52 protein-coding genes (2 of these 52 only partly in view) are annotated in these 56,437 nt (G+C 72.8%); 40 read left to right on the top strand and 12 right to left on the bottom strand.

The window, feature by feature from the left end; translation table 11 throughout:
• The 10 genes from AWQ68_RS17210 to AWQ68_RS17165 form a co-directional block, all read left to right on the top strand.
• Positions 1–866 carry the 3' portion of a TIGR04028 family ABC transporter substrate-binding protein gene (locus AWQ68_RS17210; protein WP_066941518.1) on the top strand. Its footprint begins 754 nt before the window's first position, so 866 of the gene's 1,620 nt are visible here — the last part of the coding sequence; the start codon falls outside the window, past its left edge; the stop codon is at positions 864–866.
• The gene (locus tag AWQ68_RS17205; protein ID WP_066941516.1) at positions 863–1,768 is read left to right on the top strand and encodes an ABC transporter permease; all 906 of its coding nucleotides are present in this window, start codon (positions 863–865) and stop codon (positions 1,766–1,768) included. The genes AWQ68_RS17210 and AWQ68_RS17205 overlap by 4 nt, the downstream gene beginning before the upstream one ends.
• Positions 1,765–2,532, top strand: a complete 768-nt coding sequence (locus tag AWQ68_RS17200) for an ABC transporter permease (RefSeq protein ID WP_084464099.1) — start codon at positions 1,765–1,767, stop codon at positions 2,530–2,532. Before AWQ68_RS17205 ends, AWQ68_RS17200 begins: the two co-directional genes overlap by 4 nt.
• The gene (locus tag AWQ68_RS17195) at positions 2,529–4,058 is read left to right on the top strand and encodes a dipeptide ABC transporter ATP-binding protein (RefSeq protein WP_066941514.1); all 1,530 of its coding nucleotides are present in this window, start codon (positions 2,529–2,531) and stop codon (positions 4,056–4,058) included. Before AWQ68_RS17200 ends, AWQ68_RS17195 begins: the two co-directional genes overlap by 4 nt.
• Positions 4,055–5,041 (top strand): putative FMN-dependent luciferase-like monooxygenase, encoded by a 987-nt coding sequence (locus tag AWQ68_RS17190; protein ID WP_066941511.1) that lies wholly within the window; start codon positions 4,055–4,057, stop codon positions 5,039–5,041. Before AWQ68_RS17195 ends, AWQ68_RS17190 begins: the two co-directional genes overlap by 4 nt.
• Positions 5,038–5,619 carry a CMD domain protein gene (locus AWQ68_RS45020; protein ID WP_066941509.1) on the top strand — a complete coding sequence of 194 codons (582 nt, stop codon included), beginning with the start codon at positions 5,038–5,040 and terminating at the stop codon, positions 5,617–5,619. The genes AWQ68_RS17190 and AWQ68_RS45020 overlap by 4 nt, the downstream gene beginning before the upstream one ends.
• Positions 5,616–6,167, top strand: a complete 552-nt coding sequence (locus AWQ68_RS45015; RefSeq protein WP_066941507.1) for an alkylhydroperoxidase domain protein — start codon at positions 5,616–5,618, stop codon at positions 6,165–6,167. The genes AWQ68_RS45020 and AWQ68_RS45015 overlap by 4 nt, the downstream gene beginning before the upstream one ends.
• Positions 6,164–6,784 carry a VOC family protein gene (locus AWQ68_RS17175; RefSeq protein WP_066941505.1) on the top strand — a complete coding sequence of 207 codons (621 nt, stop codon included), beginning with the start codon at positions 6,164–6,166 and terminating at the stop codon, positions 6,782–6,784. The genes AWQ68_RS45015 and AWQ68_RS17175 overlap by 4 nt, the downstream gene beginning before the upstream one ends.
• Positions 6,781–7,308, top strand: a complete 528-nt coding sequence (locus AWQ68_RS17170) for an OsmC family protein (protein ID WP_066941503.1) — start codon at positions 6,781–6,783, stop codon at positions 7,306–7,308. Before AWQ68_RS17175 ends, AWQ68_RS17170 begins: the two co-directional genes overlap by 4 nt.
• Positions 7,309–7,493: 185 nt before the next feature.
• Positions 7,494–9,689, top strand: a complete 2,196-nt coding sequence (locus AWQ68_RS17165; protein WP_084464098.1) for a sensor histidine kinase — start codon at positions 7,494–7,496, stop codon at positions 9,687–9,689.
• On the opposite strand, the gene AWQ68_RS17160 is transcribed toward AWQ68_RS17165, so the two are convergent.
• From AWQ68_RS17160 to AWQ68_RS17140, 5 genes are all read right to left on the bottom strand, one after another.
• Entirely contained in the window at positions 9,674–11,527 is a 1,854-nt protein-coding gene (locus AWQ68_RS17160) for a serine hydrolase domain-containing protein (RefSeq protein ID WP_066941502.1), read from the bottom strand. The genes AWQ68_RS17165 and AWQ68_RS17160 overlap by 16 nt on opposite strands.
• Positions 11,528–12,064: 537 nt before the next feature.
• Positions 12,065–12,898, bottom strand: a complete 834-nt coding sequence (locus tag AWQ68_RS17155; RefSeq protein ID WP_066941500.1) for an AfsR/SARP family transcriptional regulator — start codon at positions 12,896–12,898, stop codon at positions 12,065–12,067.
• A 174-nt stretch (positions 12,899–13,072) separates the two neighbouring features.
• Positions 13,073–14,329: a ketosynthase chain-length factor gene (locus AWQ68_RS17150; RefSeq protein ID WP_066941498.1), complete on the bottom strand. Its 1,257-nt coding sequence runs from the start codon at positions 14,327–14,329 to the stop codon at positions 13,073–13,075.
• A complete protein-coding gene (locus AWQ68_RS17145; RefSeq protein ID WP_084464097.1) occupies positions 14,326–15,594 on the bottom strand; it encodes a beta-ketoacyl-[acyl-carrier-protein] synthase family protein in 1,269 nt (422 codons plus the stop codon). The genes AWQ68_RS17150 and AWQ68_RS17145 overlap by 4 nt, the downstream gene beginning before the upstream one ends.
• The gene (locus AWQ68_RS17140; RefSeq protein WP_066941496.1) at positions 15,591–16,028 is read right to left on the bottom strand and encodes a cupin domain-containing protein; all 438 of its coding nucleotides are present in this window, start codon (positions 16,026–16,028) and stop codon (positions 15,591–15,593) included. The genes AWQ68_RS17145 and AWQ68_RS17140 overlap by 4 nt, the downstream gene beginning before the upstream one ends.
• Before the next feature lie 135 nt (positions 16,029–16,163).
• Here AWQ68_RS17140 and AWQ68_RS17135 point away from each other — a divergent pair, with 135 nt between their 5' ends.
• Positions 16,164–17,327, top strand: coding sequence for a sensor histidine kinase (locus AWQ68_RS17135; protein WP_066941494.1), 1,164 nt, complete (start codon positions 16,164–16,166; stop codon positions 17,325–17,327).
• Complete coding sequence (locus AWQ68_RS17130) at positions 17,324–17,989, top strand: response regulator (protein WP_066941492.1); 666 nt, start codon at positions 17,324–17,326, stop codon at positions 17,987–17,989. Before AWQ68_RS17135 ends, AWQ68_RS17130 begins: the two co-directional genes overlap by 4 nt.
• Position 17,990: 1 nt before the next feature.
• On the opposite strand, the gene AWQ68_RS17125 is transcribed toward AWQ68_RS17130, so the two are convergent.
• The gene (locus AWQ68_RS17125; RefSeq protein WP_066941491.1) at positions 17,991–19,217 is read right to left on the bottom strand and encodes a cytochrome P450; all 1,227 of its coding nucleotides are present in this window, start codon (positions 19,215–19,217) and stop codon (positions 17,991–17,993) included.
• Positions 19,218–19,446: 229 nt separating this feature from the next.
• Between AWQ68_RS17125 and AWQ68_RS17120 the strand changes: the two genes are divergently transcribed.
• From AWQ68_RS17120 to AWQ68_RS17090, 7 genes are all read left to right on the top strand, one after another.
• Positions 19,447–20,940 (top strand): peptide MFS transporter, encoded by a 1,494-nt coding sequence (locus tag AWQ68_RS17120; RefSeq protein WP_084464096.1) that lies wholly within the window; start codon positions 19,447–19,449, stop codon positions 20,938–20,940.
• A complete protein-coding gene (locus AWQ68_RS17115) occupies positions 20,937–21,965 on the top strand; it encodes a methyltransferase (RefSeq protein WP_066941489.1) in 1,029 nt (342 codons plus the stop codon). The genes AWQ68_RS17120 and AWQ68_RS17115 overlap by 4 nt, the downstream gene beginning before the upstream one ends.
• Positions 21,962–23,545: an FAD-dependent monooxygenase gene (locus tag AWQ68_RS17110; protein WP_066941488.1), complete on the top strand. Its 1,584-nt coding sequence runs from the start codon at positions 21,962–21,964 to the stop codon at positions 23,543–23,545. Before AWQ68_RS17115 ends, AWQ68_RS17110 begins: the two co-directional genes overlap by 4 nt.
• Positions 23,546–23,654: 109 nt before the next feature.
• Positions 23,655–25,100: an MFS transporter gene (locus tag AWQ68_RS17105; protein ID WP_066941486.1), complete on the top strand. Its 1,446-nt coding sequence runs from the start codon at positions 23,655–23,657 to the stop codon at positions 25,098–25,100.
• Positions 25,101–25,115: 15 nt separating this feature from the next.
• Entirely contained in the window at positions 25,116–25,370 is a 255-nt protein-coding gene (locus AWQ68_RS17100; protein ID WP_066941485.1) for an acyl carrier protein, read from the top strand.
• Between the two features lie 149 nt (positions 25,371–25,519).
• The gene (locus AWQ68_RS17095; protein ID WP_066941483.1) at positions 25,520–26,776 is read left to right on the top strand and encodes a cytochrome ubiquinol oxidase subunit I; all 1,257 of its coding nucleotides are present in this window, start codon (positions 25,520–25,522) and stop codon (positions 26,774–26,776) included.
• Positions 26,777–26,791: 15 nt separating this feature from the next.
• Complete coding sequence (locus tag AWQ68_RS17090; RefSeq protein WP_066941481.1) at positions 26,792–27,754, top strand: cytochrome d ubiquinol oxidase subunit II; 963 nt, start codon at positions 26,792–26,794, stop codon at positions 27,752–27,754.
• Here AWQ68_RS17090 and mppR read toward each other — a convergent pair.
• On the bottom strand, positions 27,751–28,569 hold the full coding sequence (gene mppR / locus AWQ68_RS17085) for an enduracididine biosynthesis enzyme MppR (RefSeq protein WP_066941479.1): 819 nt from the start codon (positions 28,567–28,569) through the stop codon (positions 27,751–27,753). The two genes, AWQ68_RS17090 and mppR, sit on opposite strands and share 4 nt — an antisense overlap.
• A 106-nt stretch (positions 28,570–28,675) precedes the next feature.
• On the opposite strand from mppR, the gene AWQ68_RS17080 reads away from it, so the two are divergent.
• Complete coding sequence (locus AWQ68_RS17080) at positions 28,676–29,971, top strand: sensor histidine kinase (RefSeq protein WP_066941478.1); 1,296 nt, start codon at positions 28,676–28,678, stop codon at positions 29,969–29,971.
• On the top strand, positions 29,959–30,615 hold the full coding sequence (locus AWQ68_RS17075; protein WP_281217662.1) for a response regulator transcription factor: 657 nt from the start codon (positions 29,959–29,961) through the stop codon (positions 30,613–30,615). Before AWQ68_RS17080 ends, AWQ68_RS17075 begins: the two co-directional genes overlap by 13 nt.
• On the opposite strand, the gene AWQ68_RS17070 is transcribed toward AWQ68_RS17075, so the two are convergent.
• Together AWQ68_RS17070 and AWQ68_RS17065 are read right to left on the bottom strand one after the other, a co-directional pair.
• Positions 30,591–32,489 carry an FtsX-like permease family protein gene (locus AWQ68_RS17070; RefSeq protein ID WP_066941476.1) on the bottom strand — a complete coding sequence of 633 codons (1,899 nt, stop codon included), beginning with the start codon at positions 32,487–32,489 and terminating at the stop codon, positions 30,591–30,593. The genes AWQ68_RS17075 and AWQ68_RS17070 overlap by 25 nt on opposite strands.
• Positions 32,486–33,247 carry an ABC transporter ATP-binding protein gene (locus AWQ68_RS17065; RefSeq protein ID WP_066941475.1) on the bottom strand — a complete coding sequence of 254 codons (762 nt, stop codon included), beginning with the start codon at positions 33,245–33,247 and terminating at the stop codon, positions 32,486–32,488. Before AWQ68_RS17065 ends, AWQ68_RS17070 begins: the two co-directional genes overlap by 4 nt.
• A gap of 212 nt (positions 33,248–33,459) precedes the next feature.
• On the opposite strand from AWQ68_RS17065, the gene asnB reads away from it, so the two are divergent.
• The 12 genes from asnB to AWQ68_RS17005 all read left to right on the top strand — a co-directional run bounded on the left by asnB (position 33,460) and on the right by AWQ68_RS17005 (position 43,934).
• Positions 33,460–35,301 (top strand): asparagine synthase (glutamine-hydrolyzing), encoded by a 1,842-nt coding sequence (asnB, locus tag AWQ68_RS17060; protein ID WP_066941473.1) that lies wholly within the window; start codon positions 33,460–33,462, stop codon positions 35,299–35,301.
• A 25-nt stretch (positions 35,302–35,326) separates the two neighbouring features.
• Positions 35,327–36,448, top strand: a complete 1,122-nt coding sequence (gene mppP, locus AWQ68_RS17055) for an enduracididine biosynthesis enzyme MppP (RefSeq protein ID WP_066941472.1) — start codon at positions 35,327–35,329, stop codon at positions 36,446–36,448.
• Positions 36,449–36,457: 9 nt separating this feature from the next.
• The gene (locus AWQ68_RS17050) at positions 36,458–37,603 is read left to right on the top strand and encodes an aminotransferase class I/II-fold pyridoxal phosphate-dependent enzyme (RefSeq protein ID WP_066941470.1); all 1,146 of its coding nucleotides are present in this window, start codon (positions 36,458–36,460) and stop codon (positions 37,601–37,603) included.
• Positions 37,604–37,616: 13 nt separating this feature from the next.
• Positions 37,617–37,937, top strand: a complete 321-nt coding sequence (locus AWQ68_RS17045) for a TcmI family type II polyketide cyclase (protein WP_066941468.1) — start codon at positions 37,617–37,619, stop codon at positions 37,935–37,937.
• Position 37,938: 1 nt separating this feature from the next.
• The gene (locus AWQ68_RS17040) at positions 37,939–38,397 is read left to right on the top strand and encodes an SRPBCC family protein (RefSeq protein ID WP_066941467.1); all 459 of its coding nucleotides are present in this window, start codon (positions 37,939–37,941) and stop codon (positions 38,395–38,397) included.
• A gap of 3 nt (positions 38,398–38,400) precedes the next feature.
• Positions 38,401–38,865 (top strand): anthrone oxygenase family protein, encoded by a 465-nt coding sequence (locus AWQ68_RS17035; RefSeq protein ID WP_066941465.1) that lies wholly within the window; start codon positions 38,401–38,403, stop codon positions 38,863–38,865.
• A complete protein-coding gene (locus AWQ68_RS17030; protein ID WP_084464095.1) occupies positions 38,862–39,239 on the top strand; it encodes an antibiotic biosynthesis monooxygenase family protein in 378 nt (125 codons plus the stop codon). The genes AWQ68_RS17035 and AWQ68_RS17030 overlap by 4 nt, the downstream gene beginning before the upstream one ends.
• Positions 39,236–39,541, top strand: coding sequence for an antibiotic biosynthesis monooxygenase family protein (locus tag AWQ68_RS17025; RefSeq protein WP_066941464.1), 306 nt, complete (start codon positions 39,236–39,238; stop codon positions 39,539–39,541). The genes AWQ68_RS17030 and AWQ68_RS17025 overlap by 4 nt, the downstream gene beginning before the upstream one ends.
• On the top strand, positions 39,538–41,268 hold the full coding sequence (gene accA / locus AWQ68_RS17020) for an acetyl-CoA carboxylase carboxyl transferase subunit alpha (RefSeq protein ID WP_373281527.1): 1,731 nt from the start codon (positions 39,538–39,540) through the stop codon (positions 41,266–41,268). Before AWQ68_RS17025 ends, accA begins: the two co-directional genes overlap by 4 nt.
• A gap of 3 nt (positions 41,269–41,271) precedes the next feature.
• Positions 41,272–41,808, top strand: a complete 537-nt coding sequence (locus AWQ68_RS17015) for an acetyl-CoA carboxylase biotin carboxyl carrier protein (protein ID WP_066941460.1) — start codon at positions 41,272–41,274, stop codon at positions 41,806–41,808.
• Positions 41,808–43,166 (top strand): acetyl-CoA carboxylase biotin carboxylase subunit, encoded by a 1,359-nt coding sequence (locus tag AWQ68_RS17010; protein WP_066941459.1) that lies wholly within the window; start codon positions 41,808–41,810, stop codon positions 43,164–43,166. The genes AWQ68_RS17015 and AWQ68_RS17010 overlap by 1 nt, the downstream gene beginning before the upstream one ends.
• Positions 43,167–43,283: 117 nt before the next feature.
• A complete protein-coding gene (locus AWQ68_RS17005; RefSeq protein ID WP_245655958.1) occupies positions 43,284–43,934 on the top strand; it encodes a methyltransferase domain-containing protein in 651 nt (216 codons plus the stop codon).
• A 31-nt stretch (positions 43,935–43,965) separates the two neighbouring features.
• On the opposite strand, the gene AWQ68_RS17000 is transcribed toward AWQ68_RS17005, so the two are convergent.
• Positions 43,966–44,847 (bottom strand): methyltransferase domain-containing protein, encoded by an 882-nt coding sequence (locus AWQ68_RS17000; RefSeq protein WP_066941455.1) that lies wholly within the window; start codon positions 44,845–44,847, stop codon positions 43,966–43,968.
• A 160-nt stretch (positions 44,848–45,007) separates the two neighbouring features.
• On the opposite strand from AWQ68_RS17000, the gene AWQ68_RS16995 reads away from it, so the two are divergent.
• Genes AWQ68_RS16995 through AWQ68_RS16965 form a run of 7 tightly spaced genes read left to right on the top strand, consistent with a single transcriptional unit; the run spans position 45,008 to position 53,909 of the window.
• Positions 45,008–46,423, top strand: coding sequence for an acyl-CoA dehydrogenase family protein (locus tag AWQ68_RS16995; RefSeq protein ID WP_084464094.1), 1,416 nt, complete (start codon positions 45,008–45,010; stop codon positions 46,421–46,423).
• The gene (locus AWQ68_RS16990) at positions 46,420–46,878 is read left to right on the top strand and encodes a hypothetical protein (protein WP_157545383.1); all 459 of its coding nucleotides are present in this window, start codon (positions 46,420–46,422) and stop codon (positions 46,876–46,878) included. The genes AWQ68_RS16995 and AWQ68_RS16990 overlap by 4 nt, the downstream gene beginning before the upstream one ends.
• Positions 46,875–47,663 (top strand): bifunctional 2-polyprenyl-6-hydroxyphenol methylase/3-demethylubiquinol 3-O-methyltransferase UbiG, encoded by a 789-nt coding sequence (ubiG, locus tag AWQ68_RS16985; RefSeq protein ID WP_169808935.1) that lies wholly within the window; start codon positions 46,875–46,877, stop codon positions 47,661–47,663. The genes AWQ68_RS16990 and ubiG overlap by 4 nt, the downstream gene beginning before the upstream one ends.
• A 1-nt stretch (position 47,664) precedes the next feature.
• Positions 47,665–48,144: an SRPBCC family protein gene (locus tag AWQ68_RS16980; RefSeq protein ID WP_066941450.1), complete on the top strand. Its 480-nt coding sequence runs from the start codon at positions 47,665–47,667 to the stop codon at positions 48,142–48,144.
• Positions 48,141–49,193, top strand: a complete 1,053-nt coding sequence (locus tag AWQ68_RS16975; protein WP_066941448.1) for a type III polyketide synthase — start codon at positions 48,141–48,143, stop codon at positions 49,191–49,193. The genes AWQ68_RS16980 and AWQ68_RS16975 overlap by 4 nt, the downstream gene beginning before the upstream one ends.
• A 38-nt stretch (positions 49,194–49,231) precedes the next feature.
• Positions 49,232–50,686 (top strand): aminotransferase class III-fold pyridoxal phosphate-dependent enzyme, encoded by a 1,455-nt coding sequence (locus AWQ68_RS16970; protein WP_066941446.1) that lies wholly within the window; start codon positions 49,232–49,234, stop codon positions 50,684–50,686.
• Positions 50,687–50,696: 10 nt separating this feature from the next.
• On the top strand, positions 50,697–53,909 hold the full coding sequence (locus tag AWQ68_RS16965; protein ID WP_066941445.1) for an aminotransferase class III-fold pyridoxal phosphate-dependent enzyme: 3,213 nt from the start codon (positions 50,697–50,699) through the stop codon (positions 53,907–53,909).
• Positions 53,910–53,977: 68 nt separating this feature from the next.
• Here AWQ68_RS16965 and AWQ68_RS16960 read toward each other — a convergent pair whose 3' ends face one another.
• Complete coding sequence (locus AWQ68_RS16960; protein WP_084464093.1) at positions 53,978–56,185, bottom strand: MMPL family transporter; 2,208 nt, start codon at positions 56,183–56,185, stop codon at positions 53,978–53,980.
• A 175-nt stretch (positions 56,186–56,360) separates the two neighbouring features.
• A protein-coding gene (locus AWQ68_RS16955) for a hypothetical protein (protein ID WP_157545379.1) crosses the window boundary here: on the bottom strand, positions 56,361–56,437 show its final stretch. Its footprint extends 316 nt past the window's final position; 77 of the gene's 393 nt are visible here — the last part of the coding sequence; its start codon lies beyond the right edge, outside the window — the gene reads right to left on this strand; its stop codon occupies positions 56,361–56,363.

Here is a 56,437-nt window from a genome sequence, read left to right as displayed (position 1 = left end):
ACAACGTCCGCGTGGGCGCGCTGACCTCGGGGCAGGCCGACTACATCCGGTACGTGCAGGCCTACGACGAGGCGACGGTCAAGAGCGCGGGCTTCGTCGTCAAGGGCGAGCCCACCCGCGGCGTCAACAACGGCCTCTACCTGCGCCCCGCCAACAGCATCCTGAAGGACATCAGGGTCAGGAAGGCGCTGCAGGCCGGGACGAACGCCAAGGAGGTCGTGGACACCCTCTTCACCGACAACTATCCCGTGGCCACCTCGGTCCTCAGCCATCTGGCGGCCGGGTACGTCGACCTGTCGGACAAGCTCGTCTACGACCCCGACGCGGCCAACAAGCTGCTCGACGAGGCCGGGTGGACCCGCGGCGCCGACGGCATTCGGGAGAAGGACGGCGTCAAGCTGCAGCTCGGCGTCTTCGTCGCCGGCCCGCAGCCGCTGTCCAAGCAGACCCTGGAGCTGGTCGCCCAGCAGTGGACCAAGATCGGCGTGAAGCTCGAGATCCGCCCCGCCGACGCGGGCACCCAGGCCGTGGACATCAAGAACGCCGAGAAGACGGCGGTGAACCACTCGATGGTCGGCCGCGCCGACCAGGACGTGATCAAGAGCCAGTTCCACACGAAGAACCGCGACGCGATCCTCTCCAACGACAAGAAGCTCGACCAGCTCCTCGAGGAGGAGTCGGCCCTCGCCGACGAGGCCAAGCGGAACGAGAAGGTGGCCGAGATCCAGCGGTACGTCATCGACCAGGGGTACACCATCCCGCTCTTCGAGGAGCCCCAGGTCTACGGCATCGCGCCGTACGTCCACGGGGCGGCCTTCGAGGCGGTCGGCCGGCCGAGCTTCTACTCTGTCTGGCTCAGTAAGTGACGAAATATCTGCTCAAAAGGGCAGGGCAGGCACTGCTCGTCCTGTGGGCCGCCTTCACCGCGGCGTACATCCTGCTCCAGGCCATGCCCGGCGACTCCATCCTGATCAAGTTCCAGAACCCGGAACTCGGGCTGTCGCCGGAGCAGATCGCCAAGATCCGCGAGTACTACGACGCGGGCGGCTACCTGCACACGGTGCTCGGCTTCCTGCACGGCGACTTCGGCTACTCGGTCGACACCGGCACCCCGGTCGTCGAACGGCTGGCCGAAGGCCTGCCGGAGACCGCCAAGCTCGCCACCTGCGCCTTCGTTCTGGCGGTGCTGCTGGCCGTGCTGATCGCCTTCGGCTCCGCGTACAGCGGCAGGCTGCGCGGCCTGCTGCTGGCGGTGCCCTCCCTGTTCATCTCGGTCCCGGCGTTCTGGCTCGGCATCCTGCTCATCCAGGTCTTCTCGTTCCGGCTCCGGCTGGTCCCGGTCATCGGCGGCACCGAGCTCCAGCAGCTCGTGCTGCCGGTGCTCACGCTGGCCGTCCCGATCTCCGCGCCGATCGCGCAGGTCCTCGCGCGCAGCATCGACCAGGTGCTCACCCAGCCGTTCGTGCCGGTGGTGGCGGCCAAGGGCGCCTCGCGCTCCTGGATCCTGTGGCGGCACGTCGCGCGCAACGCGCTGCCGCCGACGCTGACCGTGGCGGGCCTGGTGTTCGGCGAGCTGATCGCCGGGTCCGTGGTCACCGAGACCGTCTTCGGCCGGAGCGGCATCGGCCGCCTCACCGAGCAGGCGGTCAACGCGCAGGACACTCCGGTGCTCCTGGCCGTGGTGGTGCTGGCCGCGACCGTCTTCGTCCTGGTCAACCTGCTGGTGGACGTGCTGTTCCCGGTGCTCGACCCGAGGCTGGCGACATGAAGTGGCTGTCGTGGGCGGTCATCGCCCTGGTGGTGCTCTGGGCCGCCATGCCCTCGCTGTTCACCGGATACGATCCGCTGGCCGGGGTCCCGGCCGAGAAGCTCCAGGGGCCGAGCGCCGCGCACCTGTTCGGCACGGACGCCGTGGGGCGCGACCTGTTCGCCCGGGTGGTGCACGGATCGGTCCATTCGCTCTCGGGCGCGCTCGTCGCGGTCGCCGTCGGCCTGGTGCTCGGCACGCTGCTCGGCCTGATCGCCGGCTCAGTGCGCGGGGTGGTCGACGAGATCGTCATGCGGATCATGGACGTGCTGCTGTCGGTGCCGGGGCTGCTGCTGGCGCTCACCGTGATCATCCTGCTCGGGCCGGGCACGGTGCACGTGGCGATCGCGGTGGGCGTCGGCTCCGTCGCCTCCTTCGCCCGCCTGGCCAGGGCCGAGGTGGTCCGGGTGCGCCGCACCGACTACGTCGAGGCCGCGTTCGGCAGCGGCGGCACCTTCGCCGGGGTGCTCCGGCGGCACGTGCTGCCGAACTCCCTCGGCCCGGTCATCGCGCTGTCGGCGCTGCAGTTCGGCGTGGCGATCCTGGCGATCTCCACGCTCGGCTTCCTCGGCTACGGCGCCGAGCCGCCCACGCCCGAGTGGGGGCTCCTCATCGCCGAGGGCCGCAACTACCTGGCCACCTCGTGGTGGCTCACCACGCTGCCCGGCGCGGTCGTCGTCGCCGTGGTGCTCGCCGCCGGTCGCATCTCGAAGGAGATCAGATGAGCCTCCTCGACGTCCGGGATCTCACGGTCGCGTACGGCCGGCAGGTCGCGGTCAAGGGCGTGTCGTTCACGGTCGAGCGGGGAGAGGTCGTCGCCGTGGTCGGCGAGTCCGGTTCCGGCAAGACGACGACGGCCAACGCGATCACCGGCCTGCACCCGGCGTCCTCGGGCGAGATCCTGCTCAACGGTGTCGACATCGCGGGCTGGTCGCAGCGCCGCCTGCGGTCGATCCGGGGACACCGGATCGGCCTGGTCCCGCAGGACCCGTCGAACTCGCTGAACCCGGTCATGAAGATCGGCCGGCAGATCGGCGAGATCCTCAAGATCCACAATTACGGCGACAGAGCGGGCATCAGGCGGCGGGTGATCGAGCTGCTCACCCGCGTCGGCCTCGACGACCCCGAGCGCCGCGCCGGCCAGTACCCGCACGAACTCTCCGGCGGCATGCGCCAGCGTGTGCTCATCGCCATCGCGATCGCCCTGCGCCCCGGCCTGATCATCGCCGACGAGCCGACCAGCGCCCTGGACGTCACCGTCCAGCGCCGCATCCTCGACCTCATCGACGACCTCAGGAACGAGTACGGCACCGCCGTCCTCCTGGTCACCCACGATCTCGGCGTGGCGGCGGCGCGCGCCGACCGCCTGGTCGTGATGAAGGACGGCCTGATCGAGGAGTCGGGCGGCGTCCGCGAGGTGCTCGCCGCGCCCGCCTCGCCGTACACCCGCCGCCTCTTCCAGGACGCCCCGGCGCTCACCGCGCGCCCGTTCAAGCCCTTCGACGCCGCGGCCGAGCCCGCCATCGTCGTGCGCGACCTCGTCAAGGAGTTCGGCTCCTTCCGCGCCGTCGACGGCGTCTCCTTCGAGGTACGGCGGGGCACCACCCACGCCCTGGTCGGCGAGTCGGGTTCGGGCAAGACCACGACGGCCCGCATCGTGACCCGCTTCACCAAGGCCACGTCGGGCGAGGTCGTGATCGGCGGCGACCCGGTCGGCCCGCGCGACTTCCGGCGCAGGGTGCAGCTCGTCTACCAGAACCCGTACGGCTCACTCGACCCCCGCCAGACGGTCGCCGCGATCGTGGAGGAGCCGCTGCGCAACTTCCGCCTCGGCGACCGGACCGCCCGCCGCGCCCGGGTGCGGGAGCTGCTGGAGCGGGTGGCGCTGTCCGAGACGCTGCTCGGGCGCCGGCCCGCGGAGCTGTCCGGCGGGCAGCGGCAGCGGGTGGCGATCGCCCGCGCGCTCGCCGTCGAGCCCGAGGTGGTCGTGCTCGACGAGGCCGTCTCCGCGCTGGACGTGACCGTCCAGGCGCAGATCCTGACGCTGCTGGAGGAGCTCCAGCGCGACCTCGGACTCACCTATCTCTTCATCTCCCACGACCTCGCCGTCGTGCGGCAGATATCGCACACCGTTTCCGTAATGAGCAAGGGACGAATCGTGGAATCAGGGACGACACGCCAGATCTTCGACAGCCCACAGGAGGACTACACCCGCGAGCTGCTCGCCGCCGTGGCGGAGCCGGTGCGATGACCAGGATCGGCTTCTTCACCCGGGTCCTCGACGACGCCCCGCCCGGCGAGCGCTACCGTCTGGCCGCCGAGCAGGTCGAGCACGCCGAACGTCTCGGCTTCGACACCGCCTGGGTGGCCCAGCACCACTTCGACGGCGACGAGGGCGGCCTGCCCGCGCCGCTGGTCTTCCTCAGCCACCTGGCCGCGCGTACCAGCCGGATCAGGCTCGGCACCGCCATCATCACGCTGCCCCTGGAGCACCCGGTGCGCGTGGCCGAGGACGCCGCGGTACTCGACCTGCTGTCCGGCGGGCGGCTGGAGGTCGGCGTGGGCGGCGGCGGCACGCCCACGGCGTTCACCGCCTTCGGCAAGGACCCGGCCGAGCGCGGCTCCATCTACGCCGAGCACCTCCAGGTGCTCGTGGACGCGTGGTCGGGCAAGGACCTGGGCGGCGGCAACCACCTCTACCCGGCCGCGCCGGCGCTGCTCGACGCGATCTGGGAGGCCACGTTCTCCGTCTACGGCGGCGCGCGCGCCGGACGGGCGGGCAACGGGTTGATGCTCTCGCGCACCCAGCCCAGGCCCGAGGGGGCGCCGCACGCCACGCTGGCCGAGATCCAGAAGCCCATCGTGGACGCCTACTACGCCGGCCTGCCCTCCGGCGTCGCCCCCCGGGTCATGGCCTCGCGCACCGCGTTCGTCGCCGACACCCGCGAGGAGGCGCTGCACTGGGCCGCCCGCGGGCTGGCCAAACCGGGCCTCCGGCAGCCGGACGGCGACGGCGTCGACGCGCTGATCGCCGCCTGGGACGCCCACGTCGGCACCCCCGAGGACGTCGTCGCGAGCCTGAAGGCGGACCCGACCCTGGAACGTGCCACCGACCTGGTCTTCCAGGTGCACTCCATCGATCCGCCGCACGAGCAGATCCTGCGCTCCATCGAGCTGCTCGCGACCGAGGTGGCTCCCGCGTTGGGAGGGGTATTGGAAGGAACCACCGCATGACCGCCGACGTCATCGACACGCTGGCCAGGGTCCGGCCCGGCTCCCGCCTGGACCTGCTGCGCGACCGGCGTCCCGACGCCCGCGAACACGCGCAGCGCGCCTACGACGCGCTGTTCGCCCCCGACTCGGAGGAGGAGGTGACGTCGGTCGAGCGCGCCGCCGTGGCCGCCTTCGTCGCCGGTCTCCACCAGGACCCCGCCGTCGCCCGCCACTACGCCGACCGGCTGGCCGAGCACGCCCCCGGCCTCGTCGCGACCATTGAGCGCGAGATCGAGGAGGCCCGGACCGTCGGCCCGTACGGCGTGTACGACGAGCCGGCGCTCGCCCAGGAGAGCCTGATCGGCCCGGCTTACCGGGCGGCCCGGCGCGACGCGCTCGGCGAGCGCCTGGCCGCCGCCCTCGACCACGCCCACCTGCTGGTCTTCCGTCCCCGCGAGTCGAGCCGCGACGCGCTCAAGACGCTCATCGACGCCGGCTGGACCACCGCGGGCGTGGTGACGATCTCGCAGCTCGTCGCCTTTCTCACCTTCCAGGTCCGCGTGGTCGCGGGCCTGCGACTCCTGGGAGCCGACCGATGAAGTTCACGCAGGACAAGCTCGGCTGGGAACCCTGGCTGGAGCCGCCGGCCGAGGACGAGCTGACCGAGGCCCACCGCCACGCCCTCGTCGACAAGGCGCGCGCGGCCTCGCCGTACTTCCGGCTGCTGGCGCTCGACCCGCGCGTGCTGCACGCGCGGACCACGACCGACAACGACATCTTCTACAACGCCGACGGCGGCCTGCCGCGCGCCGAGCGGGAGCTGGCCGCGACCGCGACCTCGCGGCACAACGGCTGCGTCTTCTGCGCCTCGGTGCACGCCCGCTTCGCCGCGCACTACTCCAAGCGCCCGGGCGACGTGCAGCGGCTGCTCGACGACGGCGTCGACGCGCCGCAGAACGAGCGGTGGCGGGCGATCATCGACGCCGCTGTGGCGCTGGCCGCGACCCCCGGCGCGCTCGGCGCCGACCACCTGGCGGCCCTGCGCGCCGCCGGGCTCGACGACCTGGAGATCAGCGACGTGATCCACGCCGCCGCCTTCTTCAACTGGGCCAACCGGCTCATGCTTTCCCTGGGAGAACCCGCATGACCATCGCACTGGACCACCTCGTGTACGCCGTCCCCGACCTCGAGGCCGGGGTGGCGGCCTTCGCCACGCTGACCGGCGTCGCCCCCTCGGCGGGCGGCGCGCACCCCGGCGGCACGGCCAACTACCTCGTCGGCCTCGGCGACGGCGCCTACCTGGAGATCATCGGTCCGGACCCGTCCCAGCCCGGGGTCCGGCCGCGTGCCTTCGGCCTGGAGGCGCTGACCGAGCCGACGCTCGCCGCGTGGGCCGTACGCACCGGCGACATCGAGGCGACCGTACGGCAGGCCCGCGAGGCCGGTTACGACCCGGGCTCCATCGAGCCGCTCTCGCGGCGCACGCCCGACGGCACGCTCCTCGAATGGCGGCTGACCAGGCGCGACGACCCGGCGGCCGTGCGCACCACGCCGTTCATCATCGACTGGGGGAGCACCGCGCACCCCTCGGCCTCGGGCATCCCGGCCCTCTCCCTGGCGTCCTTCACCGTGATCCATCCGGAGCCCGCGTCGGCGCGCGGCCCCCTGGACGCCCTCGGAGTCACGGTCCCGGTCGAGCGCGGCCCGGCCCCCGGACTGCGTGCCGTACTCGACACTCCGGAAGGACAGGTGACACTCGCATGAGCACCCTTCGTGAATACCTCACCCAGAAGCGCGCCGCGCTCCTCGCCCGCCGCACCGCCACGGCGGAGAGCGGCGGCGGTCCGGTGCCGCTGCGCGCGACCGTGACCGCCGAAGGCCGCAGCGGCGTGCGGCGGATCAGGATCCGCGACTTCCAGATCCTCAGCGACAGCGGTCCCGACTTCGCCGGGTACGACCTCGGGCCCGCTTCGCCGGAGCTGCAGGCGGGTGTGCTGGGAAGCTGCGTGACGCACATCTTCCTGATCAAGGCGGCCGAGCTGGAGGTGCCGATCGACGCGCTGTCGGTGGACGTGCGGGCCGAGTACGACCCGCGCGCCCAGTCGCCGGACGCCACCGACATCCCGGTCTATCCGCAGAACTTCCGCTACGAGGTCCACCTGGACTCGCCCGCCTCGGACGAGGAGCTCGCCCGGCTGCACGCCGAGGTCGAGCGGGTCTGCCCCATCCTCAACCTCATCCGGAACCCGCAGAACATCTCGGGCACGATCGTCCGGGTCGCCGCCTGACCCCGCCCCGGCCCGCGCTGTCGGCACGGGCCGGGGTCCGGTTTCTCCGCCGGGCGAGATCTCAGTGGTCGCCGCCGCGCTCCAGGGCCGTAGGGGCTCGCGGACGTCCCTCGCCGAATTCTCCGTTTTTGCGACTTTCCGATAGAAGATTCCGGGGGGCAGCAAGGTCTTGGCGGGGGTAAGGGATGCAAGCGGTCAAGGCAGGCGAGGACGCCGACGGGAGCCGGGCGTCGACGGCCGCGGAACGTGTGCCCGCGGGGGCGGGCGAAACGGCGTCCGGGAACGCGTTTCCCGGCGGAGGCGGCGAGCCCGGCGCAGGTCACATGGACGCCCGGCGGGTGGCGGTGGTGCGGGGGACAGCCGCCGTGCTGGCCGCGCTGTCGGTGTCGCTGACCGTGGCCGGCACCGCGATCCAGTGGTCGGTGCCGAAGGAGTGGGCGCCGTGGCCGCCCACGGCGCCCGACCATGGCTCGGGCCTGATGTTCCCGCTGGTCGGCGCCTTCCTGATCGCGTACCGTCCCCGCCTGAAGCTGGCCTGGCTGATGTGTGCCGGCGGCCTCGGCTGCGCGGTCAACGTGATGGCGACCGGGCTGCAGTTCACGCAGGCGTCGGCCGGCCATCTGGAGAGCGCGGGGTGGCTGCGCATCCTGGCCATCGCGGGATGGACGGTCGGGGCGTGCGCGCTGTCGATCCTCGTACCGCTGCTCTCGCCGGACGACCGCCTGCCCTCCCGGCGCTGGCTGCCGGTGGCGATCGCCGGTTTGGCCGCGACCGTCGCGTACGGCGTGCACAACATGGTGCGGCCGACGCCGCCCGCCGGCACGTACCGCTGGCCGCAGGTCATCCCGAATCCGCTGGCGATCGAGGCCCTGGCTCCCTATCACACCGCGGTGAAGGGGGCACTGACCCTGCTGGTGAACGCCTTCATGGTGCTCACGGTGCTCTCCCTGCTGGTACGGCTGCGGCACGCGACCCCGGCGGCGCGCCGGCAGCTCGCCTGGCCGCTGGTCGCGTTCGCCGTCTACGCGCTGTTCACGCTGCTCGGCGAGGACTACTGGCTGCCGGGGACGGTCTGGACCGGGCTGATTCCGGTGGCGATCGCCTTCGCGGTGCTGCGCTACCGCCTGTACGGCATCGACACCGTCATCAGCCGGACCGTCATCGCGACCGGCCTGGTCGTCGCGGTCGGCGCCGTGTACTTCGGCACCGGCGCCCTGGCCGGGCTGTTCGTCTCCGACTACGACCAGGTCGCGGGGCTGGCCGCCGCCCTGGCGGCGGGCGCGTTCTTCGAGCCGTTGCGCACGCGCCTGCGCCGCCTGACCGATGTGATGCTGTACGGCAGGCACGGCCGGCCCGAGGAACTGGCGAGGAGGCTGGCCCATGAAGTGGGCGAGACCGAGCCGGGCAACGCGCTGGCCGCCGTCACGGCGGTGGTGCAGGACGGCCTCGGTGTCACCGGCGTCGCTGTCGAGGTCGGTACGGCGGGCATGCGGGTGGAGCGGGGCGCGGCCGGACCGGATCCGTATGTCGTGCCGCTGGTGTGGCACGGCGAGCCGGTCGGCCGGATGCTGGTCGGACCGCCCGGAGCGCGCCGATTCTCGGCCGCCTACACCGAGCGGCTGATCCGGACGGCGACCCCGTACGTCGCGGACGTGGCGCACGCCGTGCTGACGGCGGCCGACCTGCAGCGTTCCCGGGAGCGCATCCTGAGCGCGCGCGAGGAGGAGCGGCGCAGGCTCCGCCGCGACCTGCACGACGGCCTCGGTCAGGCGCTCGCCTCCATGTCGATGTCACTGAACATCGCGCGAATGCGCCTGCGCGAGGCGCCGTCCTCGGCCGACCGGATGCTGCGGGAGCTGCGCGGCAGCATGGACTCGGTCAGCCAGGAGGTCCGCGAGCTGGTCTACGGCCTGCGGCCGCCCATGCTGGACGACCTCGGCCTGCACGGTGCGGTGCGCGCGCTCGCCGTGGAGCCGGGGCCGACCGTCGACGTCGAGGTGGAGGGCGAGACAGGCGACCTCCCCGCGGCGGTGGAGGTGGCGGCGTACCGGATCGCGCAGGAGGCGCTGACCAACGTGCGCAAGCACGCCGACGCCAGCCGGGCCACCGTCACGCTGGCCCGCTCGGAACACGCGCTGGTCGTACGGGTGCGCGACGACGGCACGGGGCTGCCCGAGCATCGGCGCTCCGGCATCGGCTTCGCGTCCATGCGCGAGCGCGCCGCCGAGCTGGGCGGCACCTGCCTGGTCACCCGGGCCCCGGCGACCGGCGCGGACGCCGGGCCGGGGACGCAGGTGGAGGCCACGCTGCCGCTCGCCGTACGCTCCGGCGACCGGGCTCCGGTGAGAACCGGGGGGAGCCTGGATCAGGCCCAGCCATAGGTCGACCTGATGGACGCGGCGATCTCGCCGACCAGGTTCCCGTTGTCACCGTTGGCCAGGACGGCGTACCCGGCTCCCAGTTCCGGATAGCCCGTGAACACGGACGTGAAGCCGTAGTTGGAGCCGTCGTGGGTGAAGGAGAAGTTCTTCGTCCCCGACCCGGAGATGAACAGGCCCCGGCCCATGTCGGGCTGCGGTCCCTTGCTGAGCAGCGTCCGTACCGACTCCTTGCTGAGCGGGCCCGCGATGTCACCGGACGCGGTCCACGCCTTGTTGAGGTAGCACACGAGACCGCACAGGTCGAGGACGTTCGTGTAGAGGCCCGCGGCGGCCGACTCCGGATAGCGGTTCCGCTTGCCGGGGATCACCGCGCCGGTGGAGGTGTGCCCCGACGCGAGCTCGAAGGCCGGGGACAGCGCGTACGAACTGGTCTTCATGCCGAGCGGCGCGAACACCTCCTTGTCCATGTACTGGGCCATCGACAGGCCGGTCTGCTGCTCCACCATCCGCTGCAACAGGACGAACCCCGCGCCGGAGTAGTGGTACTCCGCGCCGGGGTCGGTGGTGAGCTCGATCTTCGGCGAGTTGCCCTCGCCGTTCATGATCTGGAGCAGTGACGGCACGGTCGAGTTCGGCGCGTAGCCGGCGAAGCCGCCACCCGCGGTGGTGTTGAAGCCGGAGCAGACGTCCGCCGGAGAGGTGGAGCCGCGTCCGATGACACCGGCCCGGTGGGTCAGCAGGAGGTCGATCGTCGGCACCGCGTCGGCCGATACACAGGAGCGGCGGGGCAGGGGCCAGCCGAGGTAGGGGCGGATGTCGCTGCTCAGCGGCTTCTTGAGCGTCTGCATGAGGCGCAGTACGCCGACCGAGGCGACGGCCTTGCTGATGGAGGCGGCCTGGAAGGCGGTCTCGGGGTGCGCGGCGGCCCCGCTGCCCGCCTCCAGCCAGCCGTAGCCGGTGGACCAGGCGACGCGGTTGCCGGTCACCACCGCGATCGCCACGCCCGGCGTCTTCCAGTAGCCCATCCGCTGCCAGATGCCCCCGTCGCGCACCGCGTTCTCGACCTGGCGCACCCGATCGGCGGGCAGGGACGGAACCTTGCCGCGCGAGCACAGCGACCAGCCGCCGGTCGGCGAGAAGGTGACGTTGTGCAGCTGCCAGCCGCCCGCGGCGAGCTTGCCCATCTGCTGGTAGCACTCGTCATCGATGCCGCGCGCGTGGAACTCGTCCTGCGCGACGACCGCCCACCCACCGGCGCGGGGGAAGGCGACGTGGGTGACGCGGCGTCCCCCCTGGGTCAGGTTGCGCATCATCTGGTAGCACTCGTCGTCGATGCCCCGGACGTAGAAGCCGTCCGTGTCGACCACCGACCAGCGGTTGCCGCCCGCCGGGGGGAAGGCGACGTTGACGACCTGCTTGCCCGCGCCGTAGGAGGCGGTGATCCGCTGCTGGCACTCCGTGGGGATGCCGCGAGCGGACACCCCCTTGTCCGTGGTGATCACCCACCGGTCGCCGCCCTCGGGCGGGAAGGCCACGCAATGGATCCTCCGGCCCGCCTTGGTCAGCTTCCCGAGCTCGGCGAAACACGCGTCGGGGATGCCGCGCGCGAAGAAACGGCCGTCCTGGGTGACGACGACCCAGCCGTTGGACGGCGTGAACGCGAACGAGGTGATGCCATAGGGCGCCAGCTCACCCATCTTCGTGTGCGCCTCGTCGGGCACGCGACGGTTGAAGTAGGGGTAGCTCGCCGCCCATGCCGCCTGCCCGAACCCCACAGTGGCCATGCCGACGCCGGCTCCGGTGGCGGTGGTCAGGCTGAGAAAACGTCTCCGGTCCATACGGGCACTCCTCAGGTCTGCACAGGACGGGTCCCGCGTACGGGACGCCGGTGCTCAAGAAAGTCAAATCCTGACAGACAGCCGAGTGATCCGCTCCTCCATCACAGAACACCGGGGAGACGGGCCATCCGGGCCGGCCCGAGGGCGCTCCGGAGACGGGCTTCGCGTGAGGATTCGACCTCGAAGCCGGCCTGTGGTCCATGTGGCGACGGCGGCGACGACGGTGGGTCCGGCCTGGTGTCAGCGGCATGGCGGCCCCGGCGGTGTCACCGGAGTGGCGGTCTGACAGGCGTCCACGGGCATGACGGAACTCGGCGCTGAGCACGTCATGATGTACGGCCACCATCGGCCATTCCGCGTCTCACGATGAGAGAAAGCCCTATCTCGTGATCTGAGCGGCCTTGCTCGGTCCTCTTATGGAACGAGATAAATGAGCCTTGCTCGGAATGCCCGCGAGATTCCCCGTTCGTCCCCGCACTTACCCCGAATTCCCCGTCGTTTCCACCCGTATATCGTCCAGAATTTAATTCTTATGGACTAGTTGTGCGATGTCGGAAGGCCGCGACGTACGGCGCCCTGCCCGGCGGGCTGCCGCTGCGGCACGTGCGCGAGCTCGCGCTGGCCGTTGACGAGCACCTCGTGCTGCAGCCGTTGCAGCTGGGCGGAGGGTTCGAGGCCCAGCTCCTTGTGGAGGGTCGAACGGACGGACTGGTAGGCGCGGAGCGCGTCGCTGCGCCGGCCTACCTGGTTGAGCGCGCTGATCAGCTGGCCGTGGAGCCACTCGTTGAAGGGGTGCTCGACGACCAGGTCCCGGAGCTCGCCGATGAGCTCCGCGTGCCGGCCCAGCTGACTGTCGGCCCTGATACGCAACTCGATGGCGCGCATCCGCTGTTCCTCCAGACTGGAGGCGTACGCGGCGAGGATGCGGCCCTGTGGGACGTTCGCCAGCGGCGAGTCCGTCCAGAACGCGAGCGCCTCGCGCAGGGTCTCCGCCGCCTGCTCCGGGCGGCCCTCGTCCAGCTCCGCCCGGCCGCGCGCGAGAAGCCGGTCGAAGACCTCCGCGTCCAACGAGCCCTCCGGGACCCGGAGCAGGTAGCCGGGCCACTTGGTCACGAGGATCTCCTCGGTGGAGCCGGTGCTCCGCCTCCCGATGAGCTTCCGTAGTTGGTAGATGTAGGTCTGTGTCGTCGTGATCGCCGTCCTGGCCGGCGAGTCGCCCCACAGCTCTTCGATCAGGGTCTCAACGGGGACGACCCGATTGGCTCTCAGCAGGAGAACCGCCAGGACCCGCAGCACTTTCGGCGGCGTCGGAGTGCAATGACGGCCGTCATGAAGCACTTCGAGCGCGCCGAGAACTTTGAACTCCAGCATGCCTCACCTATCTGAAGAAGGGTGTTCGGCGTGACCGTCCTACGGCTTCACACGCCTTTCTGACAGCACGGGAATCGAAACGAGTATATGGCGATGTAATCGAAAGCGGAAGTAATTAGTGACCTTTGTTCTGCTGTGTCCCCTTATGTTCGATGTTCGGTTTACGGACGATTCCTAATCGTCGATTTTTCGCAGGACCAGGGCGGCATTGAAGCCGCCGTTCCCCCTGGCCACCACCAGCGCGGTACGTATGGGCAGCTCGCGGGGCCGGCCGAGGACCAGGTCGAGTCCGTGCGCCTCGTCCGGTTCGGTCACGGCGACCGTGGGCGGGATCACGCCGTCGCGCATGCAGAGCAGGGCCGTCGCCATGTCGAGCGCCGCCCCTCCCGCGTACATGCGGCCGGTCATGGTCTTCGGCGCGGTCACCGGGACGCCGCGCGGGCCGAACAGCGTCCGCAGCGCCTCCGCCTCCACCCGGTCGGCCTCCGGGGTGCCCATGGCGTCGGCGAAGACGACGTCCACCTCGTCCGGGCGCACTCCGGCGTCGGCCAGTGCGAGCTCCACGGCGCGCAGCAGCGTCGGCGGCCGTCCCCGGCCGGGCGGCGGGTCGAAGGTCGCGGCATATCCCGCGATCTCCCCGTACGGCCCTGCCGCGCTCCCGTCGCCGGGACCCGCGCCTCCGCGGCCACGACTCGCCGGCAGGTCGTCCGCCCGTTCGACGACGAACATCGCGCCGCCCTCGCCCGGCACATAACCGCAGGCCGCGACGTCGAACGGCGTGTACGCGCACGACGGGTCCGGCACCGTGCTCAGCATCCGGTTCGACAGCTGCGCCACCAGGCCGTACGGGCACAGCGACGCGTCGGTGCCGCCGACCAGGGCGAGCCTCGTCCCGGACCGCAGCATCCGCCGTGCCTGGCCCACCGCGTCCAGGCCGCCGGCCTGCTCGGTGGCGAGGGCGGCGCACGGGCCGCGCATGCCGTGCCGGATCGACACCTGTCCAGTGGTAGCCGCGTAGAACCAGGCGATCGACTGGTAGGCCCCCACGTGGTCGGGGCCGCGGCTCCACAACCCGGTCATCTCCCGCTGCCCGAACTCCGTCCCGCCCGACGAACTGGCCGTCACCACGGCCATCTCGTACTCCGGCAGTTCGGCCGGGACGACTCCGGCGTCGGCGAGCGCGCTCGCGGCGGCGACCAGGCCCATGTGGGTCCAGTGGTCGGTCTGGGTGGTGAGCCGACTGGGGATGTGGTCGGTGGCGACGAACCCCTTGACCTCTCCGGCGATCCGCACCGGATAGGAGGCCGGGTCGAACCTGGTGATCGGTCCGAGGCCGCTGCGCCCGGCGAGCGTGGCCGCCCAGTGCTCCTCGGCGGTGGACCCGGTCGGCGCCACGACCCCGAGCCCGGTCACGACAAGGCGTTCCCTCATGCCGCCAGCCCCCGGGGGCGGGTCAGGACCATCGCGGTCTGGAATCCGCCGAACCCGCTCCCGACGCTCAGCACCGCGTCCATGGCGTGGTCCCTGGCGGTCAGCGGCACGTAGTCGAGGTCGCACTCGGGGTCCGGCGTGTGCAGGTTCGCCGTCGGCGGCACGACCTGGTGCTCCAGCGCCAGGGCGGAGGCGGCCACCTCGATCGCGCCGATCGCGCCCAGCGAGTGCCCGATCATCGACTTGATCGAGCTGACCGGGATCTCGTAGGCCCGCGCGCCGAGGCTCCGCTTGAACGCCGCGGTCTCGTGCCGGTCGTTCTGCTTGGTGCCCGAGCCGTGCGCGTTGATGTAGTCCACATCGGCCGGGGCGAGCCGCGCCTGGTCAAGCGCGACCCTGATGGCCTCGGCCATCTCCCTGCCGTCCGGTTTCAGCCCGGTCATGTGATAGGCGTTGCTACGCGCCGCGTAGCCCGCGATCTCGGCGTATATGTGCGCGCCACGCGCCCGCGCCGCGCCCAGCTCCTCCAGCACGAGCACGGCCGCGCCCTCGCCCAGAACGAACCCGTCCCGGTCCCGGTCGAACGGCCGCGAGGCGTGCTCCGGGTCGGCGACGTTGGGGCTGGTGGCCTTGATCGCGTCGAAGCAGGCCACCGTGATGGGGGACACCGGGGCGTCGGTCGCGCCCGCCACCGCCACGTCCACGGTGCCCTCGGCCACCAACTGCGCGCCGTAGCCCACGGCGTCCAGCCCGGACGTGCAGCCGTTGGAGACGAGCTGGACCGGCCCCTCCGCACCGCACTCCCAGGCGACCTCGCAGGCCAGGGTGCTCGGCACCATGTACCCGTACAGGTGCGGGACGCCGTACTCGTGGTCGACGAGCCAGCGTCGCCCGCCGTCGCTGAGCACGACATACTCCTCCTCCAGGCCCACGGTGCAGCCGACGGCGCTGCCGAGGCTCACCCCGACCCGGCCCGGTTCGACGCCGTCCGACTCCAGGCCGCTGTCGGCCAACGCCTCTCTGGCCGAGGCGACGGCGAATTGCGCGGCGCGGTCCATCCGCCGCACCTGCTGGGCGGTGAGGCCGGCCAGGATCGGGTCGAAATCCGCCTCGGCGGCGATCGGCGAGCGGAAGGCTCCCGCGTCGAACGCCCGGATCAGCCGGGTCGCGGTGCGCCCGGCCGTGAGCTGCTCCCAGAACGCCTTGGTACCGATCCCGCCCGGCGTGACCAGGCCCATCCCCGTGATGACGACCCGTCTGCTCACCGGCGGCCTCCGCCCACCTCGGGGGTGGACTCGGCGGCGTGCGGCGGCTCCTCGGTGTCGACGTGCCCCAGCTCGGGGCTGGGCGCGAGTGGGCCGAGGTGGAAGACGGCGACGGCCTCCTCGTCCCCTGTGTTGACCAGCCGGTGCCGGGCGCCGATCGGCACCGCCAGCGCGTCGCCGGGCTCCAGGTCGACGACCTCGGTCTCCACCCGCATGCTCAGCCGTCCGCGCACCACGTAAAGGAACTCCTCGGAGTACGGGTGGTAGTGCTCGGAGACGTGCTCCCGCGGAGCGAGGGTGAGAACCCCCATGAAACCGCTGGTCGTCCCTACAGTCTTCGGGCTGAGCAGGACGCGGATGTCCCCGCCCCTGCGCCGGTTCGGACTGACGTCGGCCGCCGCGATCTTCGTGATGCGGAGCTGCTCCACAGCCATCGGACTCCCCTCGTAGGAATGGCCGGTTTCTCCGGAAATGTCGTTCGCCCGGACGATTGCAGGCGGGAATCGAGGAGCCGTCCACGCCTCATGGTCTCCTCCTCAAGAGGCACTGAAGTTCGTACAGTGGCCCCTATGCCGCGCGCACTGTCCAGAGACGCCGCGATCGACCTGCTGCTGGCCGCGACGGTCGCCGCCGTCACGGTCGGCGGGACGGCGGTCATCGCCTGGTCGTCCACGCCCGGCCGGCTGCCCGACTGGGCCGGATACCTGATCCTTGTCGGGATGTCGGCGCTGCTGGTGGCACGGCGGACGGCGCCGGCGCTGACGATGGTCGCCGTGCTGGCGGGCTCGCTGTGCTACCAGGTGTTCAACCTGCCGGGCGGGGCCTTCACCATCCCGCCGGCCGTCGCCCTCTTCAGCGCGGTCAGCGCCGGCCGCAGGATCGTCTCCGTGGCCGCCATGGTGGCGTGGACGCTGGCCACGTTCCTGCTCGGCGGCCTTTGGGGGCGCGCCCCCGACGTCCAGGGCACGGTGTGGCTGGCGACCTGGATGGCCGTCATCCTCGTGGGCGGCGAGGTCACGCGCGCCCGCCGCGAGCGGCTGCGGGCCGAGCGCGAGGAGGCGGCCCAGGCCGAGCGGGCCCGCGAGGAGGAGGCCAGGCGCCGCGTCACCGAGGAACGGCTGCGCATCGCCAGGGAACTGCACGACGTCCTCGCCCACAGCATCTCGGTGATAAACCTCCAGGCGGGGGTCTCCGAGCACCTGATCGACCGCGACCCGCAGCAGGCGCGCGCCGCGCTCGGCGCCATCCGCCAGGCCAGCAAGGAGGTGCTGGTCGAGCTGCGGAGCATGCTGGGCGTGCTGCGCGCCGTCGACGACGACGGCCGTCCCCTCGCCCCGGCTCCCGGGATGGACCGCCTGCACGAACTGGTCGAACGCGCCCGCGACGCGCGGCTGGAGGTGTCGGTCACCCTGCCGGAGGAACGGCCCGAGCTGCCGGGCGGGGTGGATCTGGCGGTCTACCGTATCGTCCAGGAGTCGCTCACGAACGTCATCCGTCATGCCGGAGCCAGCCGAGCGCATGTGACGATCGGGATCACCGATCGCGACGTCCTGGTCGAGGTCGCGGACGACGGCGCCGGCGTGCCGGCGGGCGCGCCGCTGCGCGAGGGCAACGGGCTGGTCGGGATGCGGGAACGGGTCATGGCCATCGGCGGGGAGTTCACCGCCGGACCGGCGGAGGGAAAGGGATTCAGGGTGCAGGCGAGGCTACCGGCACGGAGCGCGGCGGCGTGATCACGGTGCTGCTGGCGGACGACCAGCCGCTGATCAGGATGGGGCTGCGCGCCCTGCTCGACTCCGAGCCGGACATCGAGGTGGTCGGCGAGGCGGCTGACGGGGGACAGGCCGTCGAGAGGGCCGCCGAGCTCCTCCCCGACGTCGTGCTGATGGACGTCAGGATGCCGGTGCTCGACGGCATCGAGGCGACCCGCCGCATCGCCGGCGACCCGCGGCTCGACACCGTGCGGGTCGTCATCCTCACGATGTTCGAGCTGGACGAGTACGTGTTCCGGGGGCTGCGCGCCGGGGCCAGCGGTTTCCTCGTCAAGGACACCGACCCCGCCCAGCTCCTCCAGGCCGTACGGGTGGTCGCGGCCGGTGACTCGCTGCTCAGCCCCAGCGTCACCCGCCGTCTGATCACCGAGTACGCCGGCCGGACCTACGACCCGCCGCCCACTCCCGAGCTGGACGTGCTCACCGACCGCGAGCGCGAGGTCGTGGCGCTCGTCGCCGCCGGGCTGTCCAACCAGGAGATCGCCGAGCGCATGGTGGTCAGCCCCGCGACCGCCAAGACACACGTGAGCCGCGCGATGACCAAGCTCGCGGCGCGGGACCGGGCCCAGCTCGTGGTGTTCGCCTTCGAGTCGGGACTGGTGCGCCCGCGCCCGCGTCACTGACTCACCAGGCGACCGGCAGCTCCGGCAGGCCGCGGATGAGATGACCGCCTTCCGCGCGCAACTCACCGACGGGCACGGCGAGCCGCAGCCCCGGCAGGCGGCGGAGCGTCACCGCGAGGGCGAGCTCCAGCTCGATCCTGGCCAGCCGCGCCCCCAGGCAGTAGTGGATGCCCAGGCCGAAGGTCAGGTGCGGGTTGCTCTCGCGGGTCACGTCGAACCGCCCGGGCTCGTCGAACACGTCGGGATCCCGGTTGGCCGCCGAGATCGCGGGCAGAACGGCCTCGCCCGCCGCGATCGTCACGCCGCCGAGCCGTACGTCCTCGGAGGCGACGCGCAGCAGGCCGCCGCCGGTGGTCAGCGCGTTGTAGCGGAGCAACTCGTCCACCGCCGACGGCAGCAGCTCGGGACGCGCGCGCAGCGCGGCGAGCTGCTCCGGGTGGCGGAACAGGCACAGGAACGACAGGGCGATCTCGCTCGCGGTGCTGAGGAACCCGCCGGTCAGCACGGTGGCGCCCATCATCACCAGCTCCTCCTCGCTGAGCGCGTCGCCGGAGTCCCGGGCCGCGATCAGCTCGCTGAACAGGTCGTCGGCCGGGCTCTCCCGCTTGGCGGCGACCAGTCCCTCCAGGTAGCCCTTGAGGTCGGCCCTGGCCCGCGCCACGTCCTCCGGCCGGAACCGGGTCAGGCTCAGCAGCACGTCCACCCAGCCGGCGATCCGCTCGCGATCCGCGGTGGGTACTCCGAGCAGCTCGCAGATCACCGTGATCGGCAGCCGGCGGGCCAGGCCCGACACCAGATCGGCCGGTGGGCCGGCGGCGACGAGGCCGTCCACCAGCAGCTCCACCTCACGCTCGATCACCGGCCGTAGCGCGGCCATCCGGCGGTTGCCGAACGCCGGGGCGACCAGGCGGCGCAACCGCGTGTGCTCGGGCGCGTCCATGCTGAACAGCGAGGCGGGGTCGGGCGGGATCGGCTGCAGCCTCGGCGCCCCCGGACGCGTGGTGAGGGCCCGGCTGAAACGCGGGTCGCTCAGGACCGTCCGGTTGTCCTCGTAGCCGGTCACCAGCCACGCCGTGTCCCCGGTGGGGAACGTCACCCTCGCCACCGGCCGGTCCGCCCGCAGCCGGTCGAACTCGGGCGCCGGCTCTCCCGGGCACCGGGCCGCGAACGGGAAGCGCGGCCTCTCGCCGTCGCCGGTCGCGGTCCGCTGGGTCTCCTGGGCGGTCATCTCGGCACTCCTCTCTGCCAGGGGGTTCTCGCCGTCCGCACGGGAACCGGCCCGTACGGGATCCGCGGGGGCCTCAGCGTCCCGGCCGAAGGTCGCGGCGGCCTGGAGAGGCGCTGGAGCCCGCCGGGTGGCGTACCGGCGGGGCGCAGCGCACCAGCGGAACACGAATGCGGCGCGAGATCCGGCTGCCAGCATCACCGCCGACGGCCGACCTCGGGAGTTGGAGTAGATGTCACCACCGCAGGAGCTCTGGCCATGGCGCCAGCCGCGCTGGTTCAGCACGCTGTTCAAGATCGACCTGTGGGAGCGGTTCAGCTTCTTCGGGATGATGGCGATCCTCTTCCTGTACGCGAGCGCGTCCCCGCGCGACGGCGGGCTCGGCATGGACGCGGGCGGCGCGGGCGCGCTCGTCGGGCTCTATGTCTCGGCGACCTTCGTCGCGTCCGTTCCCGGCGGGTGGCTCGGCGACCGGGTCTTCGGCGCCCAGCGGGCCGTCGGGTACGGCGGGGCCGTCATCGCCGCCGGGCACCTGTGCCTGGCCCTGCCGTTCCGCGCCGCGTTCTTCCCCGGCATCGCGCTGATCGCGGCCGGAACCGGCCTGCTCAAACCCAACCTGTCCGCGCTGCTCGGCGCGTTCTACCCGGAGCGGGCGGCGGCTCGGCGCGAGGCGGGCTTCTCGGTGTTCTTCATCAGCATCCAGGCCGGGGCCCTCACCGCGCCCATCGTCACCGGCTTCCTCGGCGAGCGGGTGAACTGGCACCTGGGTTTCGGGGCCGCGGCGGTCGGCATGGGCGTCGGCCTGGCCACCTACCTGCGCGGCCGCCGCCACCTCGGCGACGTCGGGCGGCGGCCCGGCCAGCCGGCCGCCCCGGAGACCCTGCGGCGCGTCGCCCGGCGCACCGCGCTCGGAGTCGGGGCCGTCGCGGCCCTCGCGGCGCTCGACGTCCTGGCCGGGACCGCCCGCATGGAGCACTTCGTCGCCGGGCTCGGCCTGCTTGTCCTGTTCGCGCCCATCCCGTACGCCCGCGCGATCATGAAAGGGCCCGCGGTCAGCGCGGACGACCGCCGGAGGCTGCGCTCGTACGGCTGGGTCTTCCTGGCGACGGCGGTGTTCTTCCTCCTGGCCGGCCAGGGGAACTCGGTGCTCAACCAGTTCGCCGCCGTGGCCACCGAGCGCGCCGTCCTCGGCTTCACCGTTCCCGCGAGCTGGTTCCAGACGCTGCACCCGCTGTTCGTGCTCCTGGTCGCCCCGGTCGTGGCCCGGATCTCGACCGGGCCGGGACGGAGGCTGAACGTGCCGGTCAAGCTCGCGCTGGGCCTCTCCCTGGCGGCCGTCAGCTTCCTGCTGATGGCGTCGGCCGCGGGCCTCGCCGCGACCGGCCCGGTCTCGCCGGCGTGGCTCACCGTCGTCTACCTGCTCCAGGCCTGCGCCGAACTCGTCGTCGGAGCCGCGGGCCTGGGGGCCACCGCCCAGATCGCCCTGCCCGGGGCCTCCGGCCAGCTGATGGGTCTGTGGTGGCTCGCCGGGGCGGTCGGCGCCGTGGTCGGCGGCCAGCTCGCCCGCGTCGCGATGTCCGGAGGATCCGTCCCCGCTCCCGCGTACTTCCTCGGCCTGTCGCTGCTTCCGGTCGCCGTGGCGGCCGCGCTCGCGATCGGCCGCAGGCGCATCAACACCCGGCTCGGGCTGGACACGCCGGCCCTCTCACCGACGGAGGTCTCATGACCACGCACCTGCACCACCCGCCCGCCGAAGCGGTCAGCGCGGAACCGCTCTGGCGGCTCGGCACCGCGTACTTCAGCCGCAAGACCATCCTCACCGCGGCCGAGCTGGGGGTGTTCACCAGCCTGTCCGAGCGGCCCGCCACGGCCGAGGAGCTGGGCGCGCGCCTCGGGCTGCACCCCAGGGGCACCAGGGACTTCCTGGACGCGCTCGTGGCCCTGGACATGCTTGAGCGCGAGGGCGGTGTCTACCGCAACACGCCGATCGCGGAGCACTACCTCAACGAGGACCGGCCGTCCTATGTCGGGGCGTTCCTGAGCAACGCCGACGCCCGATGGAACCGGCTCATCGACGCGCTGCGCAGCGGCGAGCCGCAGAACCGCTGGGGGTCCGGACCGGAGATGTTCACCGAGCAGTACCGCACGACGGCCGCCTGGCGGAACTTCACCGCCGGCATGGATTACCTCAACGGCATGATCGGTCCGGCGCTGGCCGAGGCGTTCGACTGGTCGTCGGTGGACTCGGTCGTGGATGTCGGCGGGGCCCGCGGCAACCTGGTCGCCGCGATCCTGCGCCGCCACCCGGACCTGACCGTCGGCGTCCAGGACCTGCCGGGCGTGGAGCCGGTGTTTCACGAGCACATGGAGCAGCTCGGGCTCACCGGCAAGGTGACGTTCCACGCCGGCAATTTCTTCGAGGACCCCATGCCCTCGGCGCAGGCACTGGTCATGAGCCACGTTCTGCACGACTGGGGTGTGCCCGAGCGCCGCCGGCTCGTCGCCTCGGCGTTCGAGGCGCTGCCGCCCGGCGGGGTGCTGCTGATCTGCGACCCGATGATCGACGAGGACCGGCGCGGCTCGGCCGGCGCCCTGCTCACCAGCCTGAACATGCTCATGGTGACGCCGCACGGGTCGGAGTACACGACGGCGGAGTGCCGGACCTGGCTCACCGAGGCGGGTTTCGCGGAGATCACCTCGTCCTCGCTCGGCGCCCACAACACGCTGATCGTCGCCCGCCGTCCGCTATGAGCACCCGGACCGAGTCGACCGACGTCGTCGTCGTGGGCGGCGGGGTCGTGGGGCTGTCGGCCGCCGCCTTCCTCGCCTGGCACGGCGTCCGGTGCCAGGTGCTGGAGCGGCGGGCCCGGCCCTCCGCCCACCCCCGGGCCCGGGGGTTCAACCCCAGGGCCGTCGAGCTGCTGCGGCAGATCGGGCTGGAGCCGGCCGTACGGGAGGCGGGCGCGGGCTTCGCCGACCACACGATGCGAGCCCGGGTGGAGAGCCTCACCGGCCGTGAGCTGTTCCGCGCGGACCTTCCCTCGGGCGGCGAGCTGGACGCGATCAGCCCGTCGCCGTGGGCGCTGTGCAGCCAGGACCGCCTGGAGCCGCTGGTACGGCGGCGCGCGGAGGAACTCGGCGCCGCCGTGAGCTTCGGCCGTGAGGTCGACCACTTCACCCAGGACGCCGACGGCGTGACGCTCGTCCTGCGTGACGGCGGCCGGCTGCGGGCGCGCTATCTCGTCGCCGCCGACGGGGCACGCAGCCGCACCCGCGAACGGCTTGGCATCGAGCTCAAGGGGACACGCGCGCTGGCCTACCAGCTCAGCATCGTGTTCGAGGCCGACCTGCGCGGCCCTTTGGGCGACCGGCGGTTCGCCATCTGCCAGGTGCGCAACGAGCGGGTGGACGGGCTGCTGGTCCACGACGACACGCTGCGCCAGGGCATCCTCTACATCCAGCATCCGGAACGGGCCCCCGACCACCCCGAGGACCGCTGCCTGGAGCTGGTACGCGCGGCCCTCGGCGTGCAGGACCTGCCCGTACGCATCCTGGACCGGCAGACGTGGGAGCTGTCCGCGCTCTGCGCCACCCGCTATCGCGAGGGGCGGGCGTTCCTGGCGGGCGACGCGGCCCACGTGATGCCGCCGGTGGGCGGGTTCGGGGCGAGCACCGGCATCCAGGACGCGCACAACCTGGCCTGGAAGCTCGGCCTCGTGCTGCGCGGCCCGGCCGGGCCCGGGCTGCTCGACAGTTACGAGGCCGAGCGGGCGCCGGTGGCCGACCTGACCGTGGACCAGTGCCTGCGCCGGGTGACCACCCGCACCGGGTTCGGGCCTCCGGCGGCGGGCGCCGGGCTGATCGACGACCTGACGCTCACCTTCGGCCACCGGTACCGCGCGGGCGCGCTCGCCGAACCGGAGCCGGCGGCCCCGCCCGTGACCGACCCTCGGGAGCCGGGCGGTCAGGTCGGCACCCGCGCGCCGCACGTGGCGCTCACCCGCGCGGGCGGCTCGACCCTGGACCTGTTCGGCCGCTCCTTCACCGTGCTCGCCGGGCCGGGCGGGGAGAGCTGGACGGCGGCGGCCCGGAGCGCGTCGGCGGAGCTGGGCGTCGACGTGGCCGCGTCCACGATGACCGACGGCCTCGTCGCCGACGGGGGAGCCGAGTGGTGCCGCCGCTACGGCGTCGGCGCCGGCGGGGCGGTGCTCGTCCGCCCGGACGGGATCGTCGCGTGGCGCCGGCCGCACGCGGTCCCCGATCCGGCCGGCGAGCTGCGTGCGGCGCTGCGCGGCGTACTGCGCCCCACGCCGACGAGCGGACGGAGCTGAGGCATCCGATGTGCGAGTCGTTCCTACGGTTTCTTGGGCTTCTCGGCACGGCCCAGCTGTACTGGTGCGTGCCGCCGGAGCCGGAGAGCGGACACGGGGAGGGTGATCCGTGGCGCTGTCCGACCTGACCGCGTCCGATCCGGCCGCCCGGCCGACCGGCCGCCGTCTGATTCTCCCGTTGGCGGCCGTCATGCTCGCCCAGCTGCTCGCCGTGGTCGATCTGAACATCACGGCCGCGGCTCTGCCGGCCGTCGTCGCGGAGTTCGGCGATCTGGACCTGTTCGCCTGGGTCACCACGGGCGCCGTGCTCGCCTCCACGGTGACCACGCCCTTGTACGGCAGGTTCGGCGACGTCTTCGGGCGCAAGCCGGTGTTCGTGACGGCGCTCGCCGTGCTGTCGGCCGGTTCGGTGCTGTGCGGGCTGTCCGGGTCGATGATCGAGTTGGTCGTCTTCCGCGCTGTCCAGGGCGTGGGGGCGGGCGGGCTGATGGTGTCGGCCGTCGCCGTCTACGCCGAGCTGCTCGACCCGCGGCGGCGCGTACGTCACCAGATCTACTTCGCCACCGGGATGAACGTCTTCACCGCGCTGAGCCCGTTCGTCGGCGGCCTGGTCACCGACGCGATGGGCTGGCGGTGGACGTTCTTCCTCACGGTTCCGGTGGCGCTGGTCGCGCTCGTCCTGATCGCCACCGCTCGGCTGGCCCGACCCGAGGGCGCGGCCGCCGTCGACTACGCCGGGGCGGCGCTGCTCGGCGGGGGGTGCCTGTGTCTGGTCCTGCTGTCGAGCTGGGCGGGCACGGAGTACGCCTGGGGATCGCCGGTCGTGGTCGGCCTGGCCGCGGCCGTCGTACTCCTGGCGGCGCTGTGGGTGCGGGCCGAGCGCCGCGCCGCCCGGCCGATCGTGCCGCTGCGGCTGTTCCGTGACCGCGTCCTCGTCGCGGCGAACGTCCAGGGCTTCGTGACCGGGCTCGCCATGTTCGCCGCCATCACCTTCCTGCCGCTGCTGATGGTCGCGTCCGGCGCGAGCGTCACCGGAGCGGGGGCCGCGCTGCTCCCGATCACCGCGGGGACGCTCGTCGCGTCCCTCGGCGGGAGCCCCCTGATGGCGCGCCTTGGCCACCCCCAGGCGTTCGGCGTCGCCGGCGGCGTGCTGCTCCTGGCGGGTCTGGTCGGGCTGGCCGCCCAGACCGCGTACGGCGGCGTCGCCCCCGGGCCGATCGCCGTGTGGACGGCGTGCTTCGGGGTCGGCCTGGGCCTGATGTTCCAGGTCTACTCGGTCGCGGTGATGAACCACGCGCCGCGTCCCGACCTCGGGGCGGCGCTCGCCGTCCAGTCGCTCAGCCGCCAGCTCGGCGGCATGCTCGGGCTGGCCGCGCTGAGCGGCGTGTTCCGGTCCGAACTCGCGCGCACCGGAGAGCACGCGGCCGCGGCGGGCGTCGTCTTCGCCATCGCGGCGGCGTGCGCCGCCGGCGGCCTGGTCGCGGCGCTGCTGCTGCGCGTCCCGCATGTTCCGTCCCGGCCCCCGGTGCCCGCCGGCGGGCGGCAAGCCAGTTGAGAAGAGGAGTCAGCGATGAGTCAGTTCACCCTTCAGGACCTGCGGCGGGTCATGCGCGAGGCGGCGGGGGAGGACGCCGGCGTCGACCTCGACGGCGACATCCTTGACACGTCGTTCGCCGACCTGCAGTACGACTCGCTGGCGGTGCTGGAGATCACCGTCCGCGTGGAACGCGAGCTCGGTGTGAAGCTCGGCGACGACGCGGTGGAGTCGGCCACACCGAGGGACTTCCTCGCCCTGGTCGACGCCAGGCTCGCCGAGGCCGCCTGACTACTCCCGGGGGAGTAGCCCGGACACGCGGCTGCTCCCCGGGGAGCAGCCGCACAAGCCGCCCATGACCCGATGACGATCCCCGGCCGCCGTGACAGGCTTGATCATCGTGATCAGGCCTGTCCGGTGACGGAAGCACTCGGAGCGATATGGACACCCTTCTCCTGGCACGGCTGCAGTTCGCGACCACGACCTCCCTGCACTTCCTCTTCGTGACCCTCTCGCTCGGGCTGGTCGTGTTCGTCGCCGGCATGCAGACCGCCTACGCGGTCTCCGGCAAGGCCGTCTACGCCCGCATGACGAAGTTCTGGGGCACGCTGTACGTCATCAACTACGCCCTGGGCATCGTCACGGGCCTGGTGATGGAGTTCCAGTTCGGGCTGAACTGGGGCGGGCTGTCCGAGGTCGCGGGCAACGTCTTCGGGGCGCCGCTGGCGCTGGAGACGCTGATCGCCTTCTTCGTCGAGGCGACGTTCCTCGGCATGTGGATCTTCGGCTGGAACCGGCTGCCCAAGTGGATCCACCTGGCGCTGATCTGGCTGGTCGCGGTCGCCGCGTACGCCTCGGCGCTGTGGGTTCTGGCGGCCAACGCCTTCCTGCAGAACCCCGTCGGCCATGAGATGCGGAACGGCCGGGCCTATCTGACCGATTTCGGCGCGCTGCTGCGGAACGACAGCCTGACCGACTCCCTCCTGCACGTCGTATCGGCGGCGCTGCTGGCCGGAGGGCTGTTCGTGGCCGGGATCAGCGCCTGGCACTTCATCCGGCGGACGGACGAGGTGGAGGTCTTCCGCCGCTCGCTGCGATGGGGCGTCGTCGCCGCCCCCGTCGGCGCGTTCTCGATCATCCACTTCGGCTTCCTGCAGGAGGTCGCGATCGAGCGGTACCAGCCGATGAAGCTCGCCGTCATGTACCAGGAGCCCGCCCGGCTGGAGGCCGCGCGGCAGCTGATGCTGCAGCGGTTCGGCCCCGGCGACTTCGCGCCGCCCTCCTGGATCGCGATCCCTTACCAGATCATGATGAACGGCGCCTTCGTTCTCGCCCTCGCCACCCTCGCCTGCCTCGTGCTGCTGTTCCGGAACTGGCTGGTACGGCTGCGCGTGCCGCTCTACGCGCTGGTCGTGATGATGCCGGTGCCATTCGTGCTGGTGATCATGGGCTGGCTGGTACGGGAGGTGGGCCGGCAGCCCTGGGCGGTATACGGCCTGCTGACCACCGAGAAGGCGGTGTCGGACGTCCCTCCCGGGCTCGTGCTCGCCTCCTACGTCGGCTTCACCTTGGTGCTCGGGCTGCTCGTGGTCCTCGACTACTGGCTGATCGCCACGTACGCCCGCAGGGGACCCCGCCACACGCTGTTCGGGACGACGCTCGCCGAGCCCGCCAGGGACCGTCTGACGGCCTACTGAACACAGGAGGAAACGGTGGATCTCGTATGGGCGGTCCTGCTGGGGCTGCTGTTCTGCGGCTACTTCGTGGTGGACGGCTTCGACATCGGCACCGGTCTGCTGCTCCGCCGGGTCGGCCACACGGAGGGGGAGCGGCGGGCGCTCCTCACCGCGATCGGCCCGTTCTTCCTCGGCAACGAGGTGTGGCTGGTGGCCGTCGGCGGTGTGCTCGCCGGCGCGTTCCCACTGGTCAAGGACCGGGCGCTGGGCGGGATGTACCCGCTGGTCGTGGTGGGCCTGCTCGTCTGGGTGTTGCGTGACGCGTCGATCTGGTTCCGCAGCCGGCGCGGGTCGCTCGGCTGGCGGGCGGGCTGGGACCGGATGCTGGTCGTGACCAGCGCCGCGTTCGCCGCCTTCTGGGGCCTGTTCATCGGGGCCGCGCTCGCCGGCCTCCCCCCGGCGGGCGCGACGGCCGGGGCGGCGCGGCTGGCCGGGCCGTACCCACTGCTGTGGGCGGTGGCGATGGTCGCGCTGTTCGCCGCGCACGGGTCCGTCTTCCTCGCGGTACGGCTGTCGGGGGATCTGATGAAGCGGGCCGAGGCGACGGCTGCGCGCCTGCTGCGCCCGGCCGCGGGACTGCTCGCGTTGGCCGTGTCGGCCGGGGCCGTCCTGGTGCTGCCGAAGCGATGGGAGGTCCTGCTCTCCGCCGTCCTGATCGGCGGCCTGGGCGCGGCCGCCCTGTGGGCCGCGCGGGCGGCGGTGCGGCGGGGGAGGCACGGCCGGGCGCTCACGCTCACCTCCCTCGCCGCCGCGTCCCCTGTCGCGGTGCTGCTCGTACGGCTCGCCGGGGACCTGCCGGGCGCGGCGGCGGACGACGACACTCTGCGCACGCTCGGCGGTTTCGCCCTCGTCACCCTGCCGCTGCTGGTCGCGGCCCAGGCGTGGATGTGGTGGGCCTTCCGGAGACGGGTGGACGCCGGCACGGTGGTCTTCTTCTAGAGGAGCGCCTCCCTAGCGAGCCGGCGACCGCCGTGCAGGGTCTCGGCGTAGGAGAACACATGCCCGGAGCCGACCTCGACCGGCGCCAGCAGGGCCATGTCCGGGTCGTCGCCCGGATCGAGCGGGAAGGCCAGCTCCGCCGGGCCGGACCAGACCTCGCCGAACTCGACGCCGGTCACCCGCGAGGCGACCAACTCGTTCACCGGGACGTCGCCGGGGATCCAGGAAGGAAAGAACCTGCTGTGGACCAGGGGGAGCGTGTGCAGTTCGGGCGGCTCCGAGCGGCCCTCCAGGGTCACGGCGGCCGCGGCGAGCCGTCGGCCGCGCACACTGAGGGCGCCGGAGAAGCGTCCTCCGGGAGCCATGCGCGGTCCCGCGCGACCCACGGTGACGGGGCGGGTCAGGTGGACGACGCCGTGCTGTTTGGGCATCCCCTGCACCCAGCCACGGACGAGCGGCACCGCCTGGTCCACCCACGCGTAGGGGCAGCGGGCCATCGGCTCGCCCCGGTGCGCGCAGGCCAGGAGGATGAGGAACTCGGAGAAGCGGCACCGCGCCGGGTCGCGCAGCTCGGTCCCGGAGTCCGAGCACCACTGCCACTCGGCGAACACGGCGGCGGCCCTCCCCGGATCGGGGCCCGCGTCCAGGCCGGGTGGCAGGAAGCACTCGGCCGCCGCCGGGTCCAGCCGGTAGTCGACCATCACCACCTCGCCGGAGAAATGCCAGGGCGGCGGGGTGATCATGGAAGAGGTCCCGGAGGGAGAGAGCGGCAGCGAATAACCGACGGGTCCGGTGTGGCGCGTCACGCTGGTCATGGGCGCAGCGTAAGTACGCCGCCGGGCCCGGACAACGGCGCTCCAGCCGGTGTCGAGCGGACCTCGACGGCCGCTCGACGGCCGGCGCGGCGCTAAGGTCATCCGCATGGGCGGGCGCGTGGACGATGCCGCGGGACCGTGGCAGCCCCTGCTCGCCGTGCCGTGGCGGGTGCCGTTGTCACGACTGCCCTGGCGATCGGCGGCGTACCTGCTGTCCGGTCCGCCGGTGGCGCTCGCCTGGGCGGCGGGCACGGTCGTCCTGCTCGCGCTCGGCGCGGTGACGGCACCCCTGGTCGTCGGGGTGTGGGTGCTCGGGCGCGTTCCCGCGTGGACGGTGGCCATGGGACGGGTGGAGCGGGCCCGGCTCCGGCTGCTGGACCGCCGTCCCGTCCCTCCGATTCCCCGGGGGGACCGCGCCAGGGAACTGCTGACCGAGCCCACGACCTGGCGCGAGGTCGGGCACGGACTGCTGCTGTGCGTGCTGGCCCCGATCGACCTCGGCTGCCTGCTGGTGGTCGCGGCCACGGTGCTGGGGCCGCTGTCGGCGCCGGTGTGGCACGCGCTGCCCGGCTCGCCGCGGGCCAATGCCTCCTGGCAGGCCGTGGTGGACGACCCGGCGCTCGCGTGGGCGGCGGCCGGGGGCGGGCTGGTGATCGCGGTGGCCGCCTCCTATCTGGTCTCCGCCGTCGCCGCCGCGCAGGCCGTACTGGCCCGGACCCTGCTTGTCCCGTCCGAGGACCGGGACCTGAGGCTCCGGCTGATCGAGGTGGATCGCTCCCGGGCCCGGCTGGTCGACGTCTTCGACAGCGAGCGCAGGCGACTGGAACGCGACCTGCACGACGGCACCCAGCAGCGGCTCACCGGGCTCATCATGACGCTGGGCCTGGCGAAGCTGGAGCTCGGCGACGCCGCGCCCGAGGCCGGGTCGCTGGTGGAGCGGGCCTACCGGGAGGCGCAGGAGACGCTGGGCGAGCTGCAGGACCTGGTCCGCGGGATGCGGCCCGCCATCCTGGGGGACCGGGGCCTGCCCACCGCGCTGGCCGAAGCCGCCCGGCGCTGCCCGGTGCCGGTGACCGTGCGCGCCGCCGCCGCGGGACCGCGCCCGCCGGAAGCCGTGGAGGCGGCGCTGTACTTCGCCGGGTGCGAGACGCTGACCAACCTCGCCAAGCACAGCGGCGCCGGGCGGGCCGAACTGGACCTCGCCGGAGAACCGTCCGGGCCGGGACGCCGCAGGCTGGTGCTGCGGGTCGAGGACGACGGGGCGGGCGGAGCCGATCCGGAACGGGGCAGCGGCCTGACCGGCGTCGCGGACCGGATCGCGGCGCTGGGCGGCTCCGTCAGCCTGTCGAGCCCGCCCGGCGGGCCGACCGTCATACGCGTGGAGGTCGAGTGGACGTCGTGATCGCCGATGACGCGGTGCTGCTGCGCGAGGGACTGCGGCACATCCTGGAGCGGTTCGGGCATCGCGTCGTCGCCTCGGTCGGCGACGGGGACGCGCTGCTGGAGGCGGTGGCCGAGCATCGCCCCCACGTGGCAGTGGTGGACGTACGGATGCCGCCGAGCTTCCGTGACGAGGGGCTGCTCGCCGCGCTGCGCATCCGCACCCGCCACCCGGGGATCGGCGTCCTGGTGCTCTCGCAGTACGTCGAGCGCTCCTATGCCCTGGAGCTGCTGGAGTCCGGGGCCGGCAAGGGCGTCGGCTATCTGCTGAAGAACCGGGTCGGCGAGGTCGAGGAGTTTCTGGACGCGGTCGAGCGGGTGGCCGGCGGCGGCACCGTCATCGATCCCGAGGTGGTCGTGCGACTGCTGGAGGACCGCAGGGACCGCGCCGCCCTGGACCGGCTCACCCCCCGAGAGCGGCAGGTGCTCGGCCTCATGGCGGAGGGCAAGTCCAACGGCGCCATCGCGAGGAAGCTCATGGTGACGGACGCGGCGGTGCTCAAGCACGTCGGGAACATCTTCGGCAAGCTCCTCCTCGAACCCACCGACGAGGAGCACCGCCGGGTGATGGCGGTGCTCCACTACCTGCGCGAGGAGGCGTCGTGACGGCCTCTCAGGGCCACCGCCGCCGGCACGAGGCTCGACAGCGTCACCACGGCCACGCACGCGCCCACGACGGCGCCGGTCTCGGCCCACGGCAGCGCCGCTGGGACCGCGCTCCCGATCCCGCGCAGCACCTCTCGCAGCCCCAGCACGGCCAGGGCCGTCACCGCGACACCGAGGAGGGCGCCGGTCGCGGCCACGCACAGCGACTCCCACAGCACCATGCGCAGGACCTGCGCCCGCCGCGCGCCGATCCGTAGCAGCCGGGCGAACTCGCTCCTGCGAGAGCCGAACGCCATCGCCGAGGTGTTCGCCACCGAGATGAGCGTGTATGCGACGGCGAACCCGGTGAGGGCCACCGCTCCGATCCGCATGCCCTCCTGGCGCGCTTTCCCGGCCGCGGCCGTCGTCTCCGCCGTGGGCGTCACCCGCACCCGGTCCGACCGGCGCTCGATGGCCGCGGCCACCGCGCGTGGGTCACCGCCCGGACCGACGGCCACGTGGACGGAGACCGGGCCGGGCAGCAGGTCCTGGGGGACCAGCAGCGGGCCGCCGAGCGGGGAGCCGTCGAACACGGCGGCGAGCCGCAGGACCGCCGGCTCGCGCCCCGGCAGGGCCAGCCGTACCGGCCCGCCCAGCCGCCAGCCGAACCCCTCCGCCTGCCTGCGGTCGGCGGCCACGCCCCTGTGGCGCAGACCGGCCAGGTCACCGGCCACGTGCGAGACGTTCATGACCTGGCCGATCCCCTCCGGGAGCACGCCGAGCGCGGCGACCGTCCGCTCCGTCCGGTTCGCCGACACCTCGACCTCGCCGGCGGTCACCGGCACCGCGACGCGCACCCCGGGCACGGCCGCGACCTCGGCGGCGCCGGGACCCGAGACGACCAGATCGGAGCGCCAGGAGCGCTGCGCGTCGGCGGCGATCGCCCGGCCGAGGAGGGCGGTGCCGCCGAGCAGCGATCCGGTGAGCCCCACCGTGACCAGGACGGGCGCCGCGGTCGACGCCGTCCTGCGCACGGCCTGCCGGACGTTCTCCCTGGCCAGCATGCCGGTCGCCGAGGTCAGCCGGACCAGGGGAGTGGCCACGGCCGCCCCGACCCAGGCGGCGAAGGCGGGCGCGAGCAGCGCGAACCCCAGCACCAACGGCAGCGAGACGAACATGGTGAGCGGCATCCGCCCGTCCGGCGGCGCGACCGGCACCAGCGCGAGCATGCCCGCTCCGCAGGCGAGGAACGCCAGTCCGCCGCCCCACCTGCCGCGTCCGATCGGCGGCTCCGCGAGCGCGGCGTCGCGCAGCGCCTCAGCGGGCCGCACCTGGGACGCCCGGCGCGCCGCCGACGCGGCGGCGACCACGCCGATGACCACCCCCGGCACGAACGCGCCGAACAGCGCCCCCGGAGACACCCGGGACACGAAACCCGCGGGCAGCAGCCCCTGCCCACGCAGGGCGGCCGTCACCCCGGCGGTGAGAGGGAAGGCCAGCACCGTGCCGATCACGGAGGCCATCACCGCCGCCAGCCAGGCCTCGGCCATGACCAGGCCTCTGACCTGGCCCGGCGTCGCCCCGACCGCGCGAAGTACGGCCAGCTCCCGGCGCCGTTGCGCGACCGTGAAGGCGAACGTCCCGGCGACCACGAAGATCGTGGCGAAGGCGCCGATCACCGCGAGCATCACCAACAGGGAGCCGGACTCCTGGACGGCTCGCCGAAGAGGCGCGGGGGTCCCCGGCGGCAACGCGGAGGCGGTGGCGAGCAACGAAACGGCGGCCCCGCTGTAACCCACGCCGAGCGCGAGGGCCACGATCGCCCCGGCGAAGCCGGAGACGCGGGAGCGGAGTGTCAGCCAGGCCACGCCGACGAGAGCCGCGACCCCGTTCATACCGCCTCCCGGCGGTCGCCGTCCTCCAGGTCCGCCAGCCGGGAGGCGACGGACGCGGGCGTCGGTGAGCGCAACTCGTCCACGATCGTGCCGTCGGACAGGAACAGCACCCGGTCGGCGTGCGACGCGGCCAGCGGGTCGTGGGTCACCATCACCACCGTGTCGCCGCGCTCGCCGACAAGCCGGCGCAGCAGGGCGAGCACCTCCCGGCCGGTGCGGCTGTCCAGCGCGCCGGTCGGCTCGTCCGCGAAGAGCACCTCGGGCCCGGCCGCGAGGGCCCTGGCGATGGCGACGCGCTGCTGCTGGCCCCCGGAGAGCTCGGCGGGGCGGTGGCGCGCCCGGTCGGCCAGCGCGACCACGCGCAGCAGCTCCTCGACGTGACCGGCCGGCGGCCTGCGCCCCGACAGCCGCACCGGCAGCGCGACGTTCTGGGCCGCGGTGAGGCTCTCCACCAGGTTGAACGACTGGAACACGAACCCGATCCGGTCGCGTCGCAGCTCGGTCAGCCGCCGTTCGTCGAGACGGCCCAGGTCCACGCCGCCGACCAGGACCCGGCCGCCGTCGGGCCGGTCCAGGCCGGACGCGCACTGCAGGAGCGTGGACTTGCCCGAGCCTGACGGGCCCATGATCGCGGTGAACGAGCGTGCGGGGAAGTCCGCGCTCACCCCGCGCAGCGCCGCCACGGCGTTCGGCCCGGAACCGTAGACCCGGCGCACGTCGATCAGCCGTACGGCGTCGGGGGAATGGGTCTGGTTCATGCCGTCCAGCCAACCAAAGCGGGACGCGGCCCGTCACGGGCGATCACGGGAGTTCCGGAGGTAGTGCGGACGCTACTTTCCCGGCCCGGCGGTCTCCCTGGCTCGATGCTCGATCACGGCTTGAACGCGCGCCGAGCGTCGCCTGCCAGCATTCCCCGCAGGTGCCGCTCCGGGCACTCACCCCACAACCACGCACGCGGAGGAGCTCGCGGATGGGTGGCATCGCAGGATGGGTGGACTTCCACCGGAACCTCGTACCGGACCGCAACGCAGTGCTCGCCCAGCTCGGCACGCTCGCCTGGCGCGGGGCCGACGGCGAGGGGATCTGGGCGTCTCCACACGCCGTGATCGGCCATCGCCGCCGGGCCGGCGTCGATCTCCCCGGCGGCCGCCAGCCGATGTCCGAGGGCGATGTGGCGCTCGCCTTCGACGGCCAGATCTACAACTACCGCGAGCTCCGCGAGGAACTGCGGGGACTCGGCCACCGCTTCCGCACGGACGGCGACACCGAGGTTCTGCTCCGCGCCTACCTCGAGTGGGGCGAGGAGTGCCCCGCCCACTTGAACGGTATGTTCGCCTTCGCGCTGTGGGACGGCCGGGCCGAGCGGCTCGTGCTGGCCCGCGACCGGTTCGGCGTCAAGCCGCTGTACTACCACCCCACCGACACCGGGGTGATCTTCGGTTCCGAGCCCAAGGCCGTGCTCGCGCACCCGCTGGTCGATCCCGTGGTCGACGCCGACGGTCTGCGCGAGCTGCTCGCCTTCACCAGCACGGTCGGCCGCGCGGTCGTCCGCGGCATGCGGCGGGTGCGGCCGGGCGAGGTCGTCGCGATCGACGAGAAGGGCACGGGCGAGCGGCTCTACTGGCGGCTCGCGGCGGCGCCGCACACCGACGACAGGGGCGCCACCGTGCGCCGGGTGCGGGAGCTGCTCGAGGCGTCGGTGACCCGGCAACTCGCCGCCGACGTGCCCGTCGGCGTGCTGCTGTCGGGCGGCGTCGACTCCAGCACAGTGGCGGCACTGGCCGCGCGGGCCCTGCGCGACCAGGGCGCGGGCCGGCTGCGCACGTTCACCGTCGGCTACATGGGCGGCCAGGCCACGGGCCCCGGGCCGATGCGCAGCGCCGAGGACGCGCCCTACGCCCGCGAGGTGGCCGAGCACATCGGCTCCGAGCACGAGCTGATCGAGCTGGACGCCCGCGACATGACCGACCCCGTGCTGCGCCGTACGGCGGTGTGGGCACAGCAGGACATGCCGGTGGCCGCCCCGCAGTTCCCCGCCTCGCTGCGCGCGCTCTGCCGCCGCATCGGCGAACGGGTCGGCGTGGTCCTCGCCGGGGAGCAGGCCGACACCGTCTTCGCCTCGTTCATGGGGATGGACGACCCGGCGGTCGTGGCCGCCGAGACCTACCCGTGGATCGCGGCCACCGCCCACCACCTGCCGCCGCAGGGGCTGGGCACCGGCCTGTTCAGCCCGGACGTGCTCCGCGAGCTGGACGTGCCCGGCTACTGCGCCGACATGTATCGGGCCGAGCTGTCCGGTGTCCCGACCCTGGACGGCGAGGAACCGGGGGCGCGCAGGATGCGGGAGATCTACTACCTCCATCTCCAGGGCTGGCAGGAGTTCGGCTGTGCGCTCGACGACGGAGTGAGCCTGGCCGGCGGCGTCGAGCTGCGCTGGCCGTACTGCGACCACGAGCTCGTCCAGTACCTGTTCAACGTCCCCTGGGAGATGAAGACCTTCGACGGGCGGCCGAAGAGCCTGCTCCGCGCGGCCGCGGCCGACCTGCTACCGGCGTCGGTGTTGCAGCGGGAGCCCAGCCAGTTCCCCACCGGGCGCGATCCCGCGTACGCCCCGATGCTCAAGGCGGAGCTGGCGCGGGTGCTCGCCGACCCGGCCTCGCCCGTGCTCCCGCTGCTCGACCTGGCCGCCGCCAAGGCGCTGCTGGCCGGGTCGATCGAGCCGCGGCGGGCGTGGCGCGACCTCACCGACATGGAGATGGTCCTGCAGACCAATCAGTGGCTCGATCAGCACCGCATCCGCATCGCCCTTTAGACCGCCAAACGACCGGGGTACAGAGATGATCGAACCGGCAGTGCACCTTCGCTCGGCCAACCTGACCGAGCTGGAGTATCTGGCGCTCAACAGCGAGCTCAACATGGCCGACGGCCACGCCCGCCAGGAGCTCACCGACGGCCAGCAGCGGATCGTCGAGGAGTTTCCCACCCTCTTCGAGAAGGCCGCCGCGCAACCGGTGGAGGACCTGGAGCGGGAGGCCCACCGCGCCTTCCTTCACCTGCTCGGCCAGCACAGCTATCCCGCGGGCCGGGTGCTGAGCTGCTACGCGTCCTCCGTCGCGATGGAGATCCTCGCGCGGTCGCTCGCCACCAGGACCGACGCGGTGGCCCTGGTCCATCCCACCTTCGACAACATCCCCGACATCCTGCGCGGCGTGGGACTGCGACTGGTCCCGGTCGAGGAGGACCCGCTGCACGCGGGGGCGCCCCTTCCTGACGGCGTCGGCTGCGTCTTCGTCACCACGCCGAACAACCCCACGGGCCGGGTGCTGACCGCGGAGCGGCTGGCGGCGCTCGCCGCCGAGTGCCGCGAGAAGGACGTCGTGCTCGCGCTCGACACCTCGTTCCGCGGGTTCGACCCCCGCGCCCACTACGACCATTACGCGATCCTGGAGTCCAGTGGGTGCCGGTGGACGGTCATCGAGGACACCGGCAAGCTGTGGCCGACGCTGGACCTCAAGGTCGGCCTGCTCGTCTACAGCGCGAACGTGGGACTGCCGGTCGCCAAGATCTACTCCGACATCCTGCTCGGCGTCTCGCCGTTCATCCTGGCGCTCGTCGAGCGCTTCGCCGAGGACGCGGCGAGCGGCGGCCTCGCCGACCTGCACGCGTTCATCGCGGAGGGCCGCCGCATCGTCCACGAGACGCTGGGGGACGTGCCCGGGATCTCGTTCCCCGATGCGGACAGCGTGGTCAGCGTGGAACGGGTCGATCTGGGCGACCGGCGCTGCGCCGACATCTGGTCCGCCCTGCAGGACCGCCAGGTCTACGTGCTGCCCTGCACCCAGTTCCACTGGGCCGATCCCGGGCTCGGCGAGCGCTCGTTGCGCGTCGCGCTGGCCCGCTCCCACACCTCCCTGCAGGCCGCCGTCCGCGAGCTGCGGTCCGTCCTGCTGGCCGGCTGAGCGGCGCCCGTGGACGGCCCCCGCCCCCACCGGCTCCGCTGGGTCCCCGGCATCGTCCAGGCGGTCGCCCCGGACGGCGTCGCGGATCTGGCACCGGGCTACCTCGACCCGGAGCTGCTGCCGACCGGCCTGATCGCCGACGCGTACACCGAGGCGTTGGAGGAGTACGGCGCCGCCGCGCTCACGTACGGCGAGAACCAGGGAGTGCTGCCTCTGCGGCAGGCGCTCGCCGAGCGGGCGGCGACCGGCGGCCGGCCGTGCGGGCCGGAGCACGTGCTGGTCACCGCGGGCACGTCACACGCACTCCACCTGCTCGCGACGACGCTCGCCCGGCCCGGGGACGTCGTGCTGTGCGAGCCGGTCTGCTACGACTTCGGCAGACGGATCCTCACCGACCGCGGGCTGCTGCCGTCCCCGATCCCGATGGACGGCGAGGGACCCGACCCGGCGGCGCTGGTGGAGGCGGCGCGGGCGCACCGCGCCGCCGGGCGCCGCGTCGCCTTCGTCTACCTCGTCCCCACCTTCCACAACCCCACCGGGCTGCTGGTCGGCGAGCACCGCCGTCGCGAACTGGTGGCCGCGGCCCGGGAGAACGACGTCCTGATCGTCGAGGACGACGCCTACGCGGAGCTGCGCCTCGATCCGGTCGTGATGCCGCCGTCCCTCGCCGAGCTGGCGGGCTACACCGGAGTGATCCGGCTGTGCACCTTCGCCAAGACCCTCGGCCCGGGGCTGCGGCTCGGGTGGATGATCGCCGATCCCGTGCTGACCGCCCGGCTCGCCGCCGGTGGGCTGCTGTCCAGCGGCGGCGGCCTGAACCACCTGGCCTCGCTCGCTGTCGCCACCCTGCTCCTGGACGGCCGCTACGACCGGCGGATCGCCCGGCTGCGCGAGGGACTGCGGGCCCGGCGCGACGCGCTGGTCACCGCCCTCGGCGGCGGCGTGGCCGTGCCACACGGCGGCTTCTTCCTGTGGCTGCCCGGGCTGGACGCCGGCGCGGCCGAACGGGCCGGCGTCCGGGTCGCGGACGGCGCGCGCTTCGGCGCGCCGCCCGGGCCGGTGTCGCGCCTCAGCTACAGCTTCAACCCGCCGGAAGAGCTGGCCGCGGCCGGTCGGCGGCTCGCCGCACTGCTCGACCTCACCCCCACCGCCTGAGAAAGGACCTCTCGTGCATCGAACGCTCATCGTGGCCCGGATGCGGCCCTCGGACGCGGACGCGGTCGCCGAGATCTTCGCGGAGTCGGACGCCACCGAACTGCCCCGCATGGTCGGCGTCTCGCGGCGCACGCTGTACCGCTTCCACAACCTGTACTTCCACCTGGTCGAGGCGGACGACGACATCCGTGACCGGCTCTACCGGGCCCGCGACACCGAGCTCTACCGCGACATCAACACCAAGCTGGCGCGGCACATCTCGCCCTACGACCCCGCCTGGCAGGAGCCGAAGGACGCCATGGCCACGCCCTTCTACCAGTGGCAGGCGGTGTGACATGGCCGGACACACGGACAACGAGATCGTCATCGACGCCCCCGCCGACATCGTTTGGAGGATGACCAACGACGTCCCGTCCTGGCCCGAGTTGTTCAGCGAGTACGCGGCGGCCGAGGTGCTCTCCCGGGACGGCGACACTGTCAGGTTCCGCCTGACGATGCACCCGGACGCCGAAGGCAACCGGTGGAGCTGGGTCTCCGAGCGCACGGCGGACCCGGGGACCAGGACCGTGCGCGCCCGCCGGATCGAGACCGGCTGGTTCAAGTACATGAACCTGTTCTGGGAGTACACCGAGGCGCCCGGCGGAGGCGTGCGGATGCGCTGGGTCCAGGACTTCGAGATGAAGCACGAGGCTCCGCTCGACGACCGCGCGATGGCCGACCGGCTCAACCACAACACCGAGATCCAGATGAAGCGGATCAAGGAGATCGTTGAGCGCGTGGCGGCGGAGGGCTGAGCCATGGGCGTTCTGCTGTCCCAGATATCCATCGCGCTGAGCGGTCTGGTCGCCGGCATGCTTCTGTGGTCGGCGATCGGCGGGGTGCCCTGGATGCGGCGGCTGTCCGCCGCCGACTACGTCCGGCTGCACCAGTACTGGTCCCCGCGCTTCGATCCGCTCGCCCCGATCATGGTGCTCGGAGTGCTCGCCTGCGACGTGGCGCTGCTCTTCCTCGCCCCGACCCGCGCGTCACGGTACCTGCTCACCTTCCTGGTCGTCGCGCTGGCCGCCATCGTCGTGATCTCCGCGACGAGGAACGCCAGGCTCAAGCGCACCGTCATGCGGCTCGACCCGGACCGGCTGCCGCAGGACTGGGACGAGCGCGACCCGCGCCCGGCCTTCGGCCGGTGGAACCTCGCCCGCACGATCATCGCGATCGTCGTCTTCCTCGGCAACGTCGAGGCGATGGCGGTGTACACCGTATGAGCGGGAGGACCGAGACCGCGGGGACCGCCGATACGACGAGCGCGCCCGAGAGAGCCGGGGCGGGCGGCGCGGCCTTCCGCGTCGTGCTGGACATCCGCGTCCGGCCGGGCAGCGAGGCCGAGTTCGAACGGGCCTGGCTGGAGGTGGCCGAGGGCATCGCCCGGCACCCGGCGAACAGGGGGCAACGGCTGCTGCGCGACGCCGAGGACGACGGCGCCTACTACGTGTTCACCGACTGGACCGACGAGTCGAGTTTTCGAGAGTTCGAAGTCAGCCCGGAGCACGCGCGCAACCTCGCCCGGCTCCGGCCGTACCGGAATGGAGGCTCCATGAGGACCATGCGCGTCGTCTACGAACTGGCGGGTGCCCGATGAGCGAGCGGGTGCGGGTCATCCTCTGGTACCGGGTGCCGAAGGAGGAGGTGTGGCCGCTGGCCGACACCTACCGGAAGATCAGCGAGCAGCTGGTCGGCGCCCCCGGCATGCTCGGGAACGAACTGCTGCACTCCCAGGTGGACGAGACCACCGTGATGGTGACCAGCCACTGGGAGAGCCTGCGGCATCTGGAGGAGTGGGTCCACAGCAGCAGTCACCGGCACACCAGCCCGCTGCGGCCCTACCTCGACACCGGCCGGGACCGGCCCTACGAGACCTTCACCGTGATCTCGTCCTTCTGAGCGAACCGGATCGGAGGCAACCCATGTCGGACGGACGATGGATCCAGTGCCAGGGATGCCGGGGGATGATCCATCACCGCCGGTTCGCCCGGGACCTCGGGGTCTGCTCCGAGTGCGGCCATCACCATCCGGTCACCGCCGAGGACCGGGTGGAGCAGCTGCTCGACCCGGGCTCGGCCGTCCCGGTCGAGTCCGCGGCCGTGCTCGCCGACCCGCTGTCCTTCGTCGACAGCGTCCCCTATCCCGACCGGCTGGCCGGCGCGCGGGAGCGTACGGGCCTCGCCGACGCGGCGCTGTGCGCGCGCGGCCGGCTGGCCGGCCGGCCGGTCGTGCTCGTGGCGATGGACTTCCGCTTCCTCGGCGGGAGCCTCGGGGCGGCGGTGGGCGAGCTGGTCACGGTGGCGGCGGAGATCGCCGTGCGGGAGCGGCGACCGCTGATCACGGTCACCGCCTCCGGCGGTGCGCGCATGCAGGAGGGCGTGCTCTCGCTGATGCAGATGGCCAAGACCAGCCAGGCGTTCGCCGAGCTGGACGAGGTGGGCGTCCTGTCCGTCTCCGTGGTCGCCGACCCGACCTTCGGCGGCGTCGCGGCCTCCTTCGCGACGCTGGCCGACGTCATCCTCATCGAGCCGGGCGCCCGGATGGGGTTCGCCGGTCCCCGGGTCATCCGGCAGACGATCAGGGAGGAGCTGCCGGAGAACTTCCAGACCGCCGGGTTCCTGCTGGAGCACGGCATGGTGGACGCCGTGGTGCCCCGGCAGGACCTGCGCGGCGCGCTGGGACGGCTGGTCGCCGCCACCGTTCCCGTCACAGCCCCCGCCGGCCTTTCCGCCTCCGACGGCGGAGGCGGAGGGGAGACCGGGGCCGTGCCGTACGTGCCGGAGGAGCGCGACCCCTGGGAAGTGGTGCGGCTGGCCCGCGACCTCGGCCGGCCGACCACCGCGGACTACGCGGGACTGCTGCTTGAGGACTTTCAGGAGTTGCGCGGTGACCGGGTCTTCGGCGACAGCCGGTCGGTGGTCGCGGGCGTCGGCCGCCTGGGCGGCGTCCCGGTGATGCTGATCGGCCACCAGAAGGGGCACACCACCCGGGAGCTGGTGGCGAGCAACTTCGGCATGCCGCCGCCCGAGGGCTATCGCAAGGCCGCCCGCCTGATGCGCCTGGCCGAGAAGTTGCGCATCCCCGTGGTGACGCTGGTGGACACGCCCGGGGCCTACCCGGGAGTGACGGCCGAGGAGCGCGGCCAGGCCGTGGCGATCGCCGAGAACCAGCGGCTGATGGCCCGGCTGACGGTCCCCGTCGTCAGTGTGATCACGGGGGAGGGCGGCAGCGGCGGCGCGCTCGCCCTGGGGATGGCCGACCGTGTGCTGATCTGCGCCAACGCCTGGTACTCCGTGATCAGCCCGGAGGGCTGCGCCGCGATTCTGTGGAAGAGCCCCGCCGCCGCGCCCCTGGCGGCGCGGGCCCTGCGGCTGGACGCGGGGGAGCTGCTGCGCCTGGGCGTCGTGGACGGGGTGGTGCCCGAGCCGGAGGGCGGCGCGCACACGGACCCCGTCCTGGCCGCCCGGCTGCTCGGCGCCGCGGTCGGCACGGCACTCGCCGACCTGCTCCCGCTCTCCGCCGCCGAACTGGTACGGCGGCGCCACGGCAGGTTCCGCGGATTCGGCCTGCCCGCCGCCGACAGTGCCCCCGTAGCCGTCCCCGTAGTCGCAGCCGCGCAGAGGTGATCAATGAAGAACCCGTCCGAACCGGGAGGCGACCTCGACCTGCTGTGCCAGGCCGCCACCCGCCTCGTCTCGCTCCTGCCGCAACCGCCGGCGACGCTCAAGCTCCGGCTCGGCGCGGCCAGCGCCGAGCTGACGTGGGAGAGCGCCCCCGCCTACGGTCCGGCGGCCGGGGCCACCCCGTGGGAGGCCCCGGCCGCCGAACCGGCGGACCCCGCGCTCGATCACGTCACGGCCCCGCTGGTCGGAACCTTCTACCACGCTCCCGAGCCGGGTGCGCCGCCGTTCGTCGCGGTGGGCGGCGCGGTGGAGGCGGGCCAGCAGGTCGGCATCGTGGAGTCGATGAAGCTGATGAACCCGGTCCACACCGAGATCGCGGGACGGGTGGTGGAGATCCTGGTCCCGGACGCCACCTCCGTCGAGTACGACCAGCCGCTCATCGCGATCGCCCCGGCGGGCGGTGACGAGGCGTGCGCGGTGCTCTTCCCCGGCAAGGGCGAACCGTCCGCCGGACACGACCCCGTCGGGGGAGGGAGACGCTGATGTTCGACACCGTCCTGATCGCGAATCGCGGCGAGATCGCAGTCCGGATCGCCCGCACCTGCCGGGAGATGGGCGTGCGCACCGTCGCCGTCCACTCGACCGCCGACCGCGACTCCGCGGTGTCCCGGATCGCCGACGCGTCCGTGCAGATCGGGCCGCCCGCGCCCCGGCGCAGCTATCTCAACGCCGCCGCCCTCATGGAAGCGGCCCTGGCCGCCGGGGCCGACGCGGTCCACCCCGGGTACGGCTTCCTGTCGGAGGACGCCGAGTTCGCCCGGATCTGCGAGGAGAACGGGCTGGTCTTCATCGGCCCGTCGCCCGAGGTCATGGAGCGGCTCGGGGACAAGGCCGCCGCGCGGGCCGCCATGAGCGCGGCGGGCCTGCCGGTGCTGCCGGGGAGCCTGACACCCGTGGGTGAGGACGAGGCGGCCGGGCTCGCCCGCGAGATCGGCTATCCCGTCATCGTCAAGGCGGTGGCCGGCGGCGGCGGGCGCGGCATGGCCGTGATCCCCGACAGGGACGCGTTCGCCGCGGCGTACCGCCGGACCAGGGCGGAGGCGCGGATGCTCTTCGGCGACGACCGGGTCTGCGTCGAGCGCTACCTGCCCGCCGCCCACCACGTCGAGGTGCAGGTGCTGTGCGACGGCCACGGCAACGCGGTTCACCTGGGCGAGCGGGACTGCTCGGCGCAGCGGCGCCGGCAGAAGCTGGTGGAGGAGACCCCGTCGCCGGCGGTCAGCCCCGAGTCGGCCGCGCGCATGGCCGCCGCCGCGCTCGACGGGGCGCGCGCCGTCGGCTACCGCGGACTCGGCACGTTCGAGTTCCTGGTGGACGACGAGAGCGGCGACTTCTACTTCATCGAGACCAACTGCCGCATCCAGGTCGAGCACCCGGTGACCGAGATGGTGACCGGCGTGGACCTGGTCCGCGAGCAGCTCGCCGTCGCCGCGGGCCTGCCGCTGTCGCTGCGGCAGGAGGACGTCGCACGGCAGGGTGTGGCGGTGGAGTGCCGGGTCAACACCGAGGACCCGGATCGAGGGTTCGCGCCGACGCCCGGCCTGGTCGCCGAGTTCGTCCCGCCCGGCGGGCCGTTCATCCGGGTGGACACCCACGCCTACCCGGGGATGCGGACGCCGCCGGACTACGACCCGCTGCTGGCGAAGGTGATCGCCTGGGGGCGCGACCGGGACCAGGCGCTCGACCGCATGGACCGAGCCCTGGCCGAGCTGCGGGTGAGCGGTCCGGGGCTGCGCACGAACGTCGGCTTCCTGCGTGAGGTGCTGGCCAACCCGGTCTTCCGCAAGGGGACGCACACGACCGGTCTCGTCGACCGGATGCTCGCGTCCCGGAACGGCTGACCCCGCGTGGCCCCTGCCGCGGCGGCACTGTGTCGCGACGGCGTCGCCGGTCGTACCACGAGGACATCCAGGACGTACACGACATGGAGGGATCCAGAGGACATGAAGGAGACGACGATGAGCGAGCCCGACATCACGCTGGTCCGTGACGGGAACGGCGACGTGACGCTGTACATCGATGACATCCAGGCGATGCAGGGATGGGAGCGGACGCTCATGTGGCGCTCGGCCGACCTGCTCTGCGAGCGGGGCGGGGAGTTCCTGGAGGTCGGGCTCGGCCTGGGCTACTCCGCGCTGCGCATCGCCGAGCGCGCCGACACCTTCCGGCACACAGTGATCGAGAAGCACCCGAAGGTGATCGAACTCTTCCGGGCCGAGCACCCGGACCCGCCCGCCACGCTGGAGATCGTGCAGGCCGACTTCTTCGACTATGTCGACACGCTGGCGCCCGACAGCTATGACGGCGTGTTCTTCGACCCGGAGCTGCCCAAGGAGCTGTTCGAGGACCGCGGCCTGCTGGACGACTTCATGCCGAAGATCGTCCGGGCGCTGCGCCGGGGCGGCACGTTCGTGCCCATGTTCTCCCTCGACGGCGACGTCCCCGAGGCCGCCACCTGCACCGCGTCCGCGGCCGTGATGCTCGACCGCTACCTGCGGTTCTTCGACCGCGTCGTCGTCGAGCGCCACCGATACCGCGCGTACGCCAACACCGTCTACACGCCCGGCCGCGTGGGCGACGCGTTCGTCCTCTGCTTCACCAAGGACTGACCCGGCCGCTTGCCCCGGCCGGCCGCGCCACTCAGGCCGGCTTGACGGCGCGGAACACTCCGTAGCGCATGACGCCGCGGTCGTAGGCCTGCTTCATCAGCGGCACCGAGTTGACGAAGCGGAAGACGTCGGTGCCCTTGGCCCGCAGCAGCTTCCAGACGAAGAGAGGATCCCGGACCAGCGGTCTGGCGATCTCCGCGGACAGCTTCCACGTGGTGCGGGCGTGCTCGGTCCAGTCGGCGGTGGCGACGTCGGCGTAGCCCAGTTCCTCGCACAACCTGCCGTAGTGGTCGAGCGGCAGGACGTGTGAGACGGCGAAGTCGCGGTACAGCCGCCGGAGCAGGCGCACCTCGGACGGAGCGAGCCGGTCGTCGCGGCCGCACCAGGTCGCGACGACCAGTCGGCCGCCCGGCCGCAGCAGCCGGAGGCACTCGGCGAGGTAGGCGCGCTTGTCCGGCATCAGCTCGCAGCTCTCCAGCGACCAGACCACGTCGAAGGAGGCGTCGGGGTAGGTCGAGCGCATCGCGTCCATCAGGAGGAACCGGGTCCGGTCGGCGACCCCGGCCTCCTCCGCCTTCTCCGTGGCCCGCCGCACCTGCTCCGAGCTCAGGGTGATGCCGTCCACGTCGCAGGCCAGGTCGCGGGCGAGCATGATCGACGACGCGCCGACGCCGCAGCCGCTGTCCAGGACCCTGGCCCCCTCGGGCACCTCGCCGAAGGCGATCAGCTCGCGCACCGTGCGCCGCTGCGCCAGGTGACGCGAGACGCCCAGGTCGTCGAGGTCCCAGTAGCCGTGATGGATGTGCTCGCCCCACATCTCCTCGTACAGGTCGATCAGCTTGTCGTAGTGGTCGCGCACCGCCCGGTGCAGGTCTTCGACCCGTCCGTCGAAGGTGAGGCCCGTGTCGGTCATGGCGGTCCTTTCGTCGGGGTGACGCCCTTTCGTCCGGTGACGCGCCCATGCTCCACAGCGGCCCTGGTGCGCGGCTCGAATACGGCTCAAGGCCGCTGCGACCACGGTCGGACATGCTTCCCCCGAAACCTCGTCCGACGTCAGGAGGCGGATCGATGTGATGGCAGGAAGCTCACCCCCCGCAGGGCTGTCCGCCCTGGTGACGCACCTCGTCGCGCTGAAACCGGACCTGCGGCCCGAGGAGATCGGAACCGGCTCCTCGCTCACCCGGGATCTCGGTTTCGACTCCCTCGACCTGGTGCGGCTGGCGGCCCGGATCCGCGACCACCATCCCGAGGCCGACCTGCGGTCGTGGCTGACGGTCACCAGCCGGACCGAGATCGACAGTGTCGCCTCGCTGGCCGCCCTCCTGTCCGAGACCGGCCGTACGGACTACGTCGCGCTCGCCCGCGAGCTCGCGCCGGCGTTCGCCGAGCGGGCCGCTCGGCACGACGCCGAGGCGAGCTTTCCGTACGAGAACCTCGACGACCTGGTGCGCAGCGGGTACACCGCGATGACGGTGCCGCGGGAGTTCGGCGGCGGGGGCGCCGACCTGGCCGAGTTGTGCGCGGCCCAGCAGGTGCTGGCCGGAGCCTGCGCGTCCACCGCGTTCTCGGTCAACATGCACGTCCACGGCCTGGCCATGATCGCGAAGCTCGGTGGCGCCGACGCCGAGTGGGTCTGCCGCGCGGTGGCCGACGGCGCGGTGATCGCAGGCGGGTTCAGCGAGCCGGGCGTCGGCGGCAACTGGTGGCACCCCACCACCAGCGCGGAGCCGGTGGAGGGCGGCTACGTGCTCAACGGGCGCAAGGGCTTCTTCACCGGCTATCCGGGGGCCACCCATCTGTTCCTGAGCGCCGCCACCGTCGACGACCGGGGGCTGCCGCGGCCGATGGCCTTCCTGATGCCCAAGCCGGAGAAGGGCATCCGGGTCACCGGAGAATGGGACGCGGCGGGCATGCGCGCGACGGGCAGCCACTCCCTCGCCATCGAGGACCTCTTCGTCGAGGAGAGGTGGTCGATCGGCGAGCCCGGCACGCTGCCGTTGCTGTTCATGACCGGCGTCCACTGGGCGTGGTGCAGCTTCGCCGCCGTCTTCGCGGGCATCGCCAGGGCCGCGCTCGACCACGTCGTCGCGACGCAGCGGCGGCGCGTGCTCAGCGTGATCGGCAGACCGAACGCGCACCTGCCCGGCGTTCAGTTCCGGGTGGCCGAGATGGCGGCGAGGCTGGCGGCGGCCGAGGCCCACCTGGCGGCCGCCGTGCACGCCGACCACGACACCGACGACCCGCTCGGCCACTACATCGACATGAGCCTGATGAAGACGAGCGTCACCCGGCTCGCCCACGAGGTGGTGACGCTGGGCATGCGGGTCCAGGGCGGGTCGTCCCTGGTGTCCGCCGACCCGCTCCAGCGGATGTACCGCGACGTCGTGGCCGGGCTGCTCGTGCCCCCGGCCACGGACGTGGTGCTGGAGTGGGCGGGAAAACAGGCGCTGGACGTGCCGATCTTCGCTGAGCCGAGGTGGGCGGGATGAGCGGGACGAACGGGATGGCCACCGGAGTGACCGCTGCCGGCGGGACCGCCCGGGCCGGCGCCGAGGAGCGCCACGCCGCGGCCCTCCTCGCCCTGGCCGGGCGGGCGTACGACCTCGCCGTGCGGGACGTGTCGGCCGACGCCGACCGCGCCCGGCTGCCCGGCAGCCAGTTCGGCGTGGCACGCATGCGGGCGTGCCTGGCCACCATGCGGGCGCTCCTGGCCCGGCACGATCGCGACGACCACATCGTCGCCTACTACGTAGCCGGAGAGGCCGAGCGGGTCGTCTCCCTCGCGTACGAGCTGGTACGCGATCCCGAGGCCACGCGGCTGATGGGCGACCTGTGGCACGAGCTGAAGGCCGCGCGCCCGCCCGTCTCCCGCGACCTCGCCCGCGAACGCATCGGCAAGACCGCGCTCGGCATCGACCCCGCCGCGACGCCGAGGTGGCTGTGACGCCCGGCGGCGAGCGGCGCCTGGTCGCGCTCGACCCCGCCACCGTGCCGATCGACAACGACTACTACTCCGACGTCGGCGACTCCTGGTGGGACGCCCGCGGGCCGCTGCGCGCCCTGCACGACATGAACCCCGCCCGGGTGGCGTACTTCGACGCGGTCGCGGCCCGGCTCGGTCCCCGAGGGAGCCTGCGGGTGCTCGACGTCGGGTGCGGCGGCGGCCTGGTCGCCGAGCCGCTGGCCGCCCTCGGCTACCGCGTGACCGGCGTGGACCTGTCGTCCGGGGCGATCGAGACGGCACGTGACCACGCCCGCGCGTCGGGGGTCGCGGTCACCTACCGGGTGGGCTCCGCCTACGCGCTGCCGGTCGGCGACGCCGCCGTCGACGTGGTGGTGGTCTCCGACGTCCTGGAGCACCTGCACGACCTGACGGCCGCCGTCGCGGAGATGTCCCGGGTGCTGCGGCCGGGGGGCGTGGTCGCCTTCGACACGATCAATCGGACCGCGGCCGCCTATCTGGTGGCGATCCTGGCCGCCGAGCGGATCCTCGGGATCGTCCACCCCGGCACGCACAACTGGCGCATGTTCGTCCGCCCCGGCGAGTTGGCCGCGCTGTTCGCCCGCCACGGCCTCCGGCCCGCCGAGCTGCGCGGCCTGGCCCCGGCCGCGCCCGTCCACCGGCTGGTCGCCGCGGCGCTGCGCGGCCGGCCCCTGGGCGGCTTCCACCTGACCCGCTCGGCGGCGGTGAGCTACATCGGCCACGCCGTCAAGACACAGGAGCGTTGACATGGCATGGATCAGGTCCGCGACGGACCGCAGTGTCGTCATCCGTACCGACCGGGGGCGGCTGCGCGCGCTACTCGCCGACGTCGTCGGCTGCGGCCGGCTGATGCCGGGAGTCGAGGAGCTGGAGCGGGTCGGCGACGACCTCTACCACTACCGGCTGGCGCGGGTGTCCAACGGCGCGGTCGCCTTCACCCCCGACTACGTCGCACGGTTCGACCTCACCGATCCCGACGCCATCGCCTGGGAGCCGCACGGCGACCACACCTTCCGCTCGTGGGGGACGTTCCTCATGCAGGACGGGCCGACGCCGGGTGAGGTCAGGCTGCGGATCGACACCCGGTCCGAGGCGTGGGTGGACGTGGCGCCGGTCGTGCTGGTGCTGATCGAGCCGTTCGCCCAGAAGGAGAGCGACGAGGTGACGGAGGGCTTCCTCGCGGCCATCAAGAACGCCGCCGAGGCCCGCCTGACGGAGATCGCGTGACTCCCCCGGCGGCCCGCATCCTGGCGGTGCGGCCGGCGGCCGCGGGGCCGCCGGTCTCCCAGGACGAGCTGTTCGCCTCGTTCTACAAAGGGCTCTACGCCGAGGTTGCCGACGCGGAGCGGCTCTTCACCGGCACCCAGGTGCGGCAGCGCCGGCTCGCCTGGACACCCGAGACCGACTACGCCGCCGGCTACCCCGGCATGGCGGCCCGGATCGACGCGTGGGAACGGCACGCGCTGGCCATGGGCCGCGCGTCGGTTGGCGCCGCGCTCGAGGGCGTGGACCGCGACGACGTCGGCACGTACGTGTTCGTGAGCTGCACCGGTTACGCCGGCCCCACTCCCGACATGGTGCTGGCCGACGAGTTCAAGCTCCGCCCGGACCTGCGGCGCACGTTCGTCGGCCACATGGGCTGCTACGCCGGGTTCACCGGGCTGAAGGTGGCACTGGACGCGCTGGCGGCCCGCCCCGGCGAGCTGGCCATGGTGACCTGCGCCGAGGTTTGCTCGGTGCACCTGCGCCCGGAGGCGACCAGGGAGCAGGTCGTGGTCAACGGCCTGTTCGGCGACGCGGCGGCGACGATCCTGCTGGCCGCGGCGGCGGACGGCGAGGACGGGCCGGTCGTCCTCGCCACCCACACCGAGACGCACGGCGCGACGGCGAGCGCGATGACCTGGCGGATGACCGACGACGCCTTCCGCATGACATTGTCGCCCTACGTCCCGCTGTACCTGTCGGAGTCCGTCGGCCCCTTCGTGGCCCGCCTGCTGGAACCGTACGGCCTGCGCGTCGGCGACGTGGCGCACTGGGGCATCCATCCGGGCGGGCCGAAGATCGTCGACTTCGTCGGCGACCGCCTCGGACTGCCCGAGACGGCGCTGCGGCCCTCGCTGGAGATCCTGCGCTCCTGGGGCAACTGCTCGTCACCGACGATCCTGCTGATCCTCGACCACATCCTGCGCGACGTGCGCCCCGCCCCCGGGGAATACGGCGTGTTCATGGCCTTCGGGCCGGGGCTGACCCTGGAGTCGGCCCTGGTCCGGTTCTGATCCGTCCTGACACCTCCGGCCTCACCCGAGGAGAACCCATGACGATCCAGGATCTGGTCGCTGACCTGCTCACCCAGCAGTGGGTCATCGACCTGTTCACCGAGCTGTCCGAACGGCAGCGCCGATCGACGGAGATCGCCGGGAGGGTCCGCGAGCGGTCGGCGTCCAACCACGTCTTCTGGCCGTTCCACGCGCCGCAGTTCCCCCTGGTCACGGCCGAGGCGTCGGGCGGCCGGATCCTCGACGCGGACGGGAACTCCTATCTGGACTCCCACCTCGGTTTCGGCGCGCAGGCCCTGTTCGGGCACAACCCGCCCCGCGTGGTCGAGTTCGTCCGCGACCGGCTCGCCCGCGGCACCGGCAACGGCTACCTCAACCCGATCGAGGACGACCTCGTCGGGCTGCTCGGGGAGTTCGTCCCCCACTGCGAGAAGTTCGCGTTCCTCAACTCGGGCACGGACGCCACGAACGCCGCCATCCGGCTGGCCCGGGCGCACACCGGACGCCGGCTGGTGGCCAAGTTCGAGGGCGCCCTGCACGGCGTACACGACATCGCCGCGCACAACACCGCGTTCTGGTACCACGGCCACCCGGTCGAGCCGTTCCCCGAGATCGGCCCGGACGGCGTCGCGCCGCTGCCCGCGCTGACCGGCGTCGCCCCCGCCTCGGCGGCCGAGCTGCTGGTGTTCCCCAACGACGCCGAGGCGGCGCTGGACCTCGTGGAACGGCGCCGCGACGAGCTGGCCTGCGTCATCGGCGAGGCGGTGTCGTCGTCGTTCCCCTTCGCCGAGCGGACCGTGCCGGTCGTCCGCCGCGTCGCCGAGCGGTGCCGTGAGCTGGGCGTGCCGTTCGTCCTGGACGAGGTGCTCACCGGGTTCCGGTTCGGCGCCGCCGGGGCGGCGGGCCGCTTCGGCATCCCCGCCGATCTCTACACGTACGGCAAGGTCGTCTCCGGGCTGGGGATCCCGATGTCGGTGGTCGGCGGCCGCGCCGACCTCCTCGATCACATGCAGACCAGCGGCCTGCCCCTGACCGACATCGGCCGCAAGACCTGCGTGCAGACCACCCACGCGGGCAACCACCTGGCGCTGGCGGCGTCGTTCGCGTCGCTCAGCCTGCTGCGCGAGGCCGGCGACGCCTATTACGAGCGGACGCGGGCCAAGGTGGCCAGGGTCCAGGAGCGGCTGGCCGCGTTCCGCGCCGAGACCGGCATCCCGCTGCGGCTGCTCGGCTTCGGCGACTTCATCGGCTCCTTCGGGTTCGTCGCGGAGGACTCCTACGACGACTACCGGACCTTCGCGGCGGCGGTGAACCCGGTCGGGCTGTTCCTGCTCACGCTGATGCTGCGCCGGCGCGGCGTCTACACGCTCAGCCTGCCCATGTTCTTCACCGGGGACGCGCACGACGACGCCGACATCGACGAGCTGTGCGCGGCGGTCACCGACTCGGCCCTGGAACTGAGCAAGCACGGATTTCCCTTCATCCTGTCCTAAAGGAGCATCCATGTCCCCTCCCACCGCCACGCCCGCCCAGGAGCTGATCGACGACCTGCTCGGCCGGCAATGGATGGCCGACCTGCTCACCGAGCTGTCCGAACGGCAGCGACGCTCGGGTGAGCTGGCCGGTCAGGTCCGCGAGCTGTCCGTGACCAACGACGTCTTCCTGCCGTTCCACGCCCCGCCGTTCCCGCTCGTGGTCGCGGAGGCGTCCGGCGGCAGACTCCTCGACGTGGACGGGAACACCTATCTCGACCTCCACCTCGGCTTCGGCGGTCAGTCTCTCTGGGGCCACAACCCGCCCCGCGTGGTCGAGTTCGTCCGCGACCAGCTCGCCCGCAGCACCGGCAACGGCTACCTCAACCCGATCGAGCTCGACCTCGCCCGGCTCATGAAGGAGCTGGTGCCCCACTGCGAGAAGTTCGCGTTCCTCAACTCGGGCACGGACGCCACGAACGCCGCCATCCGGCTGGCCCGGGCGCACACCGGGCGCCGGCTGGTGGCCAAGTTCGAGGGCTGCTGGCACGGCATCCACGACATCGCCGCGCACAACACCGCGTTCATGGCGCACGGCCACCCCCGCGTCCAGCCCTTTCCCGAGATCGGCGAGGACGGCGTCCGCAGGCTGCCCGCCTTCGCCGGGGTCGAGCCGGGCGACGTGCTGGTGCTGCCGCACGACGCCGCGGTGGCCGGAGCGCTGATCGACCGGCACCGCGACGACCTGGCCTGCGTGATCGCCGATCCCGTGTGCCAGTCCTTCCCGTTCCCCGAACGGACCGTTCCCGAGGTCATCGAGATCGCCGAGCGGTGCAGGGCGCTCGGCGTGCCGTTCGTCCTGGACGAGGTGCTCACCGGGTTCCGGTTCGGCGCCGCCGGGGCGGCCGGCCGCTTCGGCATCCCCGCCGATCTCTACACGTACGGCAAGGTCGTCTCCGGGCTGGGGATCCCGATGTCGGTGGTCGGTGGCCGCGCCGAGTTGCTGGACCGGCTGCTGACCTCGGGCCAGCCCCTCGACGACATCGGCCGCAAGACGTACGCCAGCAACACCCACTCGGGGAACCAGCTCGCGCTGGCGGCGTCGTTCGCGTCGCTCAGCCTGCTGCGCGAGGCCGGCGACGCCTATTACGAGCGGACGCGGGCCAAGGTGGCCAGGGTCCAGGAGCGGCTGGCCGCGTTCCGCGCCCGAGACCGGCATCCCGCTGCGGCTGCTCGGCTTCGGCGACTTCGCCGGGACGTTGGGGTTCGTCGCGGAGGACTCCTACGACGACTACCGGACCTTCGCGGCGGCGGTGAACCCGGTCGGGCTGTTCCTGCTCACGCTGATGCTGCGCCGGCGCGGCGTCTACACGCTCAGCCTGCCCATGTTCTACACCGGGGACGCGCACGACGACGCCGACATCGACGAGCTGTGCGCGGCGGTCACCGACTCCGCCCTGGAACTGGACAAACACGGATTCCCCTTCATCCTCCCATGACACTCGACATCCACCCCGACCGGAGAGGGGAGCGGCCCGAGGCCGCTCCCGCCGAGCCGCCGCCCGGCGCGGAGAACCTGGCGGCGGTCCTCGCCGCGCGGGCGGCCCGGGAGCCCGACACGGTCGCCTACTACCTGCCGGAGCGCCCTCCGGGCGAGGACCGCCTGACCGTGGGCGACCTGTACGCGCGGGCCGGGACCGCCGCGGCGGCCCTGGCCCACGCCGGGCTGGAGCCCGGAGACCGGGCCTGCCTGTGCCTGGACACCTCGCCCGACCTGCTCGCCGCGTTGTACGGCGCCGTGCTGATGGGCGCCGTGCCGGTTCTGGTCGAGCCGCCGACGGCCTTCGGCCGCCACCACGCCTGGCTGGACCGGACGCGGCACATCGTACGGACGGTCCGGCCCGCCGTACTCGTCTGCGATCCCGAACTGCGCCCGCTCGCCGAGGAGGCCGCCGGCCCGCGGACCTCCGTCGTGTGCCCGCCGTACCAGGGGCAAGGGGCACCGCTCGTCGGCGCGGCAGCCGATCCCGGCGACACCGCGCTGATCCAGTTCAGCTCGGGCACCACCTCGGCCCCCAAGGGGATCGCGCTGAGCCATCGCGGGCTGCGCGCCGCGGTGGACGCCATCGGCCGGGCCACCCCGCTGCTGAGTGATGATGTCGCGGTGAGCTGGCTGCCGCTCCACCACGACATGGGCCTCGTGGGCGCCACACTGACGACCTTCGTCTACGGCGTGCCGGCGGTGCTCGTCAGCCCGCTGTCCTTCACCGCGCGGCCGCGGACATGGCTGGACCTGGTGCACCGCTACCGGGCCACGGTCTCACCCGCGCCGAACTTCGCCTACCGGCTCGTCGCCTCCATGGCCGGCCGCATGAAGCTGGACGGGCTCGACCTTGGCTGCTGGCGGGTGGCGTTCAACGGGGCCGAGGTGGTGGACGCGGCCACCATCCGGGCCTGGCAGGCGGCGTTGGGGCCGCACGGCTTCCGCCCCGAGGCGATGCGGTCCTGCTACGGCCTCGCGGAGGTCGGGCTGGCCGCCACGTTCTCCGAGGCGCGGGCGGTGCCCCGGATCGCGACGGTGTCCGCCTCGGCGCTGTCGCGCGACGGCGTCGTACAGCCGCCGGCCGGTGAGGACGACGGACGGGATCTCGTGTCGTCCGGGCGGCCGGTGCCCGGCGTCAAGGTGAGCGTCGTCGACGGCGACGGAGCCGGGCTGCCCGACGGCGTCGTCGGCAGGGTGCTGCTGTCCGGGGACTCGATGATGGCCGGCTATCTGGCCGAGGGCGAGCCCGGGGGCGCGGCCGCGCCGCGCGACGGCTGGCTGGACAGCGGCGACCTGGGGTTCACGCTCGACGGCGAGTTGTTCGTCACCGGGAGGAGCAAGGACCTCGTCATCGTCGCCGGGCGCAACCACCAGCCGCAGCTGTTCGAACTGGCCGCCGCCGCCGTGGACGGGGTCAGGGCCACCGGAGTGGCGGCGCTCGGCCTGCCGGACGCGGACAGCGGCACCGAGCGGCTGGTGCTCGTGGTCGAGACCCCGCTCTACCGGGACGCCGATCGGGCCGAGCTGCTGCGCCGGGAGGTGGAGCGCGCCGTCTCCGCCGGCACCGGCGTCCGCCCCGGCCGGGTGGATGTCGTACGGCCGGGGATGCTGCCGAGGACGTCGAGCGGGAAGCTGCGCCGTCCGCTCCTGGCCGCCATGCTGGCCGAGGGGACTGCCGGGACCGGGACCGAGGCCGGATGAAGCGCGGGGCGGGACGGGCTTCCCGGCCCTCCCGCCGCGGCCGTCCCTCCCGACCGGTTCGCGCCGGATCAGCGGGCGGGGCGCGGCTCCTCCGCGGGAATGTCGGGGCAGACCCGCGGCGGCCCGCCCCAGACACGCGGGCCGAGCAGGTGCAGCGTGGCGGGCATGATCAGCAGCCGGACGATGACCGCGTCCAGCACCACGGCGATGGCCAGCCCGAGTCCGAGCTGCTGGACGATGCTGATCTTCGCGGCGAGGAACGACACGAACACCGCGACCATGATGAGGGCGGCGCTGTTGACCAGGGCGGCGGTGCGCCGCATCCCCTCGTTCACCGCGTTCAGGTGGTCGCCCTGCGCCAGGTAGGACTCGCGCATGCGGGAGATCATGATGACCATGTAGTCCATGCTCAGCCCGAACATGACGGCGAACACCAGGGCCGGGGTGGTGCTGTCGATCCGCTGGCCCAGCCAGGTCTGGCTGATCAGGGTGAGCAGACCCAGGCTCGCCGCGACCACCATCGCGTTGAGGATCAGCGCCAGCAGCGGCAGCCGCCACGACCGGAACGCGCCGGCCAGCAGCACGAAGGTGATCAGCGCGGCGGTGCCGAGGATCGCCGGCATCGACCGGACCAGGACGTCGTCGAAGTCCACCCCGTGCGCCGTCGGGCCGACGACGTGCACGTCCACATCCGGCCCGACGGCCGACGGCAGCCGGTCGCGCAGGTCCCGCACCAGATCGTGCGTCCGGTCGCTGTCCGGGCCCTCCGCCGCCGTGGTCACCACCCTGGTGACGTACCGGCCCGCACTCTCGCCCCACAGTGCGGCGAACGCGGCCCTGGCCTCGTCGGGCAGCCCGGCGAGGTCCCCGGCCGCCGCCGCGCCGAGCGCCTCTCGCGGGAGGCCGAGGTCGGTGACGGCCTGGGCCGACGACACCGCCTGCCGCAGCGACCCCGTCACCTCGGTGACCGCCCGTACGCCGTCGAGCAGCGGTGCCGGGCCGTTCCGGACCGGGGCGGTCAGGACGACCTGGAGCGGGAACAGATCGCGGGGGTCGAGGTCGGCCTGCAGCCGTTCGATGCCCTGCCGGGAATCGGCGGAGGAGGGCAGGATGGACGCGCTCGCCACCGGCGCCTGCAGCCTGATCCATCCCATCGGCCACGCCAGCAGTGCGAACAGCACGGCCAACGCCAGCAGCAGCGGCACCGGCCGCCGGTGCAGCCGGGCGAGCGGTCCCGCGCCGCGCGCCCGGTCCGCGGGGGTGCCGCCGCGGCCGATCGACAGCCAGTCGATGCGCCTGCCCATGAGCCGCAGTACGGCCGGCAACAGCGTCATGGTCATGGCCAGCGCCACCATCGTCACCGTGATGCCCGCCAGCGCGATGCTCGTGAAGACCATCAGCCGGGGGATGAACAGGGCCATCAGCGCGGCCACCACGGCGAGGCCACTGAACAGCACGGCGTGGCCCGCTGTGCGCATGGCGGTCTCCAGCGCGGTGAGGTGGTCCGCGCCGGCGGCGAGCTCTTCCCGGTAGCGCCGGATGATGAACAGCGAGTAGTCGACCGCGACGGCCAGTCCGATGATCGAGACCGCGTTCGTGAAGAGGATGGAGACGTCGGTGACGCCGGCGATCAGGTAGCCGACGGCCATGGCGGTGACGAGGGCGAGCCCGGCCAGCACGACCGGCACGAGCATCGCCGCCACCGAACGGAACACCAGCAGCAGCACGACGACGAGCAGCGGAAAGGCGATCATCTCCGCGGTGGCCGCGTCCTGCTCCGACTGGATGCTCAGGTCGTAGTCCAGCGCCTGCGTGCCGGTTACATGCACCCGTACGCCATGGCCGCGCAGCGCGGCGGTCATCCGCTCTCGCAGGTCGGGGATCAGGTTCTGCACGGTGGTCGGGTCGGCGCGGAACCCGAGCCGCAGGAAGGTGGTGTGCCGGTCGGCGGAGAGCCACCGCGGCTCTTGCCGGTAGTCGGAGACCGAGGCGACGTGGGGGAGGGGCCGGGCCAGCGCCGCGGCGTGGTCCACGACCCGGGTGACATCCCCCGAGGCGTCGTGCAGGACGACCTGCAGTTCCTCCGGGACCTCGGCGAAGGCCCGCTCCAGGATCCGCTGTCCGGCCGCGCTCTCCCCGCGGGGGTTGTCGAAGCCTCCCGCCTTGAGCGCGCCGGGTAGCTGGAGCATCAGCGGCACCGAGACGGCGGCAAGGACGAGCCAGATCGCGACGACCAGTCCGGGTCGCCTCAGCGCGAGACGTGTGAGGGCGTTCACAGGCGTGCTCCTCGGTCAGACTGCACGACGATTCGCAGGAACCGACGAGCCACGGCCCCCCACCGATCTGTACCCGACCACATTCGAGCCCGGTTAGAGCCACGCTGGAGAGCAAACGGACAGGCGTGAACTGGCAGATGCCCACCTGATCGGCTAGGCGAGTGTCAGACACGACCTAACAGCCCGGTACACCTGCCGCCCTGTCCGGCGGTGCTGTGCAGACGGGAGGGTCCTCGACGTAGGCCGGATATC

The organism is Microtetraspora fusca (assembly GCF_001570365.1).
GTDB lineage: Bacteria > Actinomycetota > Actinomycetes > Streptosporangiales > Streptosporangiaceae > Microtetraspora > Microtetraspora fusca.
This window is presented reverse-complemented; position numbering and strand designations above follow the sequence as displayed.

Coding starts and splice junctions, on each gene's coding strand:
- AWQ68_RS17070 (WP_066941476.1), bottom strand. CDS start 32,489: ATGAACGGGGTCGCGGCTCTCGTCGGCGTGGCCTGGCTGACACTCCGC.
- AWQ68_RS17100 (WP_066941485.1), top strand. CDS start 25,116: ATGAGTCAGTTCACCCTTCAGGACCTGCGGCGGGTCATGCGCGAGGCG.
- AWQ68_RS17160 (WP_066941502.1), bottom strand. CDS start 11,527: ATGGACCGGAGACGTTTTCTCAGCCTGACCACCGCCACCGGAGCCGGC.
- AWQ68_RS17155 (WP_066941500.1), bottom strand. CDS start 12,898: ATGCTGGAGTTCAAAGTTCTCGGCGCGCTCGAAGTGCTTCATGACGGC.
- AWQ68_RS16965 (WP_066941445.1), top strand. CDS start 50,697: ATGTCCCCTCCCACCGCCACGCCCGCCCAGGAGCTGATCGACGACCTG.
- AWQ68_RS17140 (WP_066941496.1), bottom strand. CDS start 16,028: ATGGCTGTGGAGCAGCTCCGCATCACGAAGATCGCGGCGGCCGACGTC.
- AWQ68_RS17170 (WP_066941503.1), top strand. CDS start 6,781: ATGAGCACCCTTCGTGAATACCTCACCCAGAAGCGCGCCGCGCTCCTC.
- AWQ68_RS17040 (WP_066941467.1), top strand. CDS start 37,939: ATGGCCGGACACACGGACAACGAGATCGTCATCGACGCCCCCGCCGAC.
- AWQ68_RS17175 (WP_066941505.1), top strand. CDS start 6,164: ATGACCATCGCACTGGACCACCTCGTGTACGCCGTCCCCGACCTCGAG.
- AWQ68_RS17015 (WP_066941460.1), top strand. CDS start 41,272: ATGAAGAACCCGTCCGAACCGGGAGGCGACCTCGACCTGCTGTGCCAG.
- AWQ68_RS17005 (WP_245655958.1), top strand. CDS start 43,284: ATGAGCGAGCCCGACATCACGCTGGTCCGTGACGGGAACGGCGACGTG.
- AWQ68_RS17125 (WP_066941491.1), bottom strand. CDS start 19,217: ATGACCGCCCAGGAGACCCAGCGGACCGCGACCGGCGACGGCGAGAGG.
- AWQ68_RS17095 (WP_066941483.1), top strand. CDS start 25,520: ATGGACACCCTTCTCCTGGCACGGCTGCAGTTCGCGACCACGACCTCC.
- asnB (WP_066941473.1), top strand. CDS start 33,460: ATGGGTGGCATCGCAGGATGGGTGGACTTCCACCGGAACCTCGTACCG.
- AWQ68_RS17000 (WP_066941455.1), bottom strand. CDS start 44,847: ATGACCGACACGGGCCTCACCTTCGACGGACGGGTCGAAGACCTGCAC.
- AWQ68_RS17195 (WP_066941514.1), top strand. CDS start 2,529: ATGAGCCTCCTCGACGTCCGGGATCTCACGGTCGCGTACGGCCGGCAG.
- AWQ68_RS17030 (WP_084464095.1), top strand. CDS start 38,862: ATGAGCGGGAGGACCGAGACCGCGGGGACCGCCGATACGACGAGCGCG.
- AWQ68_RS16995 (WP_084464094.1), top strand. CDS start 45,008: ATGGCAGGAAGCTCACCCCCCGCAGGGCTGTCCGCCCTGGTGACGCAC.
- AWQ68_RS16980 (WP_066941450.1), top strand. CDS start 47,665: ATGGCATGGATCAGGTCCGCGACGGACCGCAGTGTCGTCATCCGTACC.
- AWQ68_RS17165 (WP_084464098.1), top strand. CDS start 7,494: ATGCAAGCGGTCAAGGCAGGCGAGGACGCCGACGGGAGCCGGGCGTCG.
- AWQ68_RS17025 (WP_066941464.1), top strand. CDS start 39,236: ATGAGCGAGCGGGTGCGGGTCATCCTCTGGTACCGGGTGCCGAAGGAG.
- AWQ68_RS17190 (WP_066941511.1), top strand. CDS start 4,055: ATGACCAGGATCGGCTTCTTCACCCGGGTCCTCGACGACGCCCCGCCC.
- AWQ68_RS16990 (WP_157545383.1), top strand. CDS start 46,420: ATGAGCGGGACGAACGGGATGGCCACCGGAGTGACCGCTGCCGGCGGG.
- AWQ68_RS17150 (WP_066941498.1), bottom strand. CDS start 14,329: ATGAGGGAACGCCTTGTCGTGACCGGGCTCGGGGTCGTGGCGCCGACC.
- AWQ68_RS45015 (WP_066941507.1), top strand. CDS start 5,616: ATGAAGTTCACGCAGGACAAGCTCGGCTGGGAACCCTGGCTGGAGCCG.
- mppR (WP_066941479.1), bottom strand. CDS start 28,569: ATGACCAGCGTGACGCGCCACACCGGACCCGTCGGTTATTCGCTGCCG.
- AWQ68_RS17135 (WP_066941494.1), top strand. CDS start 16,164: ATGCCGCGCGCACTGTCCAGAGACGCCGCGATCGACCTGCTGCTGGCC.
- mppP (WP_066941472.1), top strand. CDS start 35,327: ATGATCGAACCGGCAGTGCACCTTCGCTCGGCCAACCTGACCGAGCTG.
- AWQ68_RS17120 (WP_084464096.1), top strand. CDS start 19,447: ATGTCACCACCGCAGGAGCTCTGGCCATGGCGCCAGCCGCGCTGGTTC.
- AWQ68_RS17110 (WP_066941488.1), top strand. CDS start 21,962: ATGAGCACCCGGACCGAGTCGACCGACGTCGTCGTCGTGGGCGGCGGG.
- AWQ68_RS16970 (WP_066941446.1), top strand. CDS start 49,232: ATGACGATCCAGGATCTGGTCGCTGACCTGCTCACCCAGCAGTGGGTC.
- AWQ68_RS17065 (WP_066941475.1), bottom strand. CDS start 33,247: ATGAACCAGACCCATTCCCCCGACGCCGTACGGCTGATCGACGTGCGC.
- AWQ68_RS17200 (WP_084464099.1), top strand. CDS start 1,765: ATGAAGTGGCTGTCGTGGGCGGTCATCGCCCTGGTGGTGCTCTGGGCC.
- AWQ68_RS45020 (WP_066941509.1), top strand. CDS start 5,038: ATGACCGCCGACGTCATCGACACGCTGGCCAGGGTCCGGCCCGGCTCC.
- AWQ68_RS17115 (WP_066941489.1), top strand. CDS start 20,937: ATGACCACGCACCTGCACCACCCGCCCGCCGAAGCGGTCAGCGCGGAA.
- AWQ68_RS17035 (WP_066941465.1), top strand. CDS start 38,401: ATGGGCGTTCTGCTGTCCCAGATATCCATCGCGCTGAGCGGTCTGGTC.
- AWQ68_RS17010 (WP_066941459.1), top strand. CDS start 41,808: ATGTTCGACACCGTCCTGATCGCGAATCGCGGCGAGATCGCAGTCCGG.
- AWQ68_RS17080 (WP_066941478.1), top strand. CDS start 28,676: ATGGGCGGGCGCGTGGACGATGCCGCGGGACCGTGGCAGCCCCTGCTC.